Source organism: Nocardioides sp. L-11A (genome assembly GCA_029961745.1).
In the GTDB taxonomy this organism is placed as follows: Bacteria; Actinomycetota; Actinomycetes; order Propionibacteriales; family Nocardioidaceae; genus Nocardioides.
This window is the reverse complement of the sequence record CP124680.1, coordinates 1,540,337-1,596,430: the sequence shown is the minus strand read 5'-3', so window position 1 is coordinate 1,596,430 and position 56,094 is coordinate 1,540,337. Positions and strand designations below refer to the sequence as shown.

The window sequence follows — 56,094 nt, the reverse complement described above, 5'->3', positions numbered from 1 at the left end:
TCTGCGGGAGCTCCTCGATCGACGGGTACTCCGAGAAGGCCGCCGAGCCCTTGCCCGGCTCCGCCGGACCGCCGTAGTAGGTCGCCCCCACGTCGGTGGCGATATTGGTGCCCCAGGCGCCGGCGTACTCGCGGTTGAAGTTGCCCGCGCTCACGTCGCCGTAGGCACCGACGTGGCCGAAGCAGTGCCCGTCGAGGACGTCGGCGTACTTCTCGGTGAGCGCGGCGGCCTTGGCGTCGTAGGACGCCTTGGCGGCCTCGAAGTAGTCGACGACACCGGCCGCATCGGCCTGGCGCTGCGACAGGTTCTTCCAGCCGTCGGGGCGGTCCGGGCCGAGGACGACGACGGGCGCGATCGACTCGAGCCGATCGAGGTCGACGTCGCCCAGCACGGGCAGCGGGACGCCGAGCATGATCAGGTCCGGCTTCAGGTTGGCGATCGCCTCGTAGTCGGTGCTGGCGGCGGTCTCACCGGCGACCTTCTTCAGCTTCTGGTAGGCCGCGAGGTCCTCCTCCGTCATCAGCGCGGTGCCGCGGCCCCACTCCGAGATGCCGACGACGTCGGCGTCGGCCTCCAGGAGCACGGGGACGGCGTACCCGGTCGCGACGATGCGCTGCGGGTCGGTCGGGATCTCGACGGCGCCGTTGTCGGCCTCGAAGGTGCGGGTCGGCGCTCCCGGGTCGAACGCCGCGATCGGCGCCGCCTCGGGGAGCGCCGGGGTGTCGACCTCGCAGGTGGCGGCGGTCGTCGTCTCCTGGGCCGCCTTGCCGTCGTCCTCGCTGCCGCACGCCGCGAACGTCGCCCCGATCAGGGCGGTGGCGGACAGGGCGGCGAGGGCGCGGGCCGGCCGGAGGTTGAGCTGCATGTTCGTCCTTCGCGTCGGGGAATCGGCGCGCGAGGTCACCCGAGACAGCGCGTCCGACCAGGTGAGGCTAGCCTTACCAACGCAGGTGCCGGTGTCGTGAAGGAGTCAGATGATGACGCGCAGAGGACAGGAACCCACCGCCGCGCGACCCGGCCCCGCGGTCACCGCGACCGAGGCCGGCGGCGCGGTCGTCGAGGAGTTCCCCTACGGTCTCGGGCCGCCGGACGGCATCCTCGCGCTGCGCTACCCGCCGGCCGGAGTGATCACCGACTTCCCCGAGTCGCGCAACGACTTCGTGCACCAGGTCTACTTCTCCCCCGACGGCGTCCTCGCGGTCGGCCGCGGCGGCACGGCCGCCTTCGCCGGCCCGACCGGCGCCGTGTGGGTGCGCCAGGGCGTGGTGGCCGAGGTGACCGCGCTGGAGGTGCAGACCGTCGTCCGGCTCTGCGTCCGCCGCGCACCCGACGAGCTGGTGCGACACGAGGCCACCGTGCTCGCGATGTCGCCCGCGGCGGTCGACGCGGTCACGCGGCTGGTCCGCCCCGGCACCGACGAGCGTGCCGGCCTGGCCGCGCGCGGCGTCCTGCTCGGCGAGCTCGCCGCCTCGCCGGCCGACCCGGTCGGGTTCGGGTCGGCGGCACTCGGCCCGGCCCGCGCCGTCGCCCGGGCGCTGGCCCTGGACCCGGCCGACCGCACCGGCCTCCCCGGCTGGGCCGAGCGCCTGCACGTCAGCCCGAAGACCCTGCAGCGCGAGTTCGAGCGGGTCTACGGCATGTCGTTCTCGGCCTGGCGCACGCGGACCCGGCTCGAGGCCTCCCGGGCGATGCTGAGCCGGTGGTCGGTGACCGAGATCGCCCACCGCGTGGGCTACGCCACCGCGTCGTCCTATGTCGCCGCGTTCACCCGCGAGTACGGCGAACCGCCCGGGCGCCATGCGCACCGCGCGGTCGACGCTCAGGCGAGCTGAGCCGGGGGTTCAGCAGCCGCCGGCGACAGCAGGGATGACCGAGACCTCAGCGCCCGCGGGCGTCGGGGTGGCCAGCTCCTGCTCGAAGCGCACGTCGTCGTTGTTGACGTAGACGTTGACGAAGCGGCGCAGCTTGCCGTCCTCGTCGAGGATCCGGCCCTTGATGCCCGCGTAGTTCGCGTCGAGGTGGTCGAGCACCTCGGCCAGGGTGGCCCCCTCGGCGGTGACCTCGGAGTCGCCACCGGTGTAGGTGCGGAGGATGGTGGGGATCCGGACGCGGACGCTCATGCGGGGCTCTCTTCTACTGGCGGTGTCGGTGGTGATGCGGCTCAGAGGCCGGTGGCCTTGAAGGCGTCATAGCTCGGCGCGATGGTCGCGGCCGGGCCGACCTGACCGGAGATCGAGTCCAGGGTCTTGAGCCCGTGGCCGGTGTTGATGATGACCGTCTCGAGGGTCGGGTCGAGCTGACCGGTCTCGACGAGCTTCTTGGTGACCGCGGTCGTCGTACCGCCGGCGGTCTCGGTGAAGATCCCCTCGGTGCGGGCGAGGAGCACGATGCCCGCGCGGATCTCCTCGTCGGTGACCTCCTCGACCGCGCCACCGGTACGACGGGCGATGTCAAGGACGTAGATGCCGTCGGCCGGGTTGCCGATGGCCAGGCTCTTGGCGATGGTGTCGGGCTTGACCGGGCGGATCGCGTCGACGCCGGCCTTGTAGGCGGTGGCGACCGGGCCGCAGCCCTCGGCCTGCGCCCCGAAGATCCGGTAGGGCTTGTCCTCGACGAGGCCGAGCTTGATCAGCTCCTGGAATGCCTTGTCGACCTTGGTCAGCTGCGAGCCGGAGGCGACCGGGATGACGACCTGGTCGGGGAGCCGCCAGCCGAGCTGCTCGGCGATCTCGTAGCCCAGGGTCTTGGATCCCTCGGCGTAGTAGGGCCGCACGTTGACGTTGACGAACGCCCAGCCCTCCTCCTCGCCGGCGATCTCGGAGGCGAGCTTGTTGACGTCGTCGTAGTTGCCGTCGACGGCGACCAGGTTCTCGGTGAAGATCGCCGAGTTGACCTGCTTGGGCTGCTCCAGGTTGCTCGGGATGAAGACGACGGTCTTGATCCCGGCCCGGGCGCCGGCGGCGGCGACCGCATTGGCGAGGTTGCCGGTCGAGGGGCAGGCGAAGACGGTCGAGCCGAGCTCGCGGGCCGCGCTCAGCGCGCAGGCGACGACGCGGTCCTTGAAGGAGTTGGTCGGGTTGGTCGAGTCGTCCTTGACCCAGAGCTTGGCGATGCCGAGCTCGGCCGCGAGGTTCGCGGCGTCGAGCAGGCGGGTGAAGCCGGGCTCGGTGTTGGGGCTGGTCTCGATGTCGCTCGGGACCGGCAGCAGCGCCTTGTAGCGCCAGATGTTGCGGGGGCCGGCCTCGATCTCCTCGCGGGTCACGAGCGGGAAGGCGTAGGAGATCTCCAGCGGGCCGAAGCACTCCGGACACGCGTAGAAGGGGCCCAGGGCGACCTGGTGGCCGCATTCGCGACAGGAGAGGGCGGTGGCGTTGCCGAACGCACCCTCGCGCAGGCCGGGCTTGGTCGTCTCGGGCGACTCGGTCACAACGGCGCTCATGGATTCCTCCTTCTCATCTGTCCCGGCGACTCTCGCGCGGGTCGGATTTGGCACCGTTTCCGCGACGCCGGCTCCTGCGTGACGCAGGCGCAGACGGGAGTTCGCGGCGGTTGCCGGGACTTCTCAGGGCCGTTCCCTCAGTCCCTCTGGATGAGCACGCACAGCCTAGGGGCGACCGGCCACCGGCACCCAATCGGGATTCCGAATGTCGAGACCGGTGTCCGAGATGTGAGATTCAGGAGGTACGACGGGCGGCCCGCGCGTCGGCGGCGAACCGGCCGAGCAGGTCCAAGACGCCCTCCGGGCCGGGGACGACGACGTCGGACAGGGCGACGAGCGCGCTCTGCTCGTCGGACGCCGAGCACACCCGCAGGGGCGCCAGGCCGCGCTCGGCGAGCTCCTCGACCGCCTCGAACGCCTCCACGTCGCCGAGGTCGTCGCCGGCGAACAGGAAGCCCTCGGCGTCGAGCACGGCCGCGAGCCGGTGCACGACCATCCCCTTGTGGGAGCCCGCCGAGCGCACCTCGATGACCGCCCGCCCGGGCTCCAGGACCAGCCCGTGCCGGCTGGCCAGCGCGCGCAGGGGCGGCAACAGCCGGTCGAAGGCGCCGTCGGGGTCGGGCAGGCGCCGGGTGTGGACGGCGACCGCGAGGCCCTTGTCCTCGACATACGCGTCGCTCGCGCCGGCGCTGCGCAGCGCCCGCGGCAGGTCCCGCTCGAAGGTCGCCAACCCGCGCGGGGGCCGGGCCCCCACGATCCGCCGGCGGCTCGACGTCCAGCGCTCGTTGCCGTACTGACCGAAGACGAAGAGCTCCTTGCCGGCCGCCGCCAGCGCGTCCCCGACCTCCTCCAGCCCCCCGAGGTCGAGGGCCTGGCGGGCGGGGCGCCCGGTGATCACCGCGATCGCGGCGACCTCCTCGGCCAGCGCGGTCAGCACCGCGGGCGCGTCCGGATGGATGTGGGCCTGGGTCGGATCGTCGACGATCGGCGACAGCGTGCCGTCGAAGTCCAGGCCGACGACGGTCCGCGCGGCGACGCGCACCAGGGCGTCGTAGCGCAGTTCACCCTCGCGGGACGAGAACCTCACGACCCCATCCCATCACGTCGAACTCACAGCTCGCCGGTCAGGATCAGGGTCAGGTTGGTGGAGCTCATGTCGCTGGCCGTGTCGGCAGGCAGCACCCGGGCGACGCCGAGGTCGAGCGCGAGCTGACGGGCGGCCGCCTTCTTGCCCTTCGGGAAGTAGACGGTGGTGGCGGGAACGGTGCCGTACCAGTTGTCGGCGGCGGCCACCTTCCAGCCGGCGTCGCGGACCCTCTCCGAGACCCGGGCGGCGAGGCCACGGATCGCGGTGTTGTTGAAGACCACCACCGCGTGGTCGCCACGGACGACGGGGGGCGGCGCCGGCTTCTCCTCCTCGGGGGGCGGCGCGCTCGGCTCGTCGCTCGGCTCGTCGGTGCCCGCGTCGGTCGGCGTCGACGACGCCTTGGTGGCGGAGATGTCCCGCTCGGCCGGACGGTCGTCGCGGGTGGCGACGAAGGCGACCGCGGCGAGGACGACGGCGACGATGCTGAGCAGCACCACCGGCGAGGTCAGGACGGCACCGCGCTGGTGGTACCTGCGAGTGGGCCGGGTCATGGGATCAGATCTCGAACCCCAGGCGCCGCGCCGACCGCTGCCGCTGACGTTGCGAGCGCAGCCGCCGGAGGCGGCGGACGAGCAGCGGGTCGGCCTCGAGGGCCTCCGGGCGGTCGATGAGGGCGTTGAGGACCTGGTAGTAGCGGGTGGCGCTCATGTCGAACTGCTCGCGCACGGCGCTCTCCTTGGCGCCGGCGTACTTCCACCACTGGCGCTCGAAGGCGAGGATGTCGAGGTCACGCTTGCTGAGGCCTGCTGGAGCAGCGGCGTCGGCAGCGCCCCCCTGGGGGCTGCGCTCGGCGTTCATGCGGTCTCCTCGACGCTCGGATGGGCGGTTGCGACAACTCTTCGCGAGTAACTGTAACCCGCGAATCACAACGATGTCATTCGGCCGCGCGGAGGAAGCGCACGACCGCGAGGACCCGCCGGTGCGACTGGTCGTCGTCGGGGGCCAGCCCGAGCTTGGCGAAGATCCGCTGGGTGTGCTTCTCGACCGCGGCCAGGGACACCACGAGCGCGTCGGCGACCGCGGCGTTGGACCGCCCCTCGGCCATCAGCGCCAGCACCTCGCGCTCGCGCGGCGTGAGGGCGAGCAGCGGGTCGCGCTGGCGGCCCATCAGGTGCTTGACCACCATCGGGTCGAGCACCGTGCCGCCCGCCGCCACCGTCGCGAGGGCGTCCAGGAACTCCCGGACCTCGCTCACCCGGTCCTTGAGCAGATACCCGACCCCGCCCTCCCCGGTCGCCAGCAGCTCGTCGGCGTAGGACGCCACGACGTACTGGGACAGCACCAGCACCGGCGCCTCGGGCCGGGCCCGCCGGCACGCGACCGCCGCGCGCAGGCCCTCGTCGGTGTGGCTGGGCGGCATCCGGACGTCGACGATCGCGAGGTCCGGGCGCTCGGCGAGGACCGCGTCGACCAGCGCCGGGCCGTCACCGACGGCGGCCACGACGTCGTGACCCGCCTCCGCCAGCAGGAGCTGGAGCCCCTCGCGCAGCAGCACGGAGTCGTCGGCGATCGCGATCCTCACCCGCCCATCCTCACCCCAGGGGCAGCTCCGCGCGGAGCCGGGTCGGCCCGCCGGCCGGCGAGGCGAGGAAGAGCTGCCCGTCGACGCCGGCCAGCCGCTCGCGCAGACCGGCCAGGCCGTGACCGGGCGCGGCCGCGGCGCCACCGCACCCGTTGTCGTCGACGGTCACCAGCAGCCGGCCCGCGACGACCTCCAGGGTGAGGTCGGCCTGGTCGGCGCCGCTGTGCTTGACGACATTGGTGAGTGCCTCGGCGGCGACGAAGTAGGCGGCCGTCTCCACGGCCAGCGGCAGCTCCGCGGGGACGTCGGCGGTGACCCGCACCGGGATCGGCTGGCCGTCGGCCATCTCGGCGACCGCGGCCGCGAGACCCCGGTCGACCAGGAGCGGCGGGGCGATGCCCCGCGACAGGGCCCGCAGCTCCTCGACGGCCTCGCGGGTCTGGGCGACGGCGGCGTCGAGGGTGCGCGCCGCCGTGTCGGGGTCGTCGGCGAGCTGCACCCGTGCCCGGCCGAGGTCCATCCCGAGCCGGATCAGCCGCTGCTGCGGCCCGTCGTGGATGTCGCGCTCCAGCCGGCGCAGGGACTCCGCCTCGGCCCGGTGCGCCGAGTCGCGGCTCTCCTCGACCCGGGCGACGCGCCCCTGGAGCTCGGCGCGGCTGGTGAGCAGCACGGACGCGAGGCTCGCGTGCACCCCGGCCGCGAACCGCAGCGCGAACGGCAGCGTCACCAGGGCGACGAACCCGATTCCGGTGATCAGGCCGATGTCGGCGGCCCGGCTGTCGCCGAGTCCGATCAGGTCGGCCAGGCTCTGCGCGTCGCTGTCGTCGCGCGGGATGAACCGCTGCCAGAACCAGTAGGTCGCGCCGCACAGCACCGCCCCCCACCAGGTCACGACGACCACGAAGGCGACCGTCGCCGTGATCCAGCCGACGAGCGACCACACCACGTCCAGCCACGACTGCGGGTCGCGCAGCGCCGTCAGGCTGCGCCGCCAGAAGCCGTCGCCCTCCCGGGGCCGCAGGTACGCCGGCTCCGGCACCTCCCGGCCCGCCAGGACGGCCAGGCGACGCCGCTCGACGTACGCGAACCCGCGGGCGGCGTACACGCCGGCGGCCAGGACGAAGACGCCGCCGACGACGACCGACAGGCCCAGCCCGGCGGTGACCAGGGTGATCACGACGACCAGCCCCACCACCGCCACCGGAAGCGCGGCGAGGGCATAGCCGGTGTCGCGCAGCCACCGCTGCGCGGGCGGTCGTACGGGCGGGTTCGCCAGCAGGGTCTCGGTCATGGGTCCAGGGTGGTCCGGGGAGGCCGTCGCCGGGAATCCTGCCAGCAGGACACCCGATGTCGGGCCAGCCCGACCATGCCCCTGACTAGGGTGGGGTCGTGGGCCATGACCTCGTGATCGTCGCCAACCGCCTCCCCGTCGACCGCGTCACCGACCGCAACGGCAAGGCGCGCTGGCGCCGGTCCCCGGGCGGGCTGGTCTCGGCGATCGAGCCGGTGATGCGGGCCCACGACGGGGTCTGGATCGGCTGGCCCGGCGGCACGCAGAAGTTCAAGCCGTTCAAGGTCGACGGCCTCGACCTGGTGCCGCTGGCGATGTCGGCCGACGAGATCGAGGAGCACTACGAGGGCTTCTCGAACGGCACGCTCTGGCCGCTCTACCACGACGTCGTCGCGAAACCGGAGTTCCACCGCGAGTGGTGGGACACCTACGTCCAGGTCAACCGGCGCTTCGCCGAGCGGGCGGCCGAGCTCGCCAACGACGGCGCGACCGTGTGGGTCCACGACTACCAGCTGCAGCTGGTGCCGCAGATGCTGCGCGAGCTGCGCCCCGACCTGCGCATCGGGTTCTACCTGCACATCCCCTTCCCGCCCGGCGAGCTCTTCCAGCAGCTGCCCTGGCGTCGGCAGATCCTCGAGGGCCTGCTCGGTGCCGACCTGGTCGGCTTCCAGCTGCCCGGTGCCGCGCAGAACTTCATCCGGCTGGTCCGGCAGCGGGTCGGCCACAAGACGCACCGCGACCTGGTCTACCTGCCCGACGGGCGCACCGTCCGGGCCGCGGCGTTCCCGATCTCGATCGACGCCGCCGGCTTCGAGGAGCTGGCCCGCTCGGAGGCGGTCGCGGAGCGCGCCGAGGCGATCCGCGAGGCGCTCGGCAACCCGCGCCGGATCTTCCTCGGCATCGACCGGCTCGACTACACCAAGGGCATCTACGCCCGGCTGCGCGCGTTCGGCGAGCTGATCAGCGACGGCGCGCTCACCGTCGAGGACGCGGTGTTCGTCCAGGTCGCCGTCCCCTCGCGCGAGCGGGTGGAGCACTACCGCAACCTGCGCGACGACATCGAGCGCCTCGTCGGCCGGCTCAACGGCGACCTCGGCCGGATCGGCCGTCCTGCGGTGAGCTACCTGCACACGTCGTACCCGCGCGAGGAGATGGCCGCGCTCTACCGCGCCGCCGACGTGATGGTCGTGACGCCGTACCGCGACGGCATGAACCTCGTCGCCAAGGAGTACGTCGCGTGCCGGGTCGACGACGACGGCGCGCTCGTGCTCTCCGAGTTCGCCGGCGCCGCCGACGAGCTGCGCCAGGCGTGGCTGGTCAACCCCTACGACATGAACGGCATGAAGGCCGCGCTGCTGGATGCCTACCGGGCCGAGCCCAAGGAGCTGACCCGGCGGATGAAGGCGATGCGCCGCCAGATCGCCCAGCACGACGTGAAGGCGTGGGCCGACAGCTTCATGACCGAGCTGGAGGACGAGGGCCACAGCCACACCAAGACGGTGCGACCGGCGACACGCTCCTGAACCCGCTACCGCGCGGTAGCGTTCGGCCATGGATCTGGTGCCCCTGCGCTCCGTGCCGGGCGCCGGCCTGCTCCCCGCCCCGGACCAGGTCGTCGCCGCGGCGAGCAATGTCGCCCACAAGCTGCTCTACGGCGGCGTGGCCGACCTGCGGCCCATGCCGCGCACGCTCATCGACGACGGGACGCTGCGCGAGGTCTACCACTACCGTCCGGCCGGGCACGTGCGGGAGCAGGGCGACCCGGTCCTGCTGGTGACGCCGCTGGCCGCGCCGTCGAGCTGCTACGACCTGCGCCGCGGCTGCTCGCTGGTCGAGCACTTCGTGGCGGAGGGACGCCCGACCTACCTCGTGGAGTACGGCGAGGTGTCCTTCCGCGACCGCAACCTCGGGATGGAGCACTGGGTCGACGAGGTGGTGCCGACCGCGATCCGCGAGGTCTCGGAGCACGCCGGCGGCCGGCCGGTGCACGTGATCGGTTGGTCGCTGGGTGGCATCTTCTCCCTGCTGACCCTCGCCGACCGGCGCTCGGGCGACCTGCCGGTCGCCTCGCTGACCGTCGTCGGCTCGCCCATCGACATCGCACAGGTCCCGCTCCTCGCGCCGTTCCGCCCGCTGCTCAGCCTCTTCAACGGCCCCGGCCCGATCACGCGCGGCTACCAGCTGCTGGGCGGGGCGCCGAAACCCCTCGTGAAGTGGGCCTTCCAGCTCACCGCCTTCCAGAAGCTGGTCACCAAGCCGATCGCGCTGGCGACCCACGTCGACGACCGCGAGTTCCTGGCCCAGGTCGAGGCGGTCGACCACTTCACCGCCAACATGATCGCCTATCCCGGCCGCACCTTCGGGCAGCTCTACCACCGCTTCGCCAAGGGCAACCAGCTCGCGACCGGAGCCTTCGAGCTCGACGACCGGACGATCGACCTCAGCGAGATCACGGTGCCCGTCCTGGTGTTCGGCGGTGCCACCGACGGGATCGCGCCGGTGCCGGCCGTGCGGGCCGTCGTCCCGCTCCTGACCGGCTCCCCCGAGGTCCGCTTCGAGATCGTGCCCGGCGGCCACCTCGGCATGCTCACCGGCCGGGCCGCCCGCACCACCACCTGGCTGGCGATGGACGAGTGGATCACGCAATGGTCGACCGACAGCCAGCCGGTGGGTTGAGCCGCGTCGGGTACGGCGCCGGGTCGGTCGCGACCGGTGCGTTCGGGACCGTGCCGGGACTGATGCTGCTGCCCTACCTGACCGACACGCTCGCCGTACCCGCACTGCTGGCGGGGGCGATCGTCTTCCTCCCGAAGGCGTGGGACGTCGTCCTCAACCCGATCGCCGGGCGGATCAGCGACCGTACCGTCGACCCGCGCGGACCCCGCCGGCCGTGGCTGCTGCGGGCCGGGCTGGCGCTGGGCGTCTGCTTCGCGCTGCTGTTCGCGGGTCCGGACCTCGGCTCCCGGGTGTTCGACACGGCCTGGGTGCTGGTCGCCTTCCTCGCCTGCGCGACGGCGTACGCCTTCTTCCAGGTGCCCTACGTCGCGATGCCGGCCGAGATCACCGACTCCTACGCCGAGCGCACCCGGCTGATGACCTGGCGGGTCGCGATCCTGGCGTTCACGATCCTGCTCGCGGGGGCCAGCGCGCCGGCGATCCGGGACGCGATCGGCGGTCGCGACGGCTACCGCGCGATGGGCCTGGTGATGGCGGCGATCATCGTCGCCGGTGCCCTGCTCGCCTACCGCGGCACCCGTGCGGCACCGGTCGGCGAGATCGCCCCGGGCCCGGGCACGCTGCGCGACCAGCTCCGGGTCGTCGGCGCGGCGCGGGACTTCCGGCTGCTGCTCGTCACCTTCGTCGTCCAGGCGCTGGCGACCGGCTGCATGCTCGCCGGCGTCGACTACCTCGCGGGCGACGTGCTCGAGCGCGACGGCGCCGCCACGATCCTGTTCGTCTGCTTCGTGGGCCCGGCACTGCTGCTGACGCCGGCCTGGGCGGCGCTCGGGCGCCGGGTCGGCAAGAAGCGCGGGTACGTCGCCTCCTCGCTCGTCCTCGCCGCCGGCGCCGCGCTGGCGGTCCTCGCCGGGCACGCGCCGCCGGCCGTCGTGTTCGCCGCGGTCGGCCTGGTCGGCGTCGGGTACGCCGGCGTCCAGGTGTTCCCGATGGCGATGCTGCCGGACGCGGCGGCGGTCGACGCCCGGCGCACCGGCTCCTCGCGGGTCGGCGTCTACACGGGCGTCTGGACGGCGGGCGAGACCCTCGGCCTGGCGCTGGGGCCGGGCCTGTTCGCGGTGGTGCTGGCGCTGGGCTCCTACCGGTCCAGCGACTCCGGCGGCGTGACGCAGCCGGAGTCCGCGGTCACCGCGATCACCCTCGGATTCTCACTGCTGCCGGCACTGCTCGTGCTCGCCAGCCTGTGGTGGCTGCGCGGCTACGCACTCGACGAGAAGGAGGTCGACCGGACCGATGGCACCGTTGACGCCTGACCAGATCCGCACGCGGCTCATCGACCTGCAGGCGGACGACCTGCCGGTCCACGGGGGTCGCACCCTCGCCTACGTCTACGACGCGGGCCTGGCCGAGGTCGACGCGCTCGCCCGCGAGGCCGTGGCCGCCTTCGCCGGCAGCAACGGCCTGGACCCGACGGCGTTCCCGAGCCTGCTGGCCATGGAGAACGACCTGGTCGGCTTCGCCCGGCCGCTCGTCGACGGCCCGGACACGATGGTCGGGACGCTGACCTCGGGCGGCACCGAGTCGTGCCTGCTGGCCGTGCAGGGCGCGCGGGACTCCCGGCCCGACGTGGCGTCGCCCTCGATCGTCGTACCGGACACGGTGCACGCGGCCTTCCACAAGGCCGGGCACTACTTCGGCGTCCGGGTCGTGGTCGTGCCGACCGGGCCCGACCACCGCGCCGATGCGGCCGCGATGGCCGCCGCGATCGACGAGACCACGGTGCTGGTGGTGGCCAGCGCGCCGTCGTACGCCGACGGCGTGGTGGACCCGGTCCCCGAGATCGCCGCGGCCGCCGCGGACGCCGGTGTGCGCTGCCACGTCGACGCCTGCATCGGCGGCTGGGTGCTGCCGTACGCCGCGCGGCTGGGCCGCACGGTGACGCCGTGGACCTTCGCGGTCCCGGGCGTCACGTCGATCTCGACCGACCTGCACAAGTACGCCTACGCACCCAAGGGCGCCTCCCTGCTGCTGCACCGGGACCCCTCGCTGCGCCGGGCGCAGTACTTCGCCCATGCCGGCTGGCCGGGCTACACGATGCTCAACGCGACGCTGCAGTCGACGCGCTCGGGCGGGCCGACCGCCGGCGCATGGGCGACGGTGCGCGCGATCGGGGACGCCGGCTACCTGTCCCTCACCGAGCGGGCGCTGGAGGCGACCGACGCGATCGCCACCGGGATCGCCGCGGTCGACGGGCTGGCTCTGGTCGCCGTACCGGACTCGACCCTGGTCGCGGCGGTCGCGGACGGGCCGCTGGACGTGTTCACGGTGTGCGACGAGATGGCGGCCCGCGGCTGGTTCGTCCAGCCCCAGCTGTCCTACGGCGACCGGCCGCCCTCGCTGCACGTCGCGATCAGCGCGGCCACCGACCCCACCGACTTCCTGGCGGCGCTCGGCGCGGCGGTCGCGGCGGCGCGGGCGGCCGGGCCGGTCCCGGTCGACCCCGGTGTCGCGGAGCTCCTGCGCACCCTGGACCCCGCGACGCTCGGCGACGCCGAGTTCGACCTGCTCCTCGCCGCGGGCGGGCTGGCCGACGGCGGTGAGCTCGGCCTGCCCGAGCGGATGGCACCGGTCAACGCGCTGCTCGACGTCGCTCCCCCGGCCCTGCGCGAGGCGGTCCTGGTGGCCTTCCTCGACCGGCTGGCACGGCCGGCCGGGTGGTCGGCGGCGCCGATCGCCGAGGGTCGGTAGTCCCAAAGGACTAGCAGCTCCGAGCCGCGTTCCCGATCCCGGGACCCCGGTCCCGACCGTAGATTCACCATCACCGACGCGGACCCCGATGTCCGACGGAGGGAGCCCCGCCGGGCCGGCACCCCACGTGCCGGGTGCCCGGAGGACCGGGAGACCCGGGCTCCGCGTCGGAGCAATGTCGCCACCGGGTGGCGTCCCTGGGAGGGAGAGGGGCGCCACCCGGCCCCGCGACCCACGGATAGGGTTCGGCCGTGGGTGCACTCTCCGGACTCGTCGACCAGGGCCTGATGGCCGCCGACTGGGCCGAGGCGCTGGCGCCGGTCGAGGACCGGGTCGCCGCCCTCGGGCAGTTCCTCCGCGCCGAGATCGCCGAGGGCCGGGCTTACCTGCCCGCCGGCGACCACGTCTTCCGGGCGTTCCGGCGCCCGCTCGCCGAGGTCCGCGTCCTCGTCGTCGGCCAGGACCCCTACCCGACCCCGGGACACCCGATCGGACTCAGCTTCGCGGTCGACCGCGGCGTGCGGCCGATCCCGCGCAGCCTGGTCAACATCTACCAGGAGCTGGCCAACGACGTCGGCTTCGTCTCCCCCGGCCATGGCGACCTCACCGCGTGGACCGAGCAGGGCGTCATGCTGCTCAACCGGGTGCTGACCGTGCGCCCCGGCGAGCCCGGCTCGCACCGCGGCCAGGGCTGGGAGCACGTCACGGCGTGCGCGATCCAGGCCGTCGTCCGGCGGGCCGAGGCGGGTGCGCCGATGGCCGCGATCCTGTGGGGACGGGACGCGCAGACGCTCAAGGCGCACCTCGGACCGATCCCCTCGGTCGAGTCCCCGCACCCCTCGCCGCTGTCGGCCTCGCGCGGGTTCTTCGGCTCCCGGCCGTTCAGCCGGGTCAACGCCCTGCTCGTCGAGCGCGGCGGGCAGCCGGTCGACTGGACCTTGCCGGCCTGACCCGTTGCCGTCCGGCCCACCGGGGAATATAGTTGAACTCTCAACTATTGAGGTGGGCATGATGACGGACACCAGCACCCGGATGCCGGCCCTCTACATCGGGCACGGCGCTCCCCCGCTCCTCGACGACCCGGTGTGGTCCGGGCAGCTGGCCGCCTGGGCCCGCGACCTGCCGCGCCCGAAGGCGATCCTCATCGTCAGCGCGCACTGGGAGTCGGCGCCACTGTCGCTCAGCGCGAGCGGCGCCCCGCTGGTCTACGACTTCGGCGGGTTCGCGCCGAAGTACTACCGGATGACCTATGAGACGCCCGACGCCACGGCGCTCGCCAGCCGGGTCGCCGCGATGATGCCGCGCACCGAGCCGGTCCACCAGCACGCCTCGCGCGGGCTCGACCACGGCGCCTGGGTGCCGCTGCGGATCATGTACCCGCAGGCCGACATCCCGGTGCTGCAGATGTCCCTGCCCACCCACGACCCGGGCCGGCTGATGGAGATCGGCCGCCGGCTCCGGCCGTTGCGCGACGAGGGCGTCCTCATCATCGGCTCCGGCTTCCTCACCCACGGCCTGCCCTTCCTGACCTCGTGGCAGATCGACGCCGACGCCCCCGGCTGGTCGACCGACTTCGACGCCTGGGCCGGCGAGGCGATGGCCCGCGGCGACGTCGACGAGCTGGCGTCGTACCGCTCGACGGCACCGGGCATGCCGTTCGCGCACCCGACCGTCGAGCACTACACCCCGCTGTTCGTCACCCTCGGCGCGGCGACCGACCCGACCGAGCCCGGGGACCAGGTCATCGACGGGTTCTGGATGGGGCTCTCGAAGCGCAGTCTTCAGGTCGCCTGAACCAGCCGCGCGCGCAGCCGGGCCACCTCCGCCTCGAGCTCCAGTACCCGCGCGATGCCGGCGAGGTTGAGTCCCTCCGCGAGCAGGTCGCGGATGCGGTGCAGCGTCTCGATGTCGGCGCGGCTGTAGAGCCGCGTCCCGCCGTCGCTGCGCGCGGGCGCCAGCAGTCCCCGTCGCTCGTAGACCCGGAGGTTCTGGATCTGCAGGGACGTCATCTCCGCCGCGACCGAGATCGCGAAGACACCCCGCGTGCGCTCTCGACGATCAGCATTCCGGCCTTGATTCACGGGAACACATTATCTATAACTGTCGTTGCAGATCAATGAAGCGCCCGACACCCACCGGTACGGGCCCATCCCGAAGGAGGACATGTCATGTTGCTGCGTACCACCGATCCGTTCCGCGACTTCGACCGGCTGACCAGCCAGCTCCTGGGAGCCGGCCTGGGCACCACGAACCGCCCGGCCGTGATGCCGATGGACGCCTGGCGCCAGGGCGAGCAGTTCGTGCTCGAGTTCGACCTGCCCGGCATCAGCACGGAGAGCATCGACATCGACGTCGAGCGGAACGTGCTCACGATCAAGGCCGAGCGCGTCGCCGGCAACGGCGACTGGCAGCGGCTGGCGTCCGAGCGGACGCACGGCCAGTTCTCGCGCCAGCTCGTCCTGGGCGACAACCTCGACCTCGAGCGGATCGAGGCGGCCTACGAGAACGGTGTGCTGCGCCTGGTCATCCCCGTGGCCGAGAAGGCGAAGCCGCGCAAGATCGCGGTCGCCGGCGCCGCTCCCGCGGGCGACCGCGAGGCGATCGAGGCCTGACCGGCCGGGAGGCTCCGCGTCGGCAGACGCGCTCAGCGGACGCGGAGCCTCCGCATCAGCTTGAGTGAGTTCAGCATCTGCTTCACGTAGGCGTCGTAGCCCTGCCCGGGCCGCGGGCCCATGACCTGCTTCTTGAGCACCGCGACGTTCTTGGCGTCGGTGTACTTGAGCAGGCCCTGGTCGCCGTGGCGTGCGCCGACACCGGACTTCTTCACCCCGCCGGACGGCGACCCCTTCGAGGCGTACGCCGTCGCGAGCGCGTCGTTGATGTTGACGTTGCCCGACTCGATGCGCTCCGCGACGGCCTCCGCCCGCGGGAGGTCGCCGCTCCACACCGAGGCGTTGAGGCCGTAGTCGGTGTCGTTGGCGAGGTGGATCGCTTCGTCGACCGTGCGGTAGGGGTACAGCGCGACGACCGGGCCGAAGGTCTCGGTGTGGCCGGCGAGCATCTCCTTGGTGACGCCCTCCAGCACCGTCGGCTCGAAGAAGGCAGGACCGATGTCGGGGCGCGCCCGGCCGCCGGTGAGCACGGTGGCGCCCTTCGCGACGGCGTCCTCGACGTGGGAGGCGACCCGGTCGCGGTGGTCCGGGCTGACCAGGGAGCCGATCTCCGGTCCGAAGTCGTACGCCGCCCCGATCTCCAGGTTCGCGGCGCGCTCGACGAAGGCGGCCTTCAGCTCGTCGTACCGGCTCTCGGGCAGGTAGATCCGCTCGATGTGCATGCAGATCTGGCCGGTGTTGCCGAACACGCCGAAGGTGGTGCCCTCGACCCACTCCTCCACGTTGACGTCGTCGAGCACGATCATCGGGTTCTTGCCGCCGAGCTCGAGGCAGCAGCCGATCAGGTTGCGTCCGGCGCGCTCGCCGATCACGCGGCCGGTCGCGGTGGATCCGGTGAACATGATGTAGTCGGCGTTGTCGATCAGGGTCGGGCCGATGTCGGGGCCCTCGCCGCAGACGACCTGGAAGAGGCCCTTCGGGAGGCCCGCCTCCTCGAGCAGCGAGATGCCGTAGAGCGGCGACAGCGCGGTCTTGTTGTCGGGCTTCACGACCACGGCGTTGCCGGCGATCAGCGCGGGGATCGCATCGGACAGGCCCGTCGCGAACGGGAAGTTCCACGGCGCGATGATGCCGACGACGCCCTTGGGCACGCGCACCTCGGTGGAGCCGGAGACGACCGGGACCGGGCCGCCGTGCCGCTTGGGGGCGAGCAGCTTCTTGGCGCGCTTGAGGTAGTACGACATCACCATCGGCGGGTCGCAGGTCTCCTCGATGGCCATCCGCCGGTTCTTGCCGCTCTCGACCTGGATCAGGTCGGCGGTGCGGTGGGCGTTGTCGACCAGCAGGGTGTGCGCGCGGTCGAAGACCTCCAGCCGCTTGGCGACGGGCCACTGCGCCCACAGCGCCTGGGCGGCGCGGGCCTTCGCGAACGCGTCCTCGATGTCCTCGGGCGTCGACTGCGGGAGCTCGACGAGGACCTCTCCGGTGTAGACCTCGGTCAGCTTCCAGGTCGCGCCGGACCGGCCGGGCACGCGCGCGACGAGACGCTCGAGCAGGTCGTCGGTGACCGACGCGGGCCGCGTCGGCGTACGGTCGCTCACCACGTGACGCCGCCCAGGATGATCTCGGCCGCCTTCTCGCCGATCATGTAGCACGGCGCGTTGGTGTTGCCGCCCGTGATGCTCGGCATGATCGAGGCGTCGGCGACCCGCAGGCCCTCGATGCCGCGGACCTTGAGGTCCGGACCCACCACGGCGCGCTCGTCGACGCCCATCCGGCAGGTGCCGACACCGTGGTAGACCGACGTCGAGCGGTTCTTGAGCGCGACCCGCAGCTCCGCGCCGTTGGGGATCGACGGACCGGGGTGGATCTCCTCCTTGACCCCGCCGCCGAACGCGGCCGAGGCCATGATCTCGCGGATCATCTCGGTGCCCTCGGCGAGCACCTCGACGTCGGCGGGGTCGGTGAAGAAGCCGTAGTCGATGAGCGGCGCGGCCGTCGGGTCGGCCGAGGCGAGACGCAGCGTGCCGCGGCTCTTGGGATAGATCAGCGTGGAGAACACCGTCAGCGAGGGACGGCCGTCGGGGATGTGGCGGATCGGCTCGTCCTGGTTGGGGCTCGGGTAGGCCCACGGCAGCATGTGCAGCTGCAGGTCGGGGATGTCGGTGGCGGCCGAGGTACGCACGAAGCCGACGGACTCGAACACCGAGTTGTCGAGGAACGAGCCGCCCCGGGCGAGGTCCTTGGCCATGCCCTTGAAGAAGGTCCAGGCGTTGCCGCGGTACTGGACGCTCGGCACGTGGAACGACATCGGGTGGAACAGGTGGTCGTGCAGGTTGTCGCCCACCGGCAGGTCGGCCACGCAGTCGATGCCGACGCTCGCGAGGTGGTCGGCGTGGCCGATCCCCGAGAGCATGAGCAGCTGCGGGCTGTTGGCGAAGCCGGCCGCCAGGACGACCTCCTTGCCCGCACTGATGAACCGGCGGGTGCCGCCACCCTTGCCCTGGTCGATGACCTCGACGCCGGTGGCACGGCCGTTCTCGACGACGACCTTGGCGACGTGGACCTCGGTCTGCAGCTCGAGCGTGCGCGGGTTGAGGTGGTGGACGTAGCCGCGCGAGGACGAGTACCGCAGGCCGTCGGCGGTGTTCTGCTGCATCCGCGCGATGCCCTCCTGCTCCGCGGCGTTGTAGTCGTCGAGGACCTTGACGCCGAGGGTGTCGGCGGTGGCCTGGATGAACTGGAGGGTGCCCTCCTGCGGCGTCTTGTTGCGGGTGATCTTGATCGGTCCGCCGGCGCCCCGGAAGGCGTTCTCGCCGTCCTCGAAGTCCTCGTAGCGCTTGAACGCCGCGTTGACGCTGTCGGCGTCCCAGCCGGTGTTGCCCTCGGCGGCCCAGGAGTCGTAGTTGGCGCGGTTGCCGCGCACGTAGACCATGCCGTTGACCGAGCTCGATCCGCCGACCACCTTGCCGCGCGGGGCGGGCATCCGGCGTCCGTCGAGACCGGGCTGCGGGACGGAGCGGTAGCCCCAGTCGAAGAGCTTCTCGAGCTTGGGCTCGGAGTGCATCGGCCCGATCATGCCGGGCTTCTTGGTGAAGTAGCCGTGCATGCCCTTGTCGTCGGACTTGCCGGCCTCGATCAGGATCACGCTCGCGCCGGACTGGGCGAGCCGTCCGGCCACGATCGACCCGGAGCTGCCCGACCCGACCACCACGTAGTCGGCCTCGTTGGAGTACGGCGCGCGCTTGGCCATCGGTTCCCATCCTTCGCTCGAGTGACCGGGGTCGTCGGGGCCCGGCCGGCCCACTGTAACGCGTTCTAGTTTCGACACGAAAGGGTTTCACTTTCTCAATCCGGCAGCGGCGCGGGAGGATGGTGCGGTGCGGATCCTGTCCATCCAGTCCTCGGTCGCCTACGGCCATGTCGGCAACTCCGCGGCGGTCTTCCCGCTGCAGCGTCTCGGGCACGAGGTGTGGCCGGTCTTCACCGTCCACTTCTCCAACCACACCGGGTACGGCGCCTGGCGCGGTCCGCTGCTCGACCCGGCCGACGTCGGCGAGGTGATCACCGGCATCGAGGAGCGCGGAGTGCTCCCCTCCTGCGACGCGGTGCTCTCCGGCTACCAGGGCTCCCCCGCGGTCGCCTCGGTCATCGTGGACGCGGTCCGACGCGTCAAGGCGGCCAACCCCGCCGCGACGTACACCTGCGACCCGGTGATGGGCAACGCCAAGTCGGGCTGCTTCGTCAACCCCGAGATCCCGCCGATCATCCGCTCCGAGGTGGTCCCGGTCGCGGACATCCTGACTCCCAACCAGTTCGAGCTCGGCTTCATCACCGGCCGCGACGCCCTCGGCGGGCCGTCGCCGATCGAGGACGTCCTCAGCGCCGCCGACGAGGTGCGCGCCCTCGGGCCCTCGACCGTGCTGGTCACCTCGGTCGAGCGCGCCGGCGCCCCCGCCGACGTGATCGAGATGGTCGCCGTCACCGGCGACGGCGCCTGGATCGTGCAGACCCCGCGCCTGCCCATGAAGGCCAACGGCTCCGGCGACATCACCGCCGCCCTCTTCACCGCCCACCTGCACACCACCGACTCGCCTGCTCAGGCCTTGGGGCGGACGGTCGCGTCGGTCTACGACGTGCTCGCCGCCACCCTGGAGTCGGGCGAGCGGGAGCTGCGGCTGATCGCGGCGCAGGACGCGATCGCCGTACCGGACGAGCGGTTCGAGGTCACCCGACTGCGGTGAGCACGGGCTGACTAGGATTGGCCCGCGCCCTTCGCGGTGCACGCCGGTGTAGCTCAGTTGGTAGAGCGCCTCTCTTGTAAAGAGGATGTCGCGGGTTCAAATCCTGTCACCGGCTCCCTTGTCGTACCGGACATTCCTGTCGCGGATCGCCGCGCAACACAGCAGTTCTGTCCGGTACGACGCGCCCGCCGATGAGTGTCGCGATCCTGACTAGTCTCACCATCGTGGACCTCCCCGTGCTGCCGCCCGTCCTGCCCATGCTCGCGAAGGCGGTGTCGGGCGTGCCCGACCCCGCCACGTACGACGCACAGGGGCTCAGCTTCGAGCCCAAGTGGGACGGGTTCCGGTGCATCGTGTTCCGTGACGGCGACGAGGTGGAGCTGGCGAGCCGCAACACCAAGCCGCTGACGCGCTACTTCCCCGAGCTGGTGGAGGCGATGAGGGCGGAGCTGCCGGAGCGGTGCGTGCTCGACGGGGAGATCTTCGTGGCGCTCGAGGGCGAGGACGGGAGGGGGCGGCTGCAGTTCGAGGTGCTGCAGGAGCGGATCCACCCGGCGGCGTCGCGGATCAACCTCCTGGCGGAGCAGACGCCGGCCGACTTCGTGGCGTTCGACCTGCTCGCGCTCGGCGACGAGTCCTACCTGGATCGGCCGTTCGCGGAGCGGCGGGCGGCGCTGGAGCAGGCGCTCGGCCATCTGTCCGCCGACCCGCTGGAGCGCCAGGGCCGGTGTCATCTGACCCGCACCAGCACCGACCCGGCGGTGGCCGAGGAGTGGTTCCACCAGTTCGAGGGCGCGGGTCTGGACGGGGTCGTGGCCAAGCCGCTGAGCGCGCCCTACGCGCCGAACGCGCGGACCATGCTGAAGATCAAGCACGAGCGGACGGCCGACGTGGTGTTGGCGGGCTACCGCGAGCACAAGACGAGCACGCCGGAGAACCCGCTCATCGGGAGCCTGCTGCTCGGGCTCTACCAGGACGGCGAGCTGCAGCACATCGGCGTCAGCGCCAGCTTCACCGCCGCTCGCCGCGCCGAGCTGTGGCAGGAGCTCCAGCCGCTCGTCGTCCCGATCGAGGAGCACCCGTGGGGTCGGTGGCAGGAGTTCCTGGTCGCCAACCCCGGTCGCCAGCCCGGCACGCAGAGCCGGTGGAGCCAGGGCAAGGACCTGTCGTTCACGCCCCTGCGGCCCGAGCGCGTCATCGAGGTCAAGTACGACGCGATGGAGGGCCGCCGGTTCCGGCACACGGCCCACTTCAAGCGCTGGCGCGAGGACCGCGACCCGGAGTCGTGCGGCTACGACCAGCTCGAGCAGCCGGTGCGCTACGACCTCGCGGACGTGCTCGGGGGCTGACGCGGCGACCGTCGGCCGGGCAGGATGGTGGCATGAGCACCGCGCCCAGCGAGGAACCGTATGCCGTCGTCCTGCTCATCGAGCAGGCGCTGACCGCCGCCGACGCCGCCCAGGTCCGGGGGCTGCACCAGGAGCTCGACGACGACCCGACCATCGAGGTGCAGTACCACGTGCTGCTCCCGATGGCCGACGCCGCGGCCGCCGTCGAGGCGTCCCTCGGCGCCATCGGCGGCGGTGACCTGATCGCGCCGCCGATCACGCCCTCGCCCGACGAGATCGAGCGGCTGCGCAACGAGTACCGCGACCAGGCCGACCGCGACCTGGCGACCACCCGCGAGGAGCTCGTCGCCGCCGGCGCCATCATCGGCAGCGTGGCGGTCGTGACCGAGCCCCCGGTCGACGCGCTGATCGCCAAGGTGAAGGAGGTCGACGGCCGGGAGTCGATCATCCTCACCCGGCCGCACCTGGTGGCCGAGTTCTTCCACGTCGACTGGACCTCGCGCGCCCGTCGCAAGCTCGGGGTTCCCGTGCTGCACCTGCTGGAGCACGAGACGGACTAGGACGTCAGGCGCCGTCGACCCGGTTGCCGTCGGCGTCCCAGTGCTCGGCGACCTTCTTGCTCGGCTGCACCCGGGGCGGCTCGCCGGGCATCTTGGGGTAGTCGGGCGGGAAGTTGAGCTCCCCCTCGCCGTCGGCGAGCTGCCGGTCCCAGAGATCCAGCAGCGGCTGGAGGGAGTACGACGTGTCGTCGATCCCGGCCCAGGGGTCGCCGTCGGCCATCCGGTCGGGCACGGTGAACAGGTTGAACTCGCGCGGGTCGCTCACGCCGGCCAGCTCCGCCCAGGTCATCGGCGTGGAGACCGGGGCGCCGGGCTGGGGGCGCAGGGAGTACGCCGAGGCGATGGTCCGGTCGCGGTTGTTCTGGTTGTAGTCGATGAAGATCCGCTCGCCCCGCTCCTCCTTCCACCAGGCGGTGGTGACCTGGTCGTCGCGGCGGGCCAGCTCGCGGCCGAAGGCGATGGCGGCGTGGCGCACGTCGGTGAACTCCCACCGGGGCTCGATCCGCACGTAGACGTGGACGCCCCGGTTGCCGGAGGTCTTGGGGAAGCCGACGAGCCCGAGCTCCTCGAGGAGCTCGCGGGCGACGCCCGCGACCCGCACGGCATCGCCGAACGTCGTCCCGGGCTGGGGGTCGAAGTCGATGCGCAGCTCGTCGGGGTGGTCGACGTCGGGGCGGCGTACCGGCCACGGATGGAAGGTGAGCGTGCCCATCTGCGCGCACCAGACGGGGACGGCGATCTCGGTCGGGCAGATCTCCTCGGCGGTGCGGCCCGAGGGGAAGGTGATCTCGACGGACTCCAGATAGTCGGGAGCCCCCTTGGGGACGCGCTTCTGGTAGAAGCCCTCGGCGTCGTTGTCGCGCGGACCGGTGGCCAGCCGGAAGCCCTCACGCACGCCCGACGGCCATCGCTCCAGCGCGGTCGGCCGCTCGCCGAGGGCCCGCATCAGGCCGTCGCCGACCGCGACGACGTACTCGGCCACCATCAGCTTGGTGACCTCCGGCGTCCGCTCGGTGGCCTCGTAGATCACCCGGTCCGGGCTCGACACCCGGACCTCGCGGTCACCTGCCTGGACCATCGCCGCCGGGGTCTTCGCCATGCGACGAACCCTATGCCCGCTCGGCCGGCTCCAGGCTGAGGCTGATCGAGTTGATGCAGTAGCGGTCGCCGGTGGGCGTGCCGTAGCCGTCGGGGAAGACGTGCCCGAGGTGCGATCCGCAGTTGGCGCAGCGCACCTCGACCCGCTTCATGCCGTGGGAGTCGTCCTCGAGGTACTCGATCGTGTCTGCCCCATCGTCGGACTTCAGCGGCTGGTAGAAGCTCGGCCAGCCGCAGCCGGAGTGGAACTTCGTGTCGGACTCGAACAGCTTGGCCTGGCAGGCCTTGCAGCGGTAGACGCCGGTGGTCTCGGTGTCGGTGTACTCGCCGGTGAAGGCCCGCTCGGTGCCGGCCTGGCGGAGCACCTGGTACTCCTCGGGCGTGAGCGCGGCACGCCACTCCTCGTCCGTCTTCTCGACCTCGTATGCCATGTCTCCGAGCGTACTCAGCGACTCACGCCGCCACGCCCGCGACGGGCATCCCGGCGGCACGCCAGGCGGCGAATCCGCCGATGACGTCCGTCGCCCGATGCACGCCGATACTGCGCAGCGCGTCCGCGGCGAGGGAGGAGGTGTAGCCCTCCTGGCAGAGCACCAGCACCCGCAGGTCGTACGACGCCGCGGGCAGCCGTGCGTCGCTGCGCGGGTCGAAGCGCCACTCGAGCACGTTGCGCTCGACCACGAGGGCGGGCAGCCAGCCGGCCAGGTCGCCCTCCCGGACGCGCTGCGCGGCCGGGCGGATGTCGACGAGCAGCGCGCCGAGCGCGACCAGCTCCTGGAAGGCGGCGCGCGGGCTGATCCGGTCGAGCCGGGACCGGGCGTCGGCGAGGAGGGCGTCCACGCCGTCGTACCGGACGGGCGCGACGGAAGCGAGGGCGCTCACCACTCCTCCCCCGCGCGCTCGACGCCGAGCACCTCGAGCCGGTCGCCGTGGAAACGGAACCGGGTCATCGTGTGCAGGCGCGGCGAGTACGCGTGCAGCGAGAGCGCGGGCCGGTCACCGGCGTTGCGCACGTCGTGCGCGTAGCCGGCGGCGAACGCCTTGCCGTCCCCCGGCCCCACATCGACCAGCCGCAGGCCGCCGTCGAAGGTGTGCTCGGTGAGCCGGCCGTCGAGGACGGTGAACGCGCCGGACGAGGGTCCGTGGTCGTGCCAGTCGGTGGCAGCGCCGGGCGGCCAGGAGATCAGCCAGAGCTCATAGTCCTCGGTGGTGAGCAGGCGGATCCACGAGCGCTCGTACGGGTCGTGGTCGAGCAGGTGGTGCAGGTCGGGGTCGGCCGCGTGGCTGCGGACGACCTCGAGCAGGGGCAGGACGGCGAGCTGGGTCATCGGGTTCCTCCGGAAGTGGTCGGTGCTGGATCGATCGCGGCGGATCAACAGCAGCGACAACACGACCCGGGGACCCGGAGGGTGCCGCGCAGGACGGGGTGGAGGCTGGTCATGCCTCCATAGTGGAGTAAGTCAATATACTTTGCAAGTGGGACGGGTTGGAGGTCAGGGCAGCGTGGCCAGCAGCTCGGCGAAGGTCACCCGCCGGCCGGTGTAGAACGGGACCTCCTCACGCACGTGGCGGCGGGTCTCCGAGCCGCGCAGGTGGCGCATCAGGTCGACGATCCGGGTCAGGTCGTCGGCCTCGAAGGCGAGGATCCACTCGTAGTCGCCCAGCGCGAAGCTCGGGACGGTGTTGGCCCGCACGTCGGGGTAGCCCCGCGCCATCTGGCCGTGCTCGGCGAGCAGGCGGCGGCGCTCGGAGTCCTCGAGGAGGTACCACTCGTAGGAGCGCACGAAGGGATAGACGGCGGCATAGGCGTGGGCGCGCTCGTCGGCGAGGAACGCCGGCAGGTGGCTGCGGTTGAACTCGGCGGGGCGGTGCAGCGCCATCTGCGACCACACCGGGGCGAGTCGGGCGCCGAAGGCAGTACGCCGCAGGCGGTGGTAGGCGTCCTGCAGCTGGTCGCTCGTGGCCGCATGCCACCAGACCATCAGGTCGGCGTCGGCGCGCAGACCGCCGACGTCGTACAGGCCGCGGACGACGACGTCCTCGGCGGCCAGCTCGGCCAGGAGCGCCTCGAGCTCGGCGGTCTCCTGCTTGCGGGCCACCTCGTCGGGCCCGAGCGGCTGCTCGAGCCGGAAGACCGACCACATCGTGAAGCGGATCGTGTCGTTGAGCTCGTTGATCTTCGCCGCGTTGCTCTGGATGTGCGCCTGGGGGTCCTGGTCCGACATGCCCCCATTCTGCCGCGCGCTCATTCCCTGCCGTAGCCCGCCTCCCGGGCCTTGACGATGGCGTCGGCGCGGCCGGTGGCGTGCAGTTTGGCGTAGATCGCCGAGACCGCGTTGCGCACCGTCTTGTTGGAGACGTAGAGCGCGGCGGCGATCTCGTCGTTGCTCCGCCCGGCCGCGATCCGCCGGAGGACGTCGCGCTCGCGGTCGGTCAGCTCGGGGAAGGGCTCGTCGGCGACCCGGGCGGCCGGGAGGGCTCCGGCGAAGAAGCCGGCCACCTTGGCGGCCAGGCTCGCGCCGAACACCATGCCGCCCGCGGCAGCCGAGCGGATCGCGTGCTGCACCTCCTCGGCACCGGCCCCCTTGAGCAGATAGCCGCAGGCGCCGGCCCGGATGGCGCTGAGCACGGTGTCGTCGTCCTCGTTCATCGTCAGCATCACCACCCGCAGCGCGGGGTCGCGGCCGGTCAGGAAGCGCGTGGCCTCGATGCCGTCGAGCTGGGGCATCTGGATGTCCATCACCACCAGGTCGGGCTGCGTCTCCTCGACGACGTGCAGTGCCTCCCGGCCGTCGGCGGCCGACCCGACGACCTCGATGCCGTCGAGCGCCCCCAGCAGGGAGGTCAGCCCGTCGCGGACGATCTGGTGGTCGTCGACCACGACGACCCGGATCGGTCCGGTGGTGCTCATGCGGGACTCCTCAGCGGCAGGCGGGCCCGGACGACGGTGCCGCCGTCCGGTGGGCTGGTGATGGTCGTGGTGCCGCCGAGCTCGGCGGCACGCTCGCGCAGGCTGGCGAGACCGACGCCGGCGGCCCGGTCGGCGGGGATGCCGCGTCCGTCGTCGGCGACCTCCACCACCAGAGCGTCGTCGCCGGTCTCGACCACCAGCCGGGCGCTGTCGGCCCGGGCGTGCCGGGCGACGTTGGTGAGCGCCTCCCCCGCGATCCGGTACGCCGCGACCTCGACGGCCGCGGGCAGGCGCAGGTCGTCCGGGGCGGTCACGTCGAGCGGGACGGCCAGGTGCTCGGCCTGCTGCCGCAGCGCACCGACCAGGCCGCGGTCGTCCAGCGCCGGCGGCCGCAGGTCGTGCACCAGTCGGCGGACATCGGCGACCACCTCCTGCACCTGGGCGCTGACCGTCTCCAGCTGGGCGCGGGCCCGGTCCGGGTCGCGCTCGACGGTCATCCGGGCCGCCTCGAGCTGGAAGACGATGCCGCTCAGCGCCGGCCCGAAGCCGTCGTGCAGGTCGCGCCGCATCCGGCGCCGCTCCTCCTCGCGGGCGGTGACCAGCCGCTCACGGCTGTGCTGGACCTCCTCGGCGAGCTGGCTGGTGCGGGCGGCGGTCGCGGCCTGGCGGACCAGGTCGCCGAGGAGCTCCTCGTCGCGGACCGTGAGCCGGCTGCGCAGGCCGCGGGCGGGCAGCACCAGCCGGCCGATCGTGGTGTCGCGCCAGGTGATCGGCAGCGTGCGCACCTCGGCCGGGCGCTCGCCGAAGGTGGTCACCAGGCGCTCCCCGTGACCGCGGTCGACCTCGACGCTGACGAACGGGACGGCGAACGCCGAGGCCACGGCCCGCGCGACCGCGGCGAGCTGCTCGGTGGTGTCGTCGGTGTTCTCCAGCGTGGAGGCGAGACCGGCGACGGCGTCGTACCGGTTGCCACGCTCGCCCAGCATGAGCCGGCGCACGCCGGCGGAGAGCCGGTGCCGCAGCGGGCCGTAGAGGAGCACGCAGACGACGAGCACCACGCCGACGACCTGGGCCCGGGTGAGCTCGTCGTCGAGGAGGCGGGTGAGCAGCCACAGCACGAGCGCGTCCGCGGCGACGAGCACCACGAAGACGGCGGCCAGCACGGCCGTGCGGGCCAGCAGGTCCTGGATCGACACCAGCGTCGGGCGGACGACGGCGATCGTCATCGCCATCGGCGGCACGACCGACGCCACGAGGGCGCCGACGAAGTCGGCTTCGGGCACCGAGAAGGCCAACGACCCGGCGCTCACGGCGACGACGACGATGACGCTCCACAGCAGCCAGCGCATCCGGTCGCGCTCGAGCCCCTCCGAGCGGCGGTAGCGCACGACGACCGAGAGCAGCGCGAAGAAGAAGCCGGCGACGCCGAGCGAGAGGCCGAGTGTCGCGAGCCCGTCGCCGTGCCCGGAGAGGGCACTGATCGAGGTCGGGTTCTCGTCGACGCCGGGCGGCAGGTCGGCCATCGACCGGTCGCCCTCGGCCGGCATGACGAGGAAGCACAGGCCGCTGATCGCCATCGCGACCGTGGCCACCCAGGACGCCACGCGCCAGCGCCCGGGCAGGAAGCGGCCGGTCGGGAAGATCATGACCAGCACCGCGGTCACCGCCGTCAGGTAGGACCCGAAGCGGTTGAGGAACCACAGCGCGAAGGTCATCCCCGGCCACGCGCCGGTCTCGCGCAGGCCGGACAGGATGTAGCTCTGCGTGAAGCCGTCGAGCGCCCAGAAAATGCCGGAGCCGGCGAGGACCCAGCCCACCCGCTGCCGTGGGTCCTTCATCAAGATGATCCCGGCGAGCACGCCGAGGAACGCGCCGATCAGTGTCCAGGGCCACCCCGGACCGAGGGAGACGTCGTAGCCCAGCCCGGAGGTCGGTGCGCCCGCGTCGAGCCAGACGGCGACCGGCACGAGCGCGACGCACACGGCGGGGACGACGAGGACCGCGACGGCCATCAGGCCGCGCGGGCGGGTGACGGCCTGCTCCTGCACCGGCACATTGTGCAGCCGGTCCGCACCCCCATGGTGCGGACCGGCCGAATTGGACAGCCGCCTCACGCCCGGCCGCGGAACGCCTTGTCGCCGGCGAGGAAGCCGATCGCGATCACGACCAGGCCGATCGGACCCGTCATGCCGGCCATGTACTGCAGCGGCGAGATGCCGAGCAGCAGGGTGAGGCCGCCGCCCACGAGGCCGACCAGCCCGATCCACTTCGGGACGGCACCGTGCCGGGCCGCACCGAACAGCGCGACGCCGGACAGGCCGAGCAGGCCCCAGCACCACGGGATGGTGCCGATCCAGTGGTTGAACATCGCGGCGTCCTCCGGGACGACGATGTCGGGGTCGCCGGCGGCGAAGATGAACTCGGTGTCGAGGCCGGAGCCGACGACGAGCATGATCGCGGTGATGAGGACGCCGGAGAAGGCCACCAGCGGAAGCACGCTGTCGGCGGGCGTGGTCGTCCGCAGCCGGCGGAACAGGCCGGCGGCGAAGACCACCATCAGGACCGCGCCGATCATCGCGCTCAGGTGGAACGCGAGCATCTGCGGCACCTGGTCGCCCAGGCGCTCGGAGATGGCGGCCGCGTCGCCCTGGAGCTTCTCGTCGTAGACGGCGTCGACCAGCGAGGACGAGACCATCATCGCGAGCCCGGCGAGGCCGGCCCCGAGTCCGGCCAACGCCCAGCGGGTCGGCGGGTAGACGACCGGCTCGTCGCGCGGCGCGGCCTGGTCGAGCGCGGTCGGGGGGAGGTGGGTGTGAGCTGTCATGACAGGACCATCCCGGGCCCGGTGTCCCTCGGGCCAGGGACAACGGGGCAAGGTTGGCCGGGCCGTCGTCAGGTCAGCAGACCGGCGGCCGCACGCTCGGCCGAACCGATCGTGGCGGGGATCCCGACGCCGTCGTACGCCGCCCCGCAGACGGCGAGGCCGGGCACCTGGGCGACCGCCGCGCGGACCCGGTCGATCCGGCCCGCGTGCCCGACCCAGTACTGCGGCAGGCCCCCGCCCCAGCGCTGGACCACCGCGTCGAGGGGGGTCGCCGCGAGACCGGTGGCCTCCGCGAGATCCGCGAGGGAGGCCCGGACCAGCGCGTCGTCGGGGAGCTGCAGGCTCGCCTCCTCGCCGTACCGTCCCAGGGAGGTGCGCAGGACGAGGAGTCCCGCCCCCGCGTCGCGCACCCAGTCCCACTTCGCGAACGAGAAGGTCGACGCCTTCACGCGGCGGCCGTCGACCGGCGGGACCAGGAAGCCGGAGGCACCGGTCTCCAGCGCCTCCGCGACGCCCGGGTCCTCGCTGCGGAAGGCGAAGGTGACCAGGGCGACCGACGCATACGCGATCCCCGCCAGCTCCGCGGCCGCGGCGGGAGCGACGTCGGCGAGCAGTCGCGCGCTCGGGGCCGCGGGGGTCGCCAGGACGAGGTGATCCGCCGTCTCGTCGCCGGCCGGCGTGGTCACCACGAACCCCGCGGAGGTACGACGGAGCGCGGTCGCCGGGGCGTCGTAGCGGACCTCGGCGCGTTCGCGGCTCCCCAGGTCCGCGACGAGCGCCGCCGGGAGTCGCCACATGCCGCCGGCGACGGCGGCGAAGACCGGTGCGGCGCCGGGCGCCGGGGCCGGCAGGGTGACCTCCGGCCGGGCCAGCAGGTCGAGCAGCTGCGGCGCGGCGGAGCGAGTCGAGATGCGCCGGGCCTGGCCGGCGTAGACCCCGCCGAGGAGCGGCTCGACGAGGCGGTCGACCACCTCGTCGCCGTACCGGGCGCCGACGAGGTCGCCGACGGACACGTCGCCGTCGGGATGGCCGTCGGGATGCGCGACCGCCTGGCGGCGGGCCCGGTCGAGGCCGCCGGCGGAGAGGATCCCGGAGTCCGCGAGGTCGTCGAGATCGACGGGTGCGCCCATCACGGTGCGCGGCAGGCGGCGCAGCGCCTCGCGGGTCCAGACCCGCGAGGTCGCGGCGGTGGGATGGACGAGCGGCAGGCCGAGGCCGGTCGCCAGCGCGGTGCCCTCGGGACGCCGGTGCAGCATGGCCTCGGCGCCGACGTCGACGGTGACCCCGGCGACCTCGCCGGCCCGGAGCTTGCCGCCGGGGCGGTCGGTCGCCTCCAGGACGAGCACGTCGAGCCCCGCATCGGCGAGCGTGCGGGCCGCGGTCAGCCCGGCGATCCCCGCTCCCACCACGACCGCCCGGCTCATGGGGCCAGCGTAGGTCGTGGCGCCGCGGTGGATCAGGCCTGGGTGGCGACCCGGTCCTCGAGCAGCGACGCGGCCACGTCGCCGGTGGCCCCACGCGACACGGCCGCCCGCCCGACCACGAAGACGTACGCCAGGAAGGCCGCCTCCGCGAGGACCCCGATCGCGATCCGGGCCCAGGTGGGCAGGGGCGAGGGGGTCACGAACGCCTCGATGATGCCGCTGACGAACAGGCACACAGCGAGACCGAGGGCGACCGTGACCGCGGTCCGGCCGGCCCGGGCGAGGGACCCGGCCCGGGAGAGCTGGCCGGGCTCGACCCACGACCAGAACAGCCGCAGCCCGACCCCGCCCGCGACGAACACGCAGGTCAGCTCCAGCAGGCCGTGCGGGATGATCAGCCCCCAGAACAGCTCCCCACGATCGTGGCGGGTCATGATCGATCCGACGATCGCGAGGTTAGCGACGTTCTGGAAGAGCAGGTAGAGCACCGGCAGGCCGAGGATCCCGAGGCCGATGCACAGCGCGCTGACCCAGGCGTTGTTGATCCACACGTGGGTGGCGAAGGCGCCGGCGGCGTTCTCGCTGTAGTAGCTCTCGAAGTCGCTGTCGACCAGCTGGTCGATCTCCTGGGGCGAGAGCAGGCTCTGCTCCACCTGCGGATGCTCGCCGAGCCAGATCATCATCACCGCGACCACCACGACGTTGCCGGCCACGCAGCCCAGCCACCACCAGCGCAGCTCGTAGAGCGCGGCCGGGAACCGCTCGGTGAAGAACGCGGCCAGCCCGCGCCAGCTCGGCACCCGGGCCGCCAGCATCGCGATCCGCGCCCGCCCCAACAGCGAGGAGAGGTGGGCGACCAGCTCGCCGTCCGGCGCCGAGGTCCGGACGACGGACAGGTGGGTCGCGACCTGCTGGTAGCGGTCGACCAGCTCGTCGGCCTCGGCTCCGGTGCGCCGCCGCTGGCGCACCAGCTGGTCCAACCGGGCCCACGCGTGGGAGTGGGCCGCCACGTAGGCGTCCAGGTCGATGCGCGGCACGCGCAGAGCCTATCCCGGGGCACGGGCGGCCCCCTGTGCCCGGGGCCGCCCCGGGCCCCATGCCGAGCGATTCGTATATACTTGTCGTATGTCCGTGGTCACCAGGCTGTTCCTCTCGAACCGGACCCAGGCCGTGCGCCTTCCCAAGGCCGTCGCGTTCGACGCGTCGGTGTCCGAGGTGGAGATCGACATCGTCGGCGATGCTCGGGTGATCCGTCCCGCCGGCTCGCGGGTCGACGCGTTCTGGAGCAGCGACATGCGGGTCAGCGACGACTTCGCCCGCGAGCAGCCCGAAGCTCCCCAGGAGCGAGCCTGGGCATGAACCCGCGCCACCGTCACCTCCTCGACACGGACGTCGCCATCGAGCTGCTGCGCAAGCGGGACGTCGCGCTACGGGAGGCGTGGCGGGCTGCGGGCCGGGTGGCCGCCTCGTCGGTCTCACTGTTCGAGCTGCGCTTCGGCGCTGCCCGCAGCGCCGAGCCGGCTCGCAACGACCTCGCCGTCGACGAGCTGGCCGCCGCCGTCGACTTCCTCGACTTCGACGCCGAGGCGGCAGCACACGCCGGCGACATCCGCGCCGACCTCGCCCGCCTCGGCACGCCGATCGGCGCCTACGACGTCATGATCGCCGGGCACGCCCGGTCCCGCGGGCTGATCGTCGTGACCCGCAACGAACGCGAGTTCCGGCGGGTCGACGGGCTCCGCGTCGAACGCTGGTGAGCTCGGGCCGGGCCGTACGCTGAGCACCGATGCCCGCCTCCGACTTCGCCACCGTCACCGCCGACGACCTCGTCACCGGCGAGGGCGTCGCGCTCGACCTGCCGGCCGCCTCGCTGGGCCTGCGGATGGCGAGCGGCCTGATCGACGTGCTGATCACGCTGGTCACCTTCGCGGCGCTGTTCATCCTGCTCAACGTGGCCGCCTCGCCGTTCGCCGACGACGCGCTCTTCGGGGCGGCCATGGTGCTGACGATGGTGCTGACCTTCCTGGTGCTGCCGACCACGCTGGAGACGCTGACCCGGGGCCGCTCGGTCGGCAAGCTCGCGCTGGGCCTGCGGGCGGTCCGCGACGACGGCGGGCCGATCAGCTTCCAGCACGCACTGGTCCGCGCGCTGATCGGCTTCGTGGAGATCTACGCGCTCTCGGGCGCGCCCGCCTTCTTCTCGATCATGCTGAGCACCCGCGGCAAGCGGCTCGGCGACTACGCCGCCGGCACCTATGTCGTCCGCGAACGGGTCCCGCTGCGGCTGCCGCATCCGCCGCCCATGCCGCCGGAGCTGGCTTCGTGGGCCCGGCGTACCGACCTCGGGACGCTGCCGACGGGCACCGCACTCGCCGTACGCCAGTTCCTCGGCCGGCTCGGCACCCTCGACCCGCCGTCCCGCGACCGGGTGGGCCGGGCCCTGCTCGCCGACGTCCTCCCCCACGTCGCACCACCCCCGCCGCCGGGGGCGCCCGCGGAGCTGGTGCTCATGGCAGTGGTCGCCGAGCGCCGCGAGCGCGACCTGGCCCGGCTGCGCCGCGACGACGAGCTCCGCAACCGGCTGCTGACCTGAGTCGGAGGGGCGGGCTCACGCCGAGGGGTGACGGCTACGCCCGCTGGGTAGGTTGGGCCGCATGACGCAGGTCAACGAGTCGCAGGCGCTCCCCGCCGGGGCCACCCGGCGTACCCCCGCCGACCCGGCCACCCCGCTCTCGGCCGACGAGCTGACGCGCGCCACCGAGGCGATCGGCCGCGTGTCCGATGCCTTCTCCAGCCGGGTCGTGGGTCAGCACCGGATCCGGACGGCGCTCCTGGTCACGCTGCTCTCCGAGGGCCACGTCCTCCTCGAGAGCGTCCCCGGTCTGGCGAAGACCCTCGCCGCCTCGACCCTGGCCCAGGCCGTCAGCGCCCGGTTCGCCCGGATCCAGTGCACACCGGACCTGCTGCCCAGCGACATCATCGGCACCCAGGTCTACGACCCCCGCCGCCACGAGTTCGAGACCCAGCTCGGGCCGGTGCACGCCAACTTCGTGCTCCTCGACGAGATCAACCGCGCCAGCGCGAAGACCCAGTCGGCACTGCTGGAGGCGATGCAGGAGCGGCAGACGTCCATCGCCGGCACGATCCACCCGCTGCCCGACCCGTTCATGGTGCTCGCCACGCAGAACCCGATCGAGGAGGAGGGCACCTACGTCCTCCCCCACGCGCAGATGGACCGCTTCCTGCTCAAGGAGATCGTCGACTACCCCACCGAGGACGACGAGCTGACGGTCCTCGACCGGATCGACGGCGGCATCCTCGGGCAGCACATGACCGACGTCGCCCCGGTCGTGACGCCCCAGGAGGTCGCCGACCTGCAGGACCTGGTGCGCCGCGTGTACGTCGACCCGGCGATCCGGCGCTACATCACCGCGCTGGTCCGGGCCACCCGCGACGTCACCGGGCTGCTCGGCGCCGAGCTCGGCAACTACGTCGAGATCGGCGCCAGCCCGCGCGGGTCGATCGCGTTCTTCCAGGCCGCCCGGGCGATGGCGGTGGTGCAGGGCCGGCACTACGTCATCCCCGAGGACGTCCGCGAGCTGCGGCACAGCGTGCTGCGCCACCGGCTCCACCTCAGCTTCGAGGCACTCGCCGACCGGGTCCGCCCCGAGACGGTGATCGACGCCGTCTTCCGGGCGGTCCCGACCCCGTGAGCCGCGCATGACCGCACACCTGACCCGGATCAAGTCGCGTCTCTCCATCCACGCCCACCGCAAGGTGCGCGGGCTGCTGGAGGGCGAGTACGCCGCGATCCACGCCGGGCGGGGCATCGACTTCAACGACCTGCGCGAGTACGTCCGCGGCGACGACGTCAAGGACATCGACTGGAAGGCGTCGGCGCGCAGCCGCCAACTGCTCGTCAAGCGCTATGTCGCCGAGCGCAAGCACACGGTGCTGCTCTGCGTCTCGACCGGGCGCAGCATGGCCGCGCTCGCGGGCGTCGGCGCGCAGCCGCGTCCCGCGCCGACCTCGAAGCGCGAGCTGGCGGTGTTCGTCGCCGGGGTCACCGGCTACCTCGCCGTCCAGCACGGCGACGTGGTCGGCCTGGTCCACGGCGACGCGGAGCGCCGGCACGTCTCCCGTCCCGGCAGCGGCGAGCTCCACCTCGAGCGCCTGCTCGGCGAGGTGCACGACGCGATCGACCCCGACGGGCCGCCCGGCGACCTCACCGCCCTCCTGCGCCACGTCGTGCGCACGATCCGGCGCCGCACGATCCTGCTCGTCGTCACCGACGAGCCCGCCGTGACCGAGGAGCAGGCGATGCTGCTGCGCCGGCTCACCGCCCAGCACGAGGTCCTCCTCCTGACCCTCGGCGACCTCGACCCGACGGCGCCGGTGCTGTCCGACCGACGGCTGCTCGACATCGACGCCGGGGCCGAGGTGCCGGCCTGGCTGCGCCGCGACGCGCAGCTGCACCGCGAGCTCGCCACCCTCGTCGCCGACGAGGCGCAGGAGATGCGACGCCGGCTCGACCAGCTCGGCATCGTGCAGGAGCAGGTCCGCGACCTCGACGGCGCCGTGACCACGATCTTCCGCCTGCTGGAGAGGCATCGTCATGCCCGCCGTCGCTGATCGCGTCCTCGGCGCCGATCTCCCCGAGGAGTTCGCCGGTCCGGTCGGGTACGCCGACCGGTGGCTGTGGATCGCGGTCGCCCTCGCCGGCGCCCTCGTCCTCTACTTCCTCCTCGCCTGGTGGTTCACCCGCCCCGCACGACCGCGGGCACCGGGCCGGGCCGAGCTGCCCGACGTACGCCGACAGCATCTGGACCGGATCGACCGGATCGACGAGCGGGTGCGCGCCGGCGAGCTCGCCGCCCGCGACGGCCACCAGCAGCTCAGCGAGGTGGTCCGCGACCACGTCGCCGCGGTGACGCCGCTGCCCGCGCGGACCATGGCGCTGGCCGACTTCCGCGACCACGCGCCCGCGGCCCTGGTCGCGGTCCTGGAACTGGTCTACCCGCCCGAGTTCGCGCCCGGTGAGGAGGTCGCGCGCGACCGGTTCGACCTCGCCGTCCAGCAGGCGCGCGGCCTGGTCGCCTCGTGGCATGTCCCGGGGAGCGCGGGCTGATGTGGGACAGCGATGCCACCGCCTTCCGGTGGCCGTGGCTGGCGGTGGCGCTCGCCGTCCTCGTCGTGGTGCTCCTCGTGGTGTGGCTGCGTCCGTGGCGCCGGCCGTCGCGCACCGGCGCGGCGTACGTCGCCCACGCGGCGCGGCTGCGCGCCCTACCGCGCTACCGCACCCTCGTGCGGCGCCAGGTGGTCCTCGGCAGCTGCCTGACCCTGGGCGCGCTGGTGGCCTGCTCGGGGGCCGTGGTGCTCGCCGGCCGGCTGCAGCAGAGGCAGACCCTGACCCAGGAGGATCGCACCCGCGACATCGTGCTGTGCCTCGACGCGTCCGGCTCGATGGCCGAGGTCGATGCGCTGGTGCTGCGCGAGTTCCGCACGATCATCTCCGGGCTGCGCGGCGAACGGGTCGGGCTGACCATCTGGAGCGGTGCGGCCATCTCGGTGTTCCCGTTGACCGACGACTACGAGTACGTCATCGAGCAGCTCAGCGCCGCCGAGAAGGCGTTCGCGTCGGGTGACGTCTACAGCGACGACTACGCCATCTTCACCGCGGGCACCGTGCTGGACTGGGACATCCAGTCCCAGATGGGCGACGGTCTGGCGTCCTGCGTCCAGCGCTTCGACCACCGCGACGAGGAGCGCAGCCGCGCGATCGTCCTCGCCTCCGACAACGAGCCGATCGGCGCCGGCATCTTCAGCGTGCCGGACGCCGCCGACTACGCGCGGGAGGAGAAGGTCGTCGTCCACGGCATCGCCGCGCCCAAGACGGCCGAGCGCCCTGCGGCCGTCCAGGAGTTCGAGGCCGCGGCGAGCGCCACGGGAGGCACCTTCTCCCTGCTCGGCGAGGACGGCAGCACCCGCGCCGTGATCGACGCGATCGCCGACCTGGACGCGAAGCCGATCCAGCGACCGCCGCTGGTGCAGGTCATCGACCGACCGCGGCTCGGGACCTGGCTGGTCGGGGTCGGGCTCGCCGGGCTGGCCCTGGCGTGGGCCGCGCAGGGGGTCCTCGTCGTGCGCGACCGCCGTCAGGAGGGGCGCCGATGAGGCCCGCCACCGCGACCGCCCTCGTGCTGGCCCGCCGGCTCGGGATCGTGCTGCTGTTCGTGGTCATCCTGCTCCGGCCCGGCTTCGGCCGCGCCGACGTCCCGACCCAGCTCGCCGACGTCGACGTGGTCGTCGTCATCGACCGGACCCGGTCGATGGCGGCGCTCGACCACGACGGTCACCAGCCCCGGATCACCGGGGCGCGGGCCGACCTGACCGCCCTCGCCGCCGCCCTGCCCGGCGCCCGGTTCGGGATGCTCGCGTTCGGCACCGACGCCCGGGTCGTGCTTCCCTTCACCGCCGACAGCGCCGCCTTCGACGCCGCCGTGGAGACGCTCTACCTCGAACGCCCCAAGGACGGCGTGGGCTCCCGCGCCGACCGTCCTGTGCCGGAGCTGAGGGACATGCTGGAGCGGGCGGCGGAGAAGGCCCCCGAGCGGCGCCGGATCGTGGTCTACGTCGGCGACGGCGAGGACACCACCGACAGCGACAGCGACGACCAGTCGTACGCCGAGGTCGACGACCTCGTGGCCGGCGGCGTGGTGCTCGGCTACGGGACGACCCAGGGCGCGCCGATGCCGCAGGACGACGAGCTCGACGGCTCCCTCGGCTACGTCCAGGACCCCGAGACCGGCGACACCGCGGTGTCGCGGGCCGATCTCGACAACCTGCGGGCGATCGCCGACGAGCTGGGCGTCGGCTTCGAGCACCGCACCGGGCCCGGGGGTCTCGAGGACGTCGCGGAGTCGTTCCGGGCGTCGTACTCCGACGGCGCGGGCGGCCACCAGCGCCCCGCGAAGAACGACCTGACCTGGCTGGCCGCCGTCCTGCTGCTCGGCCTGCTGCTCCTGGAGCTGCACGCCGGCTGGCGGGCCGTGTGGTCCTCCCGGCACACGCTGGCCCCCACCCGCGCCACCGACCGGACCGGTCCTCGGCAGTCGACGGAGGTGCTGCGATGACCACACGTCCCGACCGGCCGGCACACCCCCGCCGCCGGCTGCGGCGGGTCCTCCTGCTGGCCGGCCTGCTGCCCACCCTGCTGGTGGCGGCCTACGCCCTCAAGGTGGGGCTCATGCTGCAGGCCAATGCGTCGGGCCGCGACGCCTTCGACCGCGGCGACCACGACGCCGCCGCCGCGGACTTCGCCGGCACCCGCCGGCTGAACTGGTTCGAGTCCTGGATCGCCGCCTTCGACGCGGGCACCGCCGACCACGCCCGGGAGCGGTACGACGACGCCATCGCGGCGTACGGGGCGGCGCTCGAGGACGTGCCCCGGCGCGACGAGTGCACGGTGCGGATCAACCTCGCCCTCGTCCACGAGGCCGTCGGCGACGCCGCCCTCGCCGCGGGGGCGACCGAGGACGCCCGGGCCTCCTTCCAGGAGGGCATCGACGTCCTGGCCGCCGGCCACTGTCCGACCGACGCCGGCCGGGGCGAGGACCAGAGCTCCGACGCCGCCGCGGTCGACAAGCGGCTGCGCGAGAAGCTCACCCAGGCCGAGCCCCCGCCGGAGCAGCCGCAGCAGCAGCCGGAGGAGCCGCCGCCGTCCGAGGACCCCGGCGAGTCCGACCCGCGCCGGGACCGGCTCGACGAGCAGAACGACCGAGGCCTCGAGCAACGCCACGACGACCAGGGGCTGTACCAGGACGACGACTACACGCGGCCCGACACCTGGTGACCGGCCGCCGGCGATCGATCGCTGTAACACGCTGTCCACCGCACTACCCGGCGGTTCTCGGCGCCGAAACGGCGTTCTGAGCTCCATTTTCGCCGATAAGTGGCGGGTAGTCGGGTGGACGGCGTGTTACAGCAGTCCGCTGAGCCTCAGCGGCGGCGCCTCCGCAGCAGCACGATGACCAGGAGGACGCCGAGCGCGGCGCCGATCTGCTTGCCGTAGCTCTTCAGCAGCACCGGCAGCACGGCGGAGCCGAGGTCGAGCGCGTCGTCCTCCTGACGCGGAGCCGCCGGGCGCGGAGCCGCCGGGCTCGCGGCGTCACTACCGGAATTGTCGTCGACCGGCGCCTCCGACGACGAATTCGGTAGTTGAACCGGAGCCTCGGGAGCAGCAGGCGCCGCGAGTCGCTGCTCGAGACAGGAGACGAACTGTCCGAGCAGCTTGTCGGAGACGTCCTGCATCACGCCGCGGCCGAACTGGGCGGGCTTGCCGGTGATGGCGAGGTCGGTGACGACATCGACCTGGGTGGCGGCCGCTCCGTCGGAGCCGGCCGCCGCCATGGTCACGGTGACCTTGGCGCCCGCCGTGCCGTTGCCCCGCTTGTCGCGCCCCTTCGCGTCGACGACGAAGCGGTGCGCGGCCTCGTCGCGCTCGACGAACTTGCCGGAGCCGGCGTACACGAGCGCGATCGGGCCGAGCTTGACCTTGCAGGTCCCCTCGAAGGTCGGCGCACCGTCCTCGTCCTCGCCGACGGACGTGACCTGGGCCCCCGGGAAGCACTCGGCGAGGCCGCCGATGTCCTGGAAGTGCGCCCAGGTCGCGTCGAGCGACGTGGGGACGGTGAACGAGTGGCTGAGGTCCAAGGTCAGCCCCTCCCCGCGGCCGCGAGCACGGCCCGTCGGGTCAGCACCGTCGCGAGGTGCCGACGGTAGTCGGCGTCGCCGTTGAGGTCGCTCGGCGGGCTGGTGCCGTCGGCGGCCAACGCGGCGGCGGCCGCCACGCCCTCCGCGGTCGCGGGCTGGCCGGCCAGCATCTGCTCGGTGGCCCGGGCCCGGACCGGCGTGGAGCCCATGTTGGTCAACCCGATCCGCGCCTCGGCGATGGTGTCGCCGTCGAGCCGCACGCTCGCGGCGACCGCGACGATCGGCCACTGGTGGGCGATCCGGACGAACTTCTCGTACGCCGCCCCCCACCCGCCGTACTTCGGGACCCGGACCTCGGTGAGGATCTCGTCGTCGGAGATCGCCGTCTCGAAGAGGTCGACGAAGAAGTCGGCGGCGGGGATCTCGCGGGTGCCGCCCGGTCCCTGGACGACGAAGGTCGCGTCGAGGGCGAGCGTCGGCGCGCCGAGGTCGCCGGCCGGGTCGGCGTGGGCGAGCGCGCCGCCGAAGGTGCCGCGGTGGCGCACCTGGGCGTCGGCGAGATGGGTGATCGCCTTGCTGATCAGCAGCGCGTGCTCGTGGACCAGCGGATCCTGGCCGACGTCGTGGTGCGTCGTCATCGCGCCGATGGCGAGGTGGTCTCCCCCGTCGCGCACGCCGCGCAGCGCCGGGATCCGGCCGAGGTCGATCACCCACTCCGGCGCGTTCAGGCGCATCCGGAGCACCGGCAGGAGGCTCTGGCCGCCGGCGATGATCTTGGCGTCGTCACCGTGCTCGGCCAGGGCGGCCAGCGCCTCCTCGACCGAGGTCGGGGCGACGTACTCGAAGGCTGCGGGGATCACTGGGCTGCTCCTTCCGACTCGTCGAAGTGGGGTGCGGCGGCCTCGGTGGTCTCGCCGCCGGACCCGCCGCTGTTGATGGCGCGCCAGACCCGCTCCGGCGTACAGGGCATCGCGACGTCGTGGACGCCGTACGGGCGCAGCGCGTCGACGACCGCGTTGACGACCGCCGGGGTGGACGCGATGGTCCCGGCCTCGCCGACCCCCTTGGTGCCGAGCGAGTTGGTGGTCGCCGGCGACGTGGTGTGGTCGAGGTCGAAGGAGATGGTGTCGGCCGCGGTGGGCAGCAGGTAGTCGACGAACGAGCCGGTGACCAGGGTCCCATTGTCGTCGTAGACCGCCTCCTCCCACAGGGCCTGCGCGATCCCCTGGACCAGGCCGCCGTGGACCTGGCCGGACACGATGAGCGGGTTGATCACGTTGCCGATGTCGTCGCAGCAGGCATAGCTGCGCATCGTGACCTGCCCGGTCTCGGTGTCGACCTCCACCGCGCACAGGTGGGTCCCGTGGGGGTAGTTGAAGTTCACCGGGTCGAAGGTCGCCTCGGAGTCGAGCGACGGCTCGACCCCGTCCGGGAGGTTGTGCGCGGCGAAGACGGCGGTCGCGATCTCGGTGATCGCCATCCCCTGGTCGGTCCCCTTGACGGCGAACCGGCCGGCGCTGAACTCGAGGTCGTCGACGGAGGCCTCGAGCAGGTGGGCCGCGATCGGCCGGGCCTTCTCGATCACCTTGTCGGCGGCCCGCACCAGGGCCTCGCCGCCGACGACCAGGCTGCGGGACCCATAGGTGTCCAGGCCCTTGTGGGAGATCTGGGTGTCGCCGTGCAGGACCTCGACGTCCTCGAACGGTACGCCGAGGCGGTCGGCCACGATCTGGCTGAACGCCGTCTCGTGCCCCTGACCGTGGGCGGAGGCGCCGGTGACGACCTCGACCTTGCCGGTGGCCAGCATCCGCACCTCGGCGTGCTCCCAGCCGCCCGCGCCGTAGTTGAGGCTGCCCAGCACCCGGGAGGGCGCGAGGCCACACATCTCGGTGAAGGTGGAGACGCCGAGGCCGAGCTGGACCTTGTCGCCCCGCTCCCGCCGCTCGGCCTGCTCGGCGCGCAGGGCGTCGTAGGAGAACATCTCCTTGGCCCGCGCGGTGGCGGCCTCGTAGTTGCCGGAGTCGTACTCGAGGCCGGCCACCGTGGTGAACGGGAACTCCTCGTGCTTGATCCAGTTCAGCTCGCGGACCTCGAGCGGGTCCCTGCCCAGCTCGTGGGCGAGCTCGTCCATCAGCCGCTCGATCGCGAAGGTCGCCTCGGGCCGGCCGGCGCCGCGGTAGGCGTCGGTCCAGGTCTTGTTGGTGAGCACGTTCGTGGTCTGGAACTGGTAGGCGGGGAACTTGTAGATCGCGTTGAACATGAACGCCCCGAGCACCGGGACGCCACCACCGACGATGGCGACATAGGCACCGAGGTCGGCGAGCAGGTCCACCTTGAGCCCGGTGACCCGGCCGTCCTTGGTGGCGGCGAGGGTGAGCCGCTGCCACTGGTCGCGGCCGTGGTGGGCGGTGAGCAGCGACTCGCTGCGGGTCTCGGTGAACTTGACCGGCTTGCCGAGCCGGCGCGCCACCGCGAAGGTGATCATCTCCTCCGGCGTCTGCTGCAGCTTGCCGCCGAAGCCGCCGCCCACGTCGGGGGCGATGACCCGGATCTTCGACTCGGGTACGCCGGTCGTGGCCGCGATCGCGAAGCGCAGGATGTGGGGCACCTGGGTCGCCGACCACACGGTGATCTGCTCGCCGGTCGGGTCGACCACGGTGCTGCGCGGCTCCATGAACGCCGGGATCAGCCGCTGCTGGCGGTACTCCCGCTCGATCACGATGCCGTTCTCGCGGGCCTCGGCGATGGCCTCCTCGACGTCGCCGCCGGTGCCGGCCTCGGCCGAGTCGAAGCGCCACACGGCGCTGACGTTGGTGCCGAGGTCAGGATGGGCGATCGCGCCACCGCTCTCGTGGGCGGCCGCGGCGTCCTTGAGGTCGAGTGCAGCCGGGAGCTCCTCGTAGTCGACCTCGACCAGCTCGGCGGCGTCGCGCGCCTCAGCGGCGCTGCGGGCCACCACGACGGCGACGGTCTCGCCGGCGAAGGCGACCCGGTCGACCGGCATCGGCAGGTGGGCCGGCGTGACCTGGTCGGGGACGACGGGCCAGGCGTTGATGCACGCGCCCTGGCTCTCGCCGAGGTCGGCGCCGGTGAGGACGGCGACCACGTTGGGGCTCTGCTTCGCCGCCTCGGTGTCGATGCCGGTGATCCGCGCGTGCGGGAACGGGCTGCGCACCATCGCCAGGTGCAGCATCCCGGGCAGCGTGATGTTGTCGGTCCACCGCGTGCGGCCGGTGATCAGGCGCTGGTCCTCCTTGCGGCGCCGGTCGCGGCCGATCTCGGCGCCGGCGGCGGGCTCCTGGGTGGCGGTCATGCCGACGCCCCGCTCTCGCTCGTCGTACCCGCGGCGTGCTGCACCGCGCGCACGATGTTGTGGTAGCCCGTGCAGCGGCACAGGTTGCCCTCGAGGCCGAGCCGGATCGCCTCCTCCGACGGGCTGGGGTTCTCGGCGAGCAGGTCGACGGTCTGCATGATCATCCCGGGGGTGCAGTAGCCGCACTGCAGGCCGTGACACTCGCGGAAGGCCTCCTGCACGGGGTGCAGCTGACCGTCCTCACCGGCCAGGCCCTCGATGGTGGTGACCTCACCGCCGTCGGCCTGGACGGCCAGCACGTTGCAGGACTTCACACTCCTGCCGTCGAGGTGGACGGTGCACGCGCCGCAGTTGCTGGTGTCGCAGCCGACGACGGTGCCGGTCTTCCCGAGCTTCTCCCGCAGGTACTGCACCAGCAGCATCCGGGGTTCGACGTCGTCGGCGACCCGCTGGCCGTCGACGGTGAGGTTGATCCGGGTCATGACTCTCCCTTGAGCGTGAGGGACCTGTGACCCGGCTCACGCTAGGGAGGGGTGGTTGGCGCGGGGTTGGTGCCCGAAATGCGTTGTGCTGCGCTCAGCACTCACCAGGTGAGTGCCGAGCGCAGCACAGTGGCCCGACCCGCAGGCGTCAGCCCAGGTCGACGATCGCGGCGACGGGGCCGCCGCCCTCGGGGCCCTGGTGGGCGGCCGAGACCGAGACGAAGACGGCCGGGTCGCCGGTCACCGCGGCGGTGACACCACCGACACACGACTTGATCTGGCGGTGCCAGTGCACGTCGGAGTCGTCGAGCATCGCGTTGCGACGGCCCCGGACCTCGCCGTTCTGCGACGCCTCGCACTTGAGGAAGACGTTGACCAGCTTGCCGTCGAGGTCGGCGGTGCGCGGGCGCTCGGGCAGGTCGAGGCCGGCGTCCTTGATGGCGTTCCAGATGCCGTCCTGGTCGAGGGCGTCGTTCATCACCGAGTGGCCGATGCGGTAGCGACCGCCGACGCCCTTGGCGTTGCCGACCACGACGATCTGCGCCACGTCGAGCTCGACACCCGAGGAGCAGGAAGCGACCGAGGAGTAGAGGTCGCGGTTGTTCATGACGTCGGCGTCGGTCGGCATCTCGATCTCGCCGAGGGCGACGGCGATGCCGAGGCCGGTGACGCCGTTGGACAGGTCCATCGACTCGTGGGTGTGCTCGGTCCAGACCTGCTTGCCGCGGCTGTGCGCGTCGCGGATGGTGTGGATCGTGAGCAGCGGGGTCTTGGTCTGCACGTAGTGCACGTCGGCCGGGTCGGTGATGCCGGCACGCTCCATGGCGACCTTCACGCCGGCGGCGACCTTCTCGATCATCGCGACGTACCCGATCTCCTCGGGCAGGATCGGCTCGCTCATCGCGAAGCCGACGGTGAGGCGCTGCTCCTCGCGGCTCGGGTCGTCCTCGGCGACGTCGGTCGTGGCGAAGATGGTGGCGTGGGGGCTGATCACGCCGTCGGTGCCGCCCGACCAGACGATCGGGACCTGCTTGACCTGGTCGGCCGGGGCACCCTTCTCGACGAGCACCTCGCGGAAGGCGCGGTCGGCGATGATCCGGGTGTAGTCGTTCACCCCGCCGTTGCCCTCGGTCTTGCCGATGATCGCGATGACGCGGTCGGCCTTGAAGACACCCTCGTCGATGAGCTTGGCCAGCTCGGAGGCGTCGGCGACGGAGTGGATCGGGACCTTGCGGACCTCGATGGCAGAAGGCATGGTCAAGCTTCCTTTCGGGTTCTTCAGTTGGGCGTGACGATCGTTCCGGCGCGGCCGTCGGCGGCCGCGAGGATGCTGCTGAGGTCGGTGATGACGCCGCGCTTGCCGGACTCGGCGACGAAGCGGCAGACCGCGTCGACCTTGGGCCCCATCGAGCCGCCGGCGAAGTGGCCGTCCGCGGCGTACTGCCGCATCTGGTCGAGGGTGACCTGGCCGATGTCGGCGGCCTCGGGAGTCCCGAAGCCGAGCACGGCGTGCGCGACGTCGGTGGCGATGACGAGGAGATCGACCTCGATCGCCTGGGCGAGCAGGGCAGCGCCCAGGTCCTTGTCGATGACCGCCTCGACGCCCGCGAGCGAGCCGTCGGCCCGGCGCACGGTCGGGATGCCGCCGCCGCCGTTGGCGATCACGACGAAGCCGGCCTCGACCAGCGCGACGGCGGCCGGCGCGTCGAGGACCTCGAGCGGCTCGGGCGAGGCGACCATCCGCCGCCAGCCGCGCTCGCCGCGGTCCTCCCAGGTCTCCCCGTGCTCGATCATCGTGCGCGCCTCGTCGGCGCTCAGGTAGCGCCCGACCGGCTTGCTCGGCTTCGCGAACGCCGGGTCGGCACCGTCGACCCGGGTCCGGGTGACCAGGGCCGCGGTGGGCCGGGTCAGACCGCGGGCGGCGAGCGCGCCGTCCAGCGCGTTCATCAGGATGTCGCCGAGGGTGCCCTGGGTCTGCGCCCCGCACCAGTCGAGCGGGACCGGGGGCACGACCTGCGCGGCGATCTCGTTCTTCACGAGCAGGTTGCCGACCTGCGGGCCGTTCCCGTGGGTGATCACGACGTCGACTCCGGCCGCGACCAGATCGGCCACGGCCTCCATCGCCTCGGTCGCGGCCGCGATCTGGTCCTCCGGACGGGCCTTCCCGTCCGGGGACGTCATCGCGTTGCCGCCGAGCGCCAGCAGGATCCTCATGCAGCGAACCTAGTGAGCCGGATCACCGCCGTTCATCGTGGAGATCAGCCAACTCGGAGCGCGAAGGGTGGCAACACCTGCCAGAGATGGCTCAGGTCGCGAGATCGCGGGCGAGCACCTGCTCCACGGACGTAGGCGTGCGACCGAGCAGGGCGCGCAGCGGTACGCCGCCGGTGGGCAGCCCGTGGTCGTCGTAGTAGTCGAACATCGCCTGCAGCCAGGGGTGCACGTCGCCCTCGGCAGGCACCCGCGTCGCGGTGAGCCCGGCCGCGGCGGCCACGTCGGCGACGCTCACCAGGGCCGGTCCCCCGAGCTCGTAGGTCGCGCCGACGTGCCCGTCGGCGGTCAGCACCGCCGCGGTGGCGGCGGCGACGTCCTGCAGGTCGACCATCCCGAACGGGGTGCCGACGGCGTAGGGCACCTCCAGCACGCCGGCGGCCGACCGGGCCGCGCGCAGGGCCGGCAGCAGGTTCTGGACGTAGGCGCAGGGCTGCAGGAGGGTCCACGCGAGGCCGGAGCGGCGGACCAGGTCCTCCGACACGGCCTTGCCGAGGTGATGCGGCATCGCCGGCACGTAGGGCGAGGCCACGGAGTGGTAGCTCACCCGCCCGACGCCGACGTCGGCCGCTGCGGAGAGCGCCGCGGCGACGTACGACGGCTCGTCGGGATGCAGGTTCGGGGCGATGACGTGCACGGCGTCCGCGCCGGCCAGGGCGGCCGGCAGGTCGTCGAACGCGGCCCGGCCCAGGGGGCGTGTCGCCACGCCCGCCTGGGCCAGGGCCGCGCCGACGGCGCGGCCGGTCTTGCCGGATCCCCCGAGGATCGCGACCTTCATGCCACCAGCCTCAGAGCACGTCCACCGCGGCCGCGGCGGCGCCGCCGGCGAGGACGCCGTAGCCGGGTCCCCGGTCGAAGAAGGCGTCGTCCTCGGCCGGCGCCGGACGCCCGGCCCGCTCCGTGGCGGTGGCGGCGGCGTCGTACCCGAGGGTGTCGTCGTCGAGCGAGCCGGTGAGGACCACGCCGTAGTCGGCCAGGGCCGCCTCGGCCGAGACCTTGCGCCACACGACGTCGCGGACCACGGTCGCCGGGTCGCGCTCGAGCGGGTTGCCCCACCCGCCGCCACCGGTGGTGCGGATCCGGATCGTCTCGCCGGCCACCACGGGCTCGGCGTCGGCCAGGGCGTCGACCTCGCGCTCGTTGGGGCCGCCCGGGTCGATGGTGACCTGGAACGGCTTGCCCGCCTTGCCGCCCTTCACGCCCCAGCAGGCGAGGATCGAGCGGTCCGCGATGGACATGAAGTTCGCGTCCTTGAGCATCCGGATGTGCTTCTCGTAGCCCAGACCACCGCGGAACTGGCCCGCGCCGCCGGAGTCGACGGCGAGGCTGAGCGACTCGACCACGAACGGGAAGCGCGACTCGGTGAACTCCGTGGGGAGGTTCCGCGAGTCCGGGACGACGTGGATGGTGTCCTCGCCGTCGGCGTAGTAGCGGCCGCCGGAGCCGCCGCCGAGCACCTCGCGCATGAGGTACGAGCGACCCTCGAGATCCTCGCCGTAGACGCCGGTGTAGCGGATCGTCTCCTGGTCGGCGGGCATCTTGCCGTCGACCGCCTTGGCGATCACACCGGCGAGCACGCCCAGCAGACGCAGGATGACGAACGTGCGGGCGTTGGTCGGCGCGGGGAAGACCGGCGTCAGCAGCGTGCCCGGCGGCGGGAACCTCATCTCGATCAGGGGCACGACGCCCTCGTTGACGTCGAGCTCCGCCATCCGCTCCGGGGTGTCGGCCAGGTTGCGCAGGATCGGTGCCAGCCACTTCTTGAGGAAGGCGCCGTCGGCGTAGTCGCCGCAGTGGTTGATCGGGCCCTTCGCCTGCGGACCGGTGCCCGCGAAGTCGAGGATCAGCCGCTCGCCGTCCTCGTCGTCGGCCGACGTACGGGTCAGCGTGATCCGCTGGGTGTGCAGCTTCGGGTCGTCGACACCGTCGTGCTCGGCGTAGTCCTCCCAGGTCCAGGTGCCGACCGGGATCTTGGAGAGGATCTCGCGGCGGTAGGTCTCGGTGGACCGGTCGATGACGGCGTCGAAGCAGGCCTCGACCGTCTCGATGCCGTAGCGGTCGAACAGCTCGCCCAGGCGCCGGGCGCCCATCAGGCAGGCCGAGCACTCGGCGTCGAGGTCGGCGGCCAGCGACTCGGGCATCCGCGAGTTGCGCGTCATGATCCGCAGCGCGGCCTTGTTGGGCACGCCGGCGTCCCACAGCTTGATCGGGGGGACGGCGAGGCCCTCCTCGTACACGCTCGTGGCGTGCGAGGGCATCGAGCCGGGCACCGCACCGCCGATGTCGTCGTGGTGGCCGAAGGCCTGGATGAAGCCGACGACGCGCCGCTCCCCCTCCGGACCGGCGAACACCGGGACGGTGACGCACAGGTCGGGGAGGTGGCCGATGCCACCCTCGGAGAGGTAGACGTCGTTGTGGAAGAAGACGTCGCCCTCGTTCATCTCCTCGATCGGGAAGTCCCGGGCGACCGGGTGCACGAGCGCGGAGTACGAGCGACCGGTCAGCTTGCGCAGCAGCCGGTCGTGGATGCCCGCACGGAAGTCGTGCGCGTCGCGGATCATCGGCGAGCGGCTGGTCCGGCCGATGGCGGTCTCGACCTCGTGCTCGACGGCGGCGAGCGAGCCCTGGACGATCTCGACGAGCACCGGGTCGGCGCTGCGGCCGGCGTCGGCGGTCAGCGTCCCGAACGGGAAGTCGGTCGGCGCGCGGCGCGAGGTGATGTCACCTTCGTGCGTGAACGAGCGCGGAGCGCCCGGGTTCTGGACAGAGACGGTCTGGCAGCTCAGGCACATGTCAGCTCTCCTCCGAGCGCGTCACGATGATGTTGGCGTAGTCGTCGACCCGGGCGGTGAAGCCGGGGTGGATGGGCACGGTCGAGCCGAACTCCTCGATGATCACCGGGCCGCTGAGCACCTGACCGGCCGGCAGGTCGGGGCGCCAGAAGATCGGCGTCTCGACGTACCCGGCCTCGGCGTCGAAGCAGATCGAGCGTGAGCCGGTCGGCTGCGGCTCCGGCTTCGCGGCGTCCGCGCGCAGGATCTCGGGGCGCTTGATCGGGCCGATGCCCGACACCCGCAGGTTGACGACCTCGACCTGCTGCGACGCGTCGCCGGAGAAGTCGTAGCCGTAGAGCACGCGGTGCTCGGCGTGGAAGCGGTCCGCGATCGCGGTCAGGGTCTCCGCGGTGACCGGGCCGTCCGGCACACCGACACGGACCTCGAAGGCCTGCCCGAAGTAGCGCACGTCGGCGGTGCGCACGAACACGTGGTCGGCCTCGGCGAAGCCCTCCTTGCCGAGGGCCTCCGCGGCGCGCGCCTGCAGGACGTCGTACTCGCGCTGGAGGTCGGCCGAGTCGACGTTCTCCTGGAGCGCGACGTGGGTCTGGACGTAGTCGTTCTTGACGTCGACGGTGAGCAGGCCGAAGGCCGAGACGTTGCCCGGGTTCGGCGGGACCAGCACGGTCGGGACGTTGAGGATGTCCATCAGCCGGCACAGCAGCAGGGAGCCCGATCCGCCGAACGTGGTGAGGGCGAAGTCGCGCACGTCGAGGCCGCGCTTGACCGTCACCTGGCGCAGCGCGTTGGCCTGGTTCCACGCGGAGATCTCGAGGATGCCGGTGGCACACGCCTCGGCCGAGATGCCGAGCTTGCCGGCCAGCTGCTGGATCGCCGCCGTCGCGGCGTCGACGTCGAGCGGGATCTCGCCACCGAGCAGGTGGGGAGGGATCCGGCCGAGGAAGACGTGCGCGTCGGTGATGGTGACCTCGGTGCCGCCCTTGCGGTAGCAGATCGGGCCCGGGTCGGCGCCGGCCGAGTGGGGGCCGACCTTGAGCGTGCCCTCGGGCGAGAGCCAGGCGATGGAGCCGCCGCCGGCACCCACGGTGACGACGTCGATCATCGGGATCTTGGACGGGTAGACGCCGACGCTGCCCTCGGTGGTCAGCGTGGGCTCGCCGTCGATGACGACCGACACGTCGGTCGACGTACCGCCGCCGTCGGAGGTGAGGACCTTGTCGAAGCCCGCGACCTTGGCGATCAGCGCCGCGCCGAGCGCGCCGGCCGCCGGGCCGGAGAGCACGGTGGTGATCGGCTGGTGCACGACCTCGTCGGCCGAGAGCACGCCGCCGTTGGACTTCATCACGTAGAACGGCACGGTCCGGCCGGTCTGCGTGGCCAGGCGGTCCTTGATGTTGTTGACGTAGCGGCTGAGCTTGGGCTTGACCGCGGCGTCGACGAGGGTGGTCATCGAGCGCTCGTACTCGCGGTACTCGCGCAGCACCTCGCTGGAGATGGAGACGACGGCGTCGGGGTGCTCCTCGGCGATGATCTCGCGCATCCGCTCCTCGTGCGCCGGGTTGGCGTACGCGTGCAGGAAGCAGACCCCCAGCGTGTCGATGCCCTTGGCCTTGAACCAGCGGGCGACCTCACGGGCCTTCTCCTCGTCGAAGGGACGGATCTCGCTGCCGGTGAAGTCCATCCGGCCGCCGACGCCCTTGACCAGGTCGCGCGGGACGATCCGGTCCGGCTTCACCCAGAAATAGGAGTTGCCGTAGCCGTCGGGCACGGACTGACGGGCGATCTCGAGCATCGCCTCGTAGCCCTCGGTGGTGACGAAGCCGAGCGCGTCCACCTTGCCCTCGAGGAGCTGGTTGGTCGCGACCGTGGTGCCGTGGCTGACGGCGACCACGTCGGCGAACTCCGCCCCCGCGATGCCGAGCACCTTGTCGATGCCCGCCAAGAACCCGTCGGCCGGGTTCCCCGGCGTGCTCGGGGTCTTGGTCGTGACGACCTCACCACTGTCCTCGTCGAAGGCCACGACGTCGGTGAAGGTGCCGCCCGTGTCGATGCCGATCCTGATCCGCCTTGCTGTCATGGCTCACATTCAAGTGAGCCAGATCGCTTCGCACGACGGCATGATCTGCCGAGGGATCCGGGTGTTGTGGGCAGATGTTGCCCGGGGTTCGGGTCGGCCCGGAAAAAGTAACACGCTGTCCACCTGACTACCCGGCGCTGGTCAGCAGGAACGGGCCGGATTCGGGCCTTCGGCTGCTGAGAACAGCCAGGCAGTCGGGTGGACAGCGTGTTACTTCGGGCCGCCGGGAGTGCCGCAACTCAGCGGGCGGCGAGCCCCTCGAACGCGAGCGCGACCTCCAGCAGCTGCCGGTCGGCACCGTGCCGGGCGACCAGCTGGACGCCGACGGGGAGGCCGTCGGCCGTCGTACCGAAGGGCACGGAGATGGCGGGGCAGCCGGTGACGGTGATGAAGTACGCCGAGCGCATCCAGTCGAGGTACGTCGCCATCGGCTTGCCGTTGATCTCGCTGGGGAACTCCTGGGTGGCCGGGAACGGCGGCACCTGGGAGACCGGCAGCACCAGCACGTCGTGGTCGCCGAAGAACAGCCGCATCGTCTCCGACAGTGCGGTGCGCTGCGTGTAGCCGCGGGCGATGTCGGCGCCGGTGAGCGACTCTCCCGCCCGGATGTTGTCGGCGAGCGACGGCTTGAAGGCGTCGGGGTGCTCGGCGAGCAGCCGGCCCAGCTTGGCCTGGAAGTGCCAGGCGCGCAGGGTGCGGAAGGTGTCCTCGGCCAGCGACAGGTCGGGCGCGGCGCCGGAGACGGCGGCACCGGCACCGGCCAGCGCGGTGCCGGCGGACTCCACGACGGCCGCGACCTCGTGGTCGACCTCGAGCGCCCCACCGAGGTCCACGCTGAGCGCGACCCGCAGCCCTGCCAGCGTGGCCGGCTCGGGGGTGGCGAACGACGAGCCCGGGTCGCCCAGGGCCTGCGGTGCCCGGGGGTCGGGGCCGGCCATGACGGACAGCAGCAGTGCCAGATCCCCGACGTTGCGGGCCATCGGCCCGCCGACGGACGTGGACTCCCACTGGTTGTAGAGCGGCCACTCGGGCACCCGGCCCAGGCTGGGGCGCATGCCGACGACGCCGCAGAAGGACGCGGGGTTGCGCAGCGAGCCGCCCATGTCGGAGCCGTCGGCCAGCGGCACCATGCCCGCGGCCAGGGCGCAGGCCGCTCCCCCGCTGGACCCGCCCGCGGAGCGGGTCGGGTCGACCGGGTTGAGGGTGGTGCCGAAGACCTTGTTGAAGGTGTGCGAGCCGGCGGCGAACTCGGGGACGTTGGTCTTGCCGATCGTCACCGCGCCCGCGCCGCGGACCCGCTCGACGATGAGCTCGTCACGCTCGGGCACGTTGTCGGCCATCACCGTGGAGCCGTACGTCGTCCGCCAGCCCCCCACCGCATGGGTGTCCTTGAACGCGAACGGCAGGCCGTGCAGGGCCCCGACGTCGGCACCCGAGGCGAGCGCCTCGTCGGCGGCCGCGGCGCCCGCGCGGGCGCGCTCCTCGTCCAACGAGACGATGGCGTTGAGCTGCGGGTTGCGCTCGGCGATCCGGTCCAGGTGCAGGTCGAGCAGCTCCCGCGCCGAGATCTCCCGGCGTCGTACGGCGGCCGCCTGGTCGCGCGCGGTGGCGTCGACCGTGAGCGGGGAGCTCATCGACGACGGCCCAGCAGGCCACCGACGATGACTCCGGCGAGCACGAGCCCACCACCGACGGCGACGCCCATCAGGAAGGACTCGCCGCCCACCGCGGCACCGGCTCCGGCACCCGCACGGGTCGCCGACTTCGGCGCGGCGGCGAAGACCGGCGCGCCCTCGGCGGACACGGCCGGCTCGGCCGCGGCGACCTCGGCCGGCAGCCCGTTCGCGATGACCTTCTCGACGTTGCCGAAGAACTCGGCCGCCATCCGGCGCGAGACGCTGGTCAGCATCCGCTGGCCGACGCCGCCGATCATGCCGCCGACGACCGCGTCGGCGTCGTAGGACAGGACGGTCTCCGCGCCGGAGCCCGCGAAGGTGACGAGCACCGTCGCGTCGATCGTGCCCGGGGCGCCCGACCCCTTGAGCTTCATGGTCAGGCCCTCGCCCTTGCGCAGGTCCTCGAGCACGCAGGATCCGGAGTAGGTGCCCTTGATCGCCGCGACCCCGGCGCTGACCGTCATCGCGTAGGCGTTCTCGCCGGTCGCCTCGAGGCGCTCGCAGCCGGGAATGGTCGCGACCAGCACGCGCGGGTCGAGGATCGCGTCCCAGACCTTGTCGACGGGGGCGGCGATGGTGTTCTGACCGGAGATCTTCACTTCGGCTCCTGAGCGTGGTGCGCGGCGCGGAGCGCGAACAGCTCCGACGGCGAGATGGGCATGGCGGTGATGGGCAGCCGCTCGGCGTCCTCGATGGCGGCGGCGAAGGCGGCGGACCCGGGGATCACGCCGGCCTCGCCCGCACCCTTGATGCCGAGCGGGTTGAGCGGAGACGGCGTCTCCAGGTGGTCGATCTCGATGCTCTCGGGCACCTCGGTGACATAGGGCATGAGGAAGTCCATGAACGACGCGTTGAGCAGCTGGCCGGACTCGTCGTAGGCCATCCGCTCGTAGAGCGCGCCGCCGACGCCCTGCGCGACGCCGCCGTGGATCTGGCCCTCGACGATCATCGGGTTGATCAGGTGCCCGCAGTCGTGGACGACGGCGTACTTGAGGATCCGGATCTCCGCGGTCTCGACGTCGGTCTCGACGATCACGGCGTGCATGCCGGAGGCGAAGGTCGAGCGCGGCGGCGAGTAGAAGTCCTTGCCCTCCAGGCCCGGCTCGTCGTCCTCGGCGACCGGCGGCTTCGTCGGGTCGCCGACATTGAACTGGGTGGCGGCCTTGGACGCCTCGTCGAAGGCGTAGCGCAGCGGGTTGGACAGGACCGCGACCGTGCCGAGTGGGATCGAGCTGTCGGTGCCCTTGACGCTGACGACGCCGTCGACGATCTCGAGGTCGTCGACGTCGGCCTCGAGCGCGTCGGCCGCGATCCGCAGGGCCTTCTCCTTGGCCCGCTTGGCGGCCAGGTGGATCGCCGAGCCGCTCATCACGGCGGCACGGGAGGCGAAGGTGCCGACGGCGTACGCCATCCGACGGGTGTCGCCGGTGGTGATCTCGACGTCCTCGAACCTCACCCCCAGCTCGTCGGCGACGATCTGCGCGAACGCCGTCTGGTGGCCTTGGCCCTGCGAGGTCAGGCCGGTCGCGACCTTGACCTTGCCGGAGGTCTCGATGTGCACGTGCGCACCCTCGTAGGGGCCGACGCCGGTGCCCTCGACATAGCAGGCCAGGCCGAGGCCGACCCGCTTGCCCTCGGCCGCCTTCGCGGCACGGAAGTCCTCGAAGTGGTCCCAGTCGACGAGCTCCTTGATCTTGTCGAGCATCGCCGGGTAGTCGCCGGAGTCGTAGGTGAGCTCGCGGCCGTCCTGGAAGATCAGGCCCTGGTCGTAGGGGAACTCGTCGGGCTGGATGAAGTTCACGGCGCGCACGTCGGCGCGGTCCTTGCCCAGCTCGGCCGCGATCGCGTCCATGGTCCGCTCCATCACGAAGCAGCCCTGCGGACGGCCCGCGCCGCGGTACGGCGTGACGATGACCGTGTTCGTGTAGAGCGAGTCGAACTGCACGTGGTAGGCGCCCGGCTTGTAGGGGCCGAGGAGCTGCGTCGAGGTGATGATCGGGACGATCAGGCCGTACGGCGTGTACGCGCCGTGGTCGTGCCAGAAGCGCACGTCCAGACCCAGTACCCGGCCGTCGTCGTCGAAGCCGACCTCGACGTGGTGCACCTGCGAGCGCTCGTGGGCCGAGGAGATGAAGTGCTCGCGCCGGTCCTCGGTGAACTTCACCGCGCGGCCCAGCTTCTGCGCCGCGAGCGGGACGAGCAGCTCCTCGGGCCAGGGGTGCACGATCTTGACGCCGAAGCCGCCGCCGACGTCGGGCGTGATGACGTCGACCTGGCCGAGGTCGAGACCGAGCTTGGCCGCCACCGCGGCGCGGACGCCGGTGGAGGTCTGCGTCGACGTCCACACCTGGAGCCGGTTCTGGTCCGGGTCCCAGCGGGCGGCGGTGCCGCGGCCCTCCATCGGCATGCAGGCGCTGCGCTCGATCGTCAGGTCGAGCGAGAGCGTGCGGGGCGCGGCCGCGATGGCCGCGGCGGCGTCGCCGTTGGACTGCTCCATGCGCGCGGCCACGTTGCCGGGTACGTCGTCGTGGACCAGGTTCGCGCCGTCGCGGGCCGCCTCGATGCCGACGACGGCGGGCAGCAGCTCGTACTCGACGACGATCTGCGCGAGGGCGTCCTCGGCGACGTAGCGGTCGTCGGCGACCACGAGGGCGATCGCCTCGCCGACGTAGTTGACCTCGTCCTTGGCCAGCGCGTACTGCGTGCGGCCGTGGGTCAGCGTGGGGTGCGGGATGAGCAGCGGCAGCGGCTCGGCCATCGCGCCCTCGAGGTCGTCGTAGGTCCACACCGCGTGGACGCCCTCGACGTCGAGCACGGCGTCGACGTCGATCGACAGGATCCGGGCGTGGGCGTGGGGACTGCGCAGGACGGCGGTGTGCAGCGCGTCCGGGGCGACGTCGTCGACGTACCGGCCGGTGCCGCGGACCAGGCGGTCGTCCTCGACCCGCTGGACCTTGGCGCCCATCATCTTGGTGGTCATGCCGCACCCCCCTCGGGCGTGCGGTCGTCGCGGGCCAGCTCGGCGGCACGGCACACGGCCTTGACGATGTTCTGGTAGCCCGTGCAGCGACACAGGTTGCCGGCGATCATGTCGCGCGCCTCGTCCTCGGTGGGCTCGGGGTTCTCCGCGATGCCGGCGGTGATGGTGGTCAGGAAGCCGGGCGTGCAGAAGCCGCACTGGAGGCCGTGGCACTCCCGGAACGCCTGCTGCACCGGGCCGAGCTCGCCGTCCGGCCGGGCGAGGCCCTCGACGGTGGTGATGTCGTGGCCCGCGGCGGTGACGGCGAACATGAGACAGCTGCGCATCGGCTGGCCGTCGACCAGGACGGTGCAGGCGCCGCAGACGCCGTGCTCGCAGCCGACGTGGGTGCCGGTGAGCCCCAGGTCGTGGCGCAGCGCGTCGGACAGCAGCCGCCGGGCCGGCACCGCCACGTCGTGGTCGGTGCCGTTGACCGTCAGCCTGATCTCGTGCTGCTTCTCGCTCATCGGCTTCCCCCAGCCCGGGTGCGGGCGTCGTCGTAGGCGGCGGTCACGACCCGCGCGGTCAGCACGGTGGCCAGGTGCGCGCGGTAGTCCGCCGTGGCATGGATGTCGGTCTCCGGCTCGAGTACGGCGAGCGCGGCCTCGGCCGCACGGGCCAGCGACGCGTCGTCGAGCTCGCCGCCGAGCGCGTCGGTGAGGTCGACCACGGCCGGGATGTCGGACACCGACAGGTAGCCGGCCTTCGCCGACACGAGCCGGTCGCCGTCAGCACGATCGATGGTGACGACCGCCGCGACCCCGCACATGGCGTAGTCGCCGTGGCGGCGGGCGATCTCCTCGAACGCCACGCCGGTGCTCGCCGGCAGGGCGGGGAAGAACGCCTCGACCGCGATCTCGTCGTGGTGCAGGCTGGACTCGAGCGGGCCGACGTACAGCTCCTCGACCGGGATCGTCCGGCGGCCGGCGGGGCCGACCACGTCGAGCGAGCCGCCGAGGAGCTGCAGCACCATCGGCATCTCGGCCGCGGCATCGGCGTGGACGAGCGAGCCGACTGTCGTACCGCGGTTGCGGATGGTGGCATGGGCGACGTTGGCGAGGGCCGCGGTGACCAGCGGCTGGACCCGCGCCACGTCCGGGTCGGCGAGCACTCGGGCGTGCCGGGCGAGTGCACCGACCCGCACGCCCTCGGCGTCGACCCGGACGTGGTCGAGGTCGGGCAGCTCGTTGATGTCCACGAGCACGGCCGGCGCCGCCAGCCGCATCGAGAGCAGCGGGACCAGGCTCTGGCCGCCGGCGAGGACCTTGGCCTCCGGGTGCCCGGCCAGGGCCTGGAGGGCTTCCTCCAGGGTCCCCGGCCGGACGTAGTCGAACGGTGCGGGCTTCACAGCCTCTTGGTCACCTCTCCTGAAGTGGCGTCGGTGGAGCGTCCCTTCACGGCGTGGAAGAAGACGATGACGAGGATCGTGCCGAGAGCGATGCCGCCGAGCTCGAAGTCGTCGGTGATCTTGAGCGTGACGCCGCCGATGCCGGCGATCAGGCCGGCGGCGAGACCGACCATGTTGACCGGGTTGCCGAAGTCGACCCGGTTCTCGACCCAGATCTTGGCGCCGACCAGGCCGATCATGCCGTAGAGCACGAGCGTGATGCCGCCGAGGACACCGCCCGGGGTCGCGTTGACGATCGCCCCGAACTTGGGGCACAGGCCCAGCAGGATGGCCACGATGCCGGCGACGTAGTAGGCCGCGGTCGAGTAGACCTTGGTGGCGCCCATGACGCCGATGTTCTCGGCGTACGTCGTCGTCGGCGAGCCGCCGAAGAGGCTGGCGAAGGCGGTCGCGGCACCGTCGGCGCCGATCGCGCGGCCCATGTACGGGTCGAGGTTGTCGCCGGTCATCTCGGCGACCGCCTTGACGTGGCCGGTGTTCTCGGCGATCAGGGCGA

Annotated in this window: 56 protein-coding genes, 1 tRNA gene and 1 riboswitch (2 of these 58 only partly in view); of the genes, 21 read left to right on the top strand and 36 right to left on the bottom strand. The window is 72.5% G+C overall.

Features of this window, described 5'->3' with window-relative positions; all coding sequences use genetic code 11:
• Positions 1-865, bottom strand: the 5' portion of a protein-coding gene (locus QJ852_07515; protein WGX98284.1) for an ABC transporter substrate-binding protein. 230 nt of this gene lie to the left of the window's left edge; 865 of the gene's 1,095 nt are visible here — the first part of the coding sequence; it begins with the start codon at positions 863-865; its stop codon lies off the left edge, out of view.
• 112 nt (positions 866-977) lie between these two features.
• Here QJ852_07515 and QJ852_07510 point away from each other — a divergent pair, with 112 nt between their 5' ends.
• Complete coding sequence (locus tag QJ852_07510) at positions 978-1,832, top strand: helix-turn-helix transcriptional regulator (protein ID WGX98283.1); 855 nt, start codon at positions 978-980, stop codon at positions 1,830-1,832.
• Between the two features lie 9 nt (positions 1,833-1,841).
• Here QJ852_07510 and QJ852_07505 read toward each other — a convergent pair whose 3' ends face one another.
• The 7 genes from QJ852_07505 to QJ852_07475 form a co-directional block, all read right to left on the bottom strand.
• Positions 1,842-2,120 (bottom strand): MoaD/ThiS family protein, encoded by a 279-nt coding sequence (locus tag QJ852_07505; GenBank protein ID WGX98282.1) that lies wholly within the window; start codon positions 2,118-2,120, stop codon positions 1,842-1,844.
• 41 nt (positions 2,121-2,161) lie between these two features.
• Entirely contained in the window at positions 2,162-3,439 is a 1,278-nt protein-coding gene (gene thrC / locus QJ852_07500; protein WGX98281.1) for a threonine synthase, read from the bottom strand.
• A gap of 10 nt (positions 3,440-3,449) precedes the next feature.
• Positions 3,450-3,596, bottom strand: a riboswitch (SAM riboswitch).
• A gap of 78 nt (positions 3,597-3,674) precedes the next feature.
• Positions 3,675-4,526, bottom strand: coding sequence for a trehalose-phosphatase (gene otsB, locus QJ852_07495; protein ID WGX98280.1), 852 nt, complete (start codon positions 4,524-4,526; stop codon positions 3,675-3,677).
• 23 nt (positions 4,527-4,549) lie between these two features.
• Positions 4,550-5,077: a LytR C-terminal domain-containing protein gene (locus tag QJ852_07490; protein WGX98279.1), complete on the bottom strand. Its 528-nt coding sequence runs from the start codon at positions 5,075-5,077 to the stop codon at positions 4,550-4,552.
• Positions 5,078-5,081: 4 nt separating this feature from the next.
• Complete coding sequence (locus tag QJ852_07485) at positions 5,082-5,384, bottom strand: DUF3263 domain-containing protein (protein ID WGX98278.1); 303 nt, start codon at positions 5,382-5,384, stop codon at positions 5,082-5,084.
• A gap of 76 nt (positions 5,385-5,460) precedes the next feature.
• The gene (locus QJ852_07480; protein WGX98277.1) at positions 5,461-6,108 is read right to left on the bottom strand and encodes a response regulator transcription factor; all 648 of its coding nucleotides are present in this window, start codon (positions 6,106-6,108) and stop codon (positions 5,461-5,463) included.
• Positions 6,109-6,118: 10 nt separating this feature from the next.
• Positions 6,119-7,399 carry a sensor domain-containing protein gene (locus QJ852_07475; protein WGX98276.1) on the bottom strand — a complete coding sequence of 427 codons (1,281 nt, stop codon included), beginning with the start codon at positions 7,397-7,399 and terminating at the stop codon, positions 6,119-6,121.
• 98 nt (positions 7,400-7,497) lie between these two features.
• Between QJ852_07475 and QJ852_07470 the strand changes: the two genes are divergently transcribed.
• From QJ852_07470 to QJ852_07445, 6 genes are all read left to right on the top strand, one after another.
• On the top strand, positions 7,498-8,922 hold the full coding sequence (locus QJ852_07470; protein ID WGX98275.1) for a trehalose-6-phosphate synthase: 1,425 nt from the start codon (positions 7,498-7,500) through the stop codon (positions 8,920-8,922).
• Positions 8,923-8,950: 28 nt separating this feature from the next.
• Positions 8,951-10,075 (top strand): alpha/beta fold hydrolase, encoded by a 1,125-nt coding sequence (locus tag QJ852_07465; protein ID WGX98274.1) that lies wholly within the window; start codon positions 8,951-8,953, stop codon positions 10,073-10,075.
• The gene (locus tag QJ852_07460) at positions 10,045-11,388 is read left to right on the top strand and encodes an MFS transporter (GenBank protein ID WGX98273.1); all 1,344 of its coding nucleotides are present in this window, start codon (positions 10,045-10,047) and stop codon (positions 11,386-11,388) included. The genes QJ852_07465 and QJ852_07460 overlap by 31 nt, the downstream gene beginning before the upstream one ends.
• Positions 11,369-12,823, top strand: a complete 1,455-nt coding sequence (locus QJ852_07455; protein WGX98272.1) for an aminotransferase class V-fold PLP-dependent enzyme — start codon at positions 11,369-11,371, stop codon at positions 12,821-12,823. The genes QJ852_07460 and QJ852_07455 overlap by 20 nt, the downstream gene beginning before the upstream one ends.
• Before the next feature lie 251 nt (positions 12,824-13,074).
• Positions 13,075-13,773, top strand: coding sequence for a uracil-DNA glycosylase (locus tag QJ852_07450; protein WGX98271.1), 699 nt, complete (start codon positions 13,075-13,077; stop codon positions 13,771-13,773).
• A 61-nt stretch (positions 13,774-13,834) separates the two neighbouring features.
• Entirely contained in the window at positions 13,835-14,617 is a 783-nt protein-coding gene (locus QJ852_07445; protein WGX98270.1) for a class III extradiol ring-cleavage dioxygenase, read from the top strand.
• On the opposite strand, the gene QJ852_07440 is transcribed toward QJ852_07445, so the two are convergent.
• The gene (locus QJ852_07440) at positions 14,605-14,904 is read right to left on the bottom strand and encodes a MerR family transcriptional regulator (protein ID WGX98269.1); all 300 of its coding nucleotides are present in this window, start codon (positions 14,902-14,904) and stop codon (positions 14,605-14,607) included. The genes QJ852_07445 and QJ852_07440 overlap by 13 nt on opposite strands.
• A gap of 87 nt (positions 14,905-14,991) precedes the next feature.
• On the opposite strand from QJ852_07440, the gene QJ852_07435 reads away from it, so the two are divergent.
• A complete protein-coding gene (locus tag QJ852_07435) occupies positions 14,992-15,435 on the top strand; it encodes an Hsp20/alpha crystallin family protein (GenBank protein WGX98268.1) in 444 nt (147 codons plus the stop codon).
• A 32-nt stretch (positions 15,436-15,467) separates the two neighbouring features.
• Here QJ852_07435 and QJ852_07430 read toward each other — a convergent pair whose 3' ends face one another.
• Together QJ852_07430 and QJ852_07425 are read right to left on the bottom strand one after the other, a co-directional pair.
• A complete protein-coding gene (locus tag QJ852_07430) occupies positions 15,468-17,036 on the bottom strand; it encodes a succinic semialdehyde dehydrogenase (GenBank protein WGX98267.1) in 1,569 nt (522 codons plus the stop codon).
• The gene (locus QJ852_07425; protein WGX98266.1) at positions 17,033-18,688 is read right to left on the bottom strand and encodes a GMC family oxidoreductase N-terminal domain-containing protein; all 1,656 of its coding nucleotides are present in this window, start codon (positions 18,686-18,688) and stop codon (positions 17,033-17,035) included. The genes QJ852_07430 and QJ852_07425 overlap by 4 nt, the downstream gene beginning before the upstream one ends.
• A 127-nt stretch (positions 18,689-18,815) precedes the next feature.
• Here QJ852_07425 and pdxY point away from each other — a divergent pair, with 127 nt between their 5' ends.
• The 4 genes from pdxY to QJ852_07405 all read left to right on the top strand — a co-directional run bounded on the left by pdxY (position 18,816) and on the right by QJ852_07405 (position 21,588).
• Positions 18,816-19,679, top strand: a complete 864-nt coding sequence (pdxY, locus tag QJ852_07420) for a pyridoxal kinase PdxY (protein ID WGX98265.1) — start codon at positions 18,816-18,818, stop codon at positions 19,677-19,679.
• Between the two features lie 42 nt (positions 19,680-19,721).
• Positions 19,722-19,794: transfer RNA gene (locus tag QJ852_07415), tRNA-Thr, on the top strand.
• 109 nt (positions 19,795-19,903) lie between these two features.
• Complete coding sequence (locus QJ852_07410) at positions 19,904-21,028, top strand: ATP-dependent DNA ligase (GenBank protein ID WGX98264.1); 1,125 nt, start codon at positions 19,904-19,906, stop codon at positions 21,026-21,028.
• A 32-nt stretch (positions 21,029-21,060) separates the two neighbouring features.
• Positions 21,061-21,588, top strand: a complete 528-nt coding sequence (locus QJ852_07405) for a hypothetical protein (GenBank protein ID WGX98263.1) — start codon at positions 21,061-21,063, stop codon at positions 21,586-21,588.
• 4 nt (positions 21,589-21,592) lie between these two features.
• On the opposite strand, the gene QJ852_07400 is transcribed toward QJ852_07405, so the two are convergent.
• From QJ852_07400 to QJ852_07355, 10 genes are all read right to left on the bottom strand, one after another.
• Entirely contained in the window at positions 21,593-22,687 is a 1,095-nt protein-coding gene (locus QJ852_07400; protein WGX98262.1) for a DNA polymerase domain-containing protein, read from the bottom strand.
• A 10-nt stretch (positions 22,688-22,697) separates the two neighbouring features.
• Positions 22,698-23,117, bottom strand: a complete 420-nt coding sequence (gene msrB / locus QJ852_07395; protein WGX98261.1) for a peptide-methionine (R)-S-oxide reductase MsrB — start codon at positions 23,115-23,117, stop codon at positions 22,698-22,700.
• A 22-nt stretch (positions 23,118-23,139) separates the two neighbouring features.
• Positions 23,140-23,568, bottom strand: a complete 429-nt coding sequence (locus tag QJ852_07390; protein WGX98260.1) for a sulfurtransferase — start codon at positions 23,566-23,568, stop codon at positions 23,140-23,142.
• On the bottom strand, positions 23,565-24,077 hold the full coding sequence (locus QJ852_07385) for a cysteine dioxygenase family protein (GenBank protein ID WGX98259.1): 513 nt from the start codon (positions 24,075-24,077) through the stop codon (positions 23,565-23,567). Before QJ852_07385 ends, QJ852_07390 begins: the two co-directional genes overlap by 4 nt.
• 102 nt (positions 24,078-24,179) lie before the next feature.
• Positions 24,180-24,911 (bottom strand): chlorite dismutase family protein, encoded by a 732-nt coding sequence (locus QJ852_07380; protein ID WGX98258.1) that lies wholly within the window; start codon positions 24,909-24,911, stop codon positions 24,180-24,182.
• A 20-nt stretch (positions 24,912-24,931) separates the two neighbouring features.
• Positions 24,932-25,597, bottom strand: coding sequence for a response regulator transcription factor (locus QJ852_07375; GenBank protein WGX98257.1), 666 nt, complete (start codon positions 25,595-25,597; stop codon positions 24,932-24,934).
• A complete protein-coding gene (locus QJ852_07370) occupies positions 25,594-27,645 on the bottom strand; it encodes a sensor histidine kinase (GenBank protein ID WGX98256.1) in 2,052 nt (683 codons plus the stop codon). Before QJ852_07370 ends, QJ852_07375 begins: the two co-directional genes overlap by 4 nt.
• Before the next feature lie 62 nt (positions 27,646-27,707).
• Entirely contained in the window at positions 27,708-28,421 is a 714-nt protein-coding gene (locus QJ852_07365) for a hypothetical protein (GenBank protein WGX98255.1), read from the bottom strand.
• A gap of 68 nt (positions 28,422-28,489) precedes the next feature.
• A complete protein-coding gene (locus tag QJ852_07360; protein WGX98254.1) occupies positions 28,490-29,845 on the bottom strand; it encodes an FAD-dependent oxidoreductase in 1,356 nt (451 codons plus the stop codon).
• A gap of 32 nt (positions 29,846-29,877) precedes the next feature.
• Positions 29,878-30,882, bottom strand: a complete 1,005-nt coding sequence (locus tag QJ852_07355) for a stage II sporulation protein M (GenBank protein WGX98253.1) — start codon at positions 30,880-30,882, stop codon at positions 29,878-29,880.
• 88 nt (positions 30,883-30,970) lie between these two features.
• Between QJ852_07355 and vapB the strand changes: the two genes are divergently transcribed.
• The 9 genes from vapB to QJ852_07310 all read left to right on the top strand — a co-directional run bounded on the left by vapB (position 30,971) and on the right by QJ852_07310 (position 37,697).
• Positions 30,971-31,204 carry a type II toxin-antitoxin system VapB family antitoxin gene (vapB, locus tag QJ852_07350; protein WGX98252.1) on the top strand — a complete coding sequence of 78 codons (234 nt, stop codon included), beginning with the start codon at positions 30,971-30,973 and terminating at the stop codon, positions 31,202-31,204.
• The gene (locus tag QJ852_07345; GenBank protein WGX98251.1) at positions 31,201-31,602 is read left to right on the top strand and encodes a PIN domain-containing protein; all 402 of its coding nucleotides are present in this window, start codon (positions 31,201-31,203) and stop codon (positions 31,600-31,602) included. Before vapB ends, QJ852_07345 begins: the two co-directional genes overlap by 4 nt.
• 29 nt (positions 31,603-31,631) lie before the next feature.
• On the top strand, positions 31,632-32,438 hold the full coding sequence (locus QJ852_07340) for an RDD family protein (GenBank protein WGX98250.1): 807 nt from the start codon (positions 31,632-31,634) through the stop codon (positions 32,436-32,438).
• 61 nt (positions 32,439-32,499) lie between these two features.
• Positions 32,500-33,558 carry a MoxR family ATPase gene (locus QJ852_07335; GenBank protein ID WGX98249.1) on the top strand — a complete coding sequence of 353 codons (1,059 nt, stop codon included), beginning with the start codon at positions 32,500-32,502 and terminating at the stop codon, positions 33,556-33,558.
• Positions 33,559-33,565: 7 nt separating this feature from the next.
• Complete coding sequence (locus QJ852_07330) at positions 33,566-34,477, top strand: DUF58 domain-containing protein (protein WGX98248.1); 912 nt, start codon at positions 33,566-33,568, stop codon at positions 34,475-34,477.
• Positions 34,461-34,973 carry a hypothetical protein gene (locus QJ852_07325; protein WGX98247.1) on the top strand — a complete coding sequence of 171 codons (513 nt, stop codon included), beginning with the start codon at positions 34,461-34,463 and terminating at the stop codon, positions 34,971-34,973. Before QJ852_07330 ends, QJ852_07325 begins: the two co-directional genes overlap by 17 nt.
• Positions 34,973-36,019: a hypothetical protein gene (locus tag QJ852_07320; GenBank protein WGX98246.1), complete on the top strand. Its 1,047-nt coding sequence runs from the start codon at positions 34,973-34,975 to the stop codon at positions 36,017-36,019. The genes QJ852_07325 and QJ852_07320 overlap by 1 nt, the downstream gene beginning before the upstream one ends.
• Entirely contained in the window at positions 36,016-36,978 is a 963-nt protein-coding gene (locus tag QJ852_07315) for a VWA domain-containing protein (protein ID WGX98245.1), read from the top strand. Before QJ852_07320 ends, QJ852_07315 begins: the two co-directional genes overlap by 4 nt.
• Positions 36,975-37,697: a hypothetical protein gene (locus QJ852_07310; GenBank protein WGX98244.1), complete on the top strand. Its 723-nt coding sequence runs from the start codon at positions 36,975-36,977 to the stop codon at positions 37,695-37,697. Before QJ852_07315 ends, QJ852_07310 begins: the two co-directional genes overlap by 4 nt.
• Positions 37,698-37,843: 146 nt before the next feature.
• On the opposite strand, the gene QJ852_07305 is transcribed toward QJ852_07310, so the two are convergent.
• From QJ852_07305 to QJ852_07235, 15 genes are all read right to left on the bottom strand, one after another.
• Positions 37,844-38,557 (bottom strand): SRPBCC family protein, encoded by a 714-nt coding sequence (locus QJ852_07305; GenBank protein ID WGX98243.1) that lies wholly within the window; start codon positions 38,555-38,557, stop codon positions 37,844-37,846.
• A 2-nt stretch (positions 38,558-38,559) separates the two neighbouring features.
• Complete coding sequence (locus tag QJ852_07300; protein WGX98242.1) at positions 38,560-39,417, bottom strand: xanthine dehydrogenase family protein subunit M; 858 nt, start codon at positions 39,415-39,417, stop codon at positions 38,560-38,562.
• On the bottom strand, positions 39,414-41,870 hold the full coding sequence (locus tag QJ852_07295; protein ID WGX98241.1) for a xanthine dehydrogenase family protein molybdopterin-binding subunit: 2,457 nt from the start codon (positions 41,868-41,870) through the stop codon (positions 39,414-39,416). Before QJ852_07295 ends, QJ852_07300 begins: the two co-directional genes overlap by 4 nt.
• Positions 41,867-42,352: a (2Fe-2S)-binding protein gene (locus QJ852_07290; protein WGX98240.1), complete on the bottom strand. Its 486-nt coding sequence runs from the start codon at positions 42,350-42,352 to the stop codon at positions 41,867-41,869. The genes QJ852_07295 and QJ852_07290 overlap by 4 nt, the downstream gene beginning before the upstream one ends.
• A 148-nt stretch (positions 42,353-42,500) precedes the next feature.
• A complete protein-coding gene (locus tag QJ852_07285) occupies positions 42,501-43,607 on the bottom strand; it encodes a ring-opening amidohydrolase (protein WGX98239.1) in 1,107 nt (368 codons plus the stop codon).
• Between the two features lie 23 nt (positions 43,608-43,630).
• Positions 43,631-44,566, bottom strand: a complete 936-nt coding sequence (arcC, locus tag QJ852_07280) for a carbamate kinase (GenBank protein WGX98238.1) — start codon at positions 44,564-44,566, stop codon at positions 43,631-43,633.
• A gap of 91 nt (positions 44,567-44,657) precedes the next feature.
• Positions 44,658-45,401: an NmrA family NAD(P)-binding protein gene (locus tag QJ852_07275; protein WGX98237.1), complete on the bottom strand. Its 744-nt coding sequence runs from the start codon at positions 45,399-45,401 to the stop codon at positions 44,658-44,660.
• Positions 45,402-45,411: 10 nt separating this feature from the next.
• Complete coding sequence (locus QJ852_07270; protein WGX98236.1) at positions 45,412-47,415, bottom strand: hydantoinase B/oxoprolinase family protein; 2,004 nt, start codon at positions 47,413-47,415, stop codon at positions 45,412-45,414.
• Position 47,416: 1 nt separating this feature from the next.
• Positions 47,417-49,495, bottom strand: a complete 2,079-nt coding sequence (locus QJ852_07265) for a hydantoinase/oxoprolinase family protein (GenBank protein WGX98235.1) — start codon at positions 49,493-49,495, stop codon at positions 47,417-47,419.
• Positions 49,496-49,734: 239 nt separating this feature from the next.
• Positions 49,735-51,129 carry an amidase family protein gene (locus tag QJ852_07260; GenBank protein ID WGX98234.1) on the bottom strand — a complete coding sequence of 465 codons (1,395 nt, stop codon included), beginning with the start codon at positions 51,127-51,129 and terminating at the stop codon, positions 49,735-49,737.
• On the bottom strand, positions 51,126-51,770 hold the full coding sequence (locus QJ852_07255) for a carbon monoxide dehydrogenase subunit G (GenBank protein ID WGX98233.1): 645 nt from the start codon (positions 51,768-51,770) through the stop codon (positions 51,126-51,128). The genes QJ852_07260 and QJ852_07255 overlap by 4 nt, the downstream gene beginning before the upstream one ends.
• Positions 51,767-54,151: an aerobic carbon-monoxide dehydrogenase large subunit gene (cutA, locus tag QJ852_07250; GenBank protein WGX98232.1), complete on the bottom strand. Its 2,385-nt coding sequence runs from the start codon at positions 54,149-54,151 to the stop codon at positions 51,767-51,769. The genes QJ852_07255 and cutA overlap by 4 nt, the downstream gene beginning before the upstream one ends.
• The gene (locus QJ852_07245) at positions 54,148-54,657 is read right to left on the bottom strand and encodes a (2Fe-2S)-binding protein (GenBank protein WGX98231.1); all 510 of its coding nucleotides are present in this window, start codon (positions 54,655-54,657) and stop codon (positions 54,148-54,150) included. The genes cutA and QJ852_07245 overlap by 4 nt, the downstream gene beginning before the upstream one ends.
• Positions 54,654-55,538, bottom strand: a complete 885-nt coding sequence (locus QJ852_07240) for an FAD binding domain-containing protein (protein WGX98230.1) — start codon at positions 55,536-55,538, stop codon at positions 54,654-54,656. Before QJ852_07240 ends, QJ852_07245 begins: the two co-directional genes overlap by 4 nt.
• Positions 55,535-56,094: the end of a solute carrier family 23 protein gene (locus tag QJ852_07235; GenBank protein WGX98229.1), read on the bottom strand. Its footprint extends 802 nt past the window's final position; 560 of the gene's 1,362 nt are visible here — the last part of the coding sequence; its start codon lies off the right edge, out of view; the stop codon is at positions 55,535-55,537. The genes QJ852_07240 and QJ852_07235 overlap by 4 nt, the downstream gene beginning before the upstream one ends.

What these genes read in the sequence shown, in the direction of transcription:
- QJ852_07510 (WGX98283.1), top strand. Translation starts at nt 978, where the DNA reads ATGACGCGCAGAGGACAGGAACCCACCGCCGCGCGACCCGGCCCCGCG.
- QJ852_07505 (WGX98282.1), bottom strand. Translation starts at nt 2,120, where the DNA reads ATGAGCGTCCGCGTCCGGATCCCCACCATCCTCCGCACCTACACCGGT.
- thrC (WGX98281.1), bottom strand. Translation starts at nt 3,439, where the DNA reads ATGAGCGCCGTTGTGACCGAGTCGCCCGAGACGACCAAGCCCGGCCTG.
- QJ852_07490 (WGX98279.1), bottom strand. Translation starts at nt 5,077, where the DNA reads ATGACCCGGCCCACTCGCAGGTACCACCAGCGCGGTGCCGTCCTGACC.
- QJ852_07485 (WGX98278.1), bottom strand. Translation starts at nt 5,384, where the DNA reads ATGAACGCCGAGCGCAGCCCCCAGGGGGGCGCTGCCGACGCCGCTGCT.
- QJ852_07475 (WGX98276.1), bottom strand. Translation starts at nt 7,399, where the DNA reads ATGACCGAGACCCTGCTGGCGAACCCGCCCGTACGACCGCCCGCGCAG.
- QJ852_07465 (WGX98274.1), top strand. Translation starts at nt 8,951, where the DNA reads ATGGATCTGGTGCCCCTGCGCTCCGTGCCGGGCGCCGGCCTGCTCCCC.
- QJ852_07460 (WGX98273.1), top strand. Translation starts at nt 10,045, where the DNA reads ATGGTCGACCGACAGCCAGCCGGTGGGTTGAGCCGCGTCGGGTACGGC.
- QJ852_07455 (WGX98272.1), top strand. Translation starts at nt 11,369, where the DNA reads ATGGCACCGTTGACGCCTGACCAGATCCGCACGCGGCTCATCGACCTG.
- QJ852_07445 (WGX98270.1), top strand. Translation starts at nt 13,835, where the DNA reads ATGACGGACACCAGCACCCGGATGCCGGCCCTCTACATCGGGCACGGC.
- QJ852_07435 (WGX98268.1), top strand. Translation starts at nt 14,992, where the DNA reads ATGTTGCTGCGTACCACCGATCCGTTCCGCGACTTCGACCGGCTGACC.
- QJ852_07425 (WGX98266.1), bottom strand. Translation starts at nt 18,688, where the DNA reads ATGGCCAAGCGCGCGCCGTACTCCAACGAGGCCGACTACGTGGTGGTC.
- QJ852_07405 (WGX98263.1), top strand. Translation starts at nt 21,061, where the DNA reads ATGAGCACCGCGCCCAGCGAGGAACCGTATGCCGTCGTCCTGCTCATC.
- QJ852_07400 (WGX98262.1), bottom strand. Translation starts at nt 22,687, where the DNA reads ATGGCGAAGACCCCGGCGGCGATGGTCCAGGCAGGTGACCGCGAGGTC.
- msrB (WGX98261.1), bottom strand. Translation starts at nt 23,117, where the DNA reads ATGGCATACGAGGTCGAGAAGACGGACGAGGAGTGGCGTGCCGCGCTC.
- QJ852_07380 (WGX98258.1), bottom strand. Translation starts at nt 24,911, where the DNA reads ATGTCGGACCAGGACCCCCAGGCGCACATCCAGAGCAACGCGGCGAAG.
- QJ852_07375 (WGX98257.1), bottom strand. Translation starts at nt 25,597, where the DNA reads ATGAGCACCACCGGACCGATCCGGGTCGTCGTGGTCGACGACCACCAG.
- QJ852_07365 (WGX98255.1), bottom strand. Translation starts at nt 28,421, where the DNA reads ATGACAGCTCACACCCACCTCCCCCCGACCGCGCTCGACCAGGCCGCG.
- QJ852_07360 (WGX98254.1), bottom strand. Translation starts at nt 29,845, where the DNA reads ATGAGCCGGGCGGTCGTGGTGGGAGCGGGGATCGCCGGGCTGACCGCG.
- vapB (WGX98252.1), top strand. Translation starts at nt 30,971, where the DNA reads ATGTCCGTGGTCACCAGGCTGTTCCTCTCGAACCGGACCCAGGCCGTG.
- QJ852_07345 (WGX98251.1), top strand. Translation starts at nt 31,201, where the DNA reads ATGAACCCGCGCCACCGTCACCTCCTCGACACGGACGTCGCCATCGAG.
- QJ852_07340 (WGX98250.1), top strand. Translation starts at nt 31,632, where the DNA reads ATGCCCGCCTCCGACTTCGCCACCGTCACCGCCGACGACCTCGTCACC.
- QJ852_07335 (WGX98249.1), top strand. Translation starts at nt 32,500, where the DNA reads ATGACGCAGGTCAACGAGTCGCAGGCGCTCCCCGCCGGGGCCACCCGG.
- QJ852_07330 (WGX98248.1), top strand. Translation starts at nt 33,566, where the DNA reads ATGACCGCACACCTGACCCGGATCAAGTCGCGTCTCTCCATCCACGCC.
- QJ852_07325 (WGX98247.1), top strand. Translation starts at nt 34,461, where the DNA reads ATGCCCGCCGTCGCTGATCGCGTCCTCGGCGCCGATCTCCCCGAGGAG.
- QJ852_07320 (WGX98246.1), top strand. Translation starts at nt 34,973, where the DNA reads ATGTGGGACAGCGATGCCACCGCCTTCCGGTGGCCGTGGCTGGCGGTG.
- QJ852_07315 (WGX98245.1), top strand. Translation starts at nt 36,016, where the DNA reads ATGAGGCCCGCCACCGCGACCGCCCTCGTGCTGGCCCGCCGGCTCGGG.
- QJ852_07310 (WGX98244.1), top strand. Translation starts at nt 36,975, where the DNA reads ATGACCACACGTCCCGACCGGCCGGCACACCCCCGCCGCCGGCTGCGG.
- QJ852_07295 (WGX98241.1), bottom strand. Translation starts at nt 41,870, where the DNA reads ATGACCGCCACCCAGGAGCCCGCCGCCGGCGCCGAGATCGGCCGCGAC.
- QJ852_07290 (WGX98240.1), bottom strand. Translation starts at nt 42,352, where the DNA reads ATGACCCGGATCAACCTCACCGTCGACGGCCAGCGGGTCGCCGACGAC.
- QJ852_07285 (WGX98239.1), bottom strand. Translation starts at nt 43,607, where the DNA reads ATGCCTTCTGCCATCGAGGTCCGCAAGGTCCCGATCCACTCCGTCGCC.
- arcC (WGX98238.1), bottom strand. Translation starts at nt 44,566, where the DNA reads ATGAGGATCCTGCTGGCGCTCGGCGGCAACGCGATGACGTCCCCGGAC.
- QJ852_07275 (WGX98237.1), bottom strand. Translation starts at nt 45,401, where the DNA reads ATGAAGGTCGCGATCCTCGGGGGATCCGGCAAGACCGGCCGCGCCGTC.
- QJ852_07270 (WGX98236.1), bottom strand. Translation starts at nt 47,415, where the DNA reads ATGTGCCTGAGCTGCCAGACCGTCTCTGTCCAGAACCCGGGCGCTCCG.
- QJ852_07265 (WGX98235.1), bottom strand. Translation starts at nt 49,495, where the DNA reads ATGACAGCAAGGCGGATCAGGATCGGCATCGACACGGGCGGCACCTTC.
- QJ852_07260 (WGX98234.1), bottom strand. Translation starts at nt 51,129, where the DNA reads ATGAGCTCCCCGCTCACGGTCGACGCCACCGCGCGCGACCAGGCGGCC.
- cutA (WGX98232.1), bottom strand. Translation starts at nt 54,151, where the DNA reads ATGACCACCAAGATGATGGGCGCCAAGGTCCAGCGGGTCGAGGACGAC.
- QJ852_07245 (WGX98231.1), bottom strand. Translation starts at nt 54,657, where the DNA reads ATGAGCGAGAAGCAGCACGAGATCAGGCTGACGGTCAACGGCACCGAC.